This window comes from Bacillus cereus group sp. MG20 (assembly GCF_040459885.1).
Taxonomy (GTDB): Bacteria; Bacillota; Bacilli; order Bacillales; family Bacillaceae_G; genus Bacillus_A; species Bacillus_A cereus.
Genome location: NZ_JARVHF010000001.1, coordinates 2,820,001 through 2,877,671, shown reverse-complemented (window position 1 = coordinate 2,877,671; position 57,671 = coordinate 2,820,001). Strand labels below are relative to the sequence as shown.

The following is a 57,671-nucleotide window of genomic DNA, read 5'->3' as shown; positions in this document are numbered from 1 at the left end:
CGAAAGCCTTCATCACTCACGCGGCGTTGCTCCGTCAGACTTTCGTCCATTGCGGAAGATTCCCTACTGCTGCCTCCCGTAGGAGTCTGGGCCGTGTCTCAGTCCCAGTGTGGCCGATCACCCTCTCAGGTCGGCTACGCATCGTTGCCTTGGTGAGCCGTTACCTCACCAACTAGCTAATGCGACGCGGGTCCATCCATAAGTGACAGCCGAAGCCGCCTTTCAATTTCGAACCATGCAGTTCAAAATGTTATCCGGTATTAGCCCCGGTTTCCCGGAGTTATCCCAGTCTTATGGGCAGGTTACCCACGTGTTACTCACCCGTCCGCCGCTAACTTCTTGAGAGCAAGCTCTCAATCCATTCGCTCGACTTGCATGTATTAGGCACGCCGCCAGCGTTCATCCTGAGCCAGGATCAAACTCTCCAATAAAGTTAGTTTGTCTAGCATCTAAAAATAAAAATTGACGTTTCACGTTGTTTGTTTCGTTCAGTTTTCAAAGAACTAATGGTGGAGCCTAGCGGGATCGAACCGCTGACCTCCTGCGTGCAAGGCAGGCGCTCTCCCAGCTGAGCTAAGGCCCCAAACAAGTATCGGGAAGACAGGATTTGAACCTGCGACCCCCTGGTCCCAAACCAGGTGCTCTACCAAGCTGAGCCACTTCCCGAAAGAAAACGCGCCCGAGAGGAGTCGAACCCCTAACCTCTTGATCCGTAGTCAAACGCTCTATCCAATTGAGCTACGGGCGCATATGGTGCCGAGGGCGGGGGTCGAACCCGCACGGTGGTCACCCACCGCAGGATTTTAAGTCCTGTGCGTCTGCCTGTTCCGCCACCCCGGCATGTCATATTGAAAATTGGAGCGGAAGACGGGATTCGAACCCGCGACCCCAACCTTGGCAAGGTTGTATTCTACCACTGAACTACTTCCGCAAGACATGTTTGAGATATTTTATTAAAAGTGCGGGTGAAGGGAGTCGAACCCCCACGCCAAAGGCGCTAGATCCTAAGTCTAGTGCGTCTGCCAATTCCGCCACACCCGCATATTTCATTAAAATGGTGAGCCATGAAGGATTCGAACCTTCGACCCTCTGATTAAAAGTCAGATGCTCTACCAACTGAGCTAATGGCTCTCAAAATTAAAACTGGTGCCGACTAGAGGACTTGAACCCCCAACCTACTGATTACAAGTCAGTTGCTCTACCAATTGAGCTAAGTCGGCTAAATGGTGGAGGATGACGGGATCGAACCGCCGACCCCCTGCTTGTAAGGCAGGTGCTCTCCCAGCTGAGCTAATCCTCCGTTTGCCTGGCAACGTCCTACTCTCACAGGGACAAGGTCCCAACTACCATCGGCGCTAGAGAGCTTAACTTCCGTGTTCGGTATGGGAACGGGTGTGACCTCTCTGCCATCATTACCAGACTGTATTCATTTAAGACAAGAATTATTGTAACTCATTTAACTTCTAAAGTCAACAAGTTTTTTATATTCTTTCAAAACTAGATAACATTGCTTCATATTATATGGTTAAGTCCTCGATCTATTAGTATTCGTCAGCTCCACATGTCACCATGCTTCCACCTCGAACCTATCAACCTGATCATCTTTCAGGGATCTTACTAGCTTACGCTATGGGAAATCTCATCTTGAGGGGGGCTTCATGCTTAGATGCTTTCAGCACTTATCCCTTCCGCACATAGCTACCCAGCTATGCCCTTGGCAGAACAACTGGTACACCAGCGGTGCGTCCATCCCGGTCCTCTCGTACTAAGGACAGCTCCTCTCAAATTTCCTACGCCCACGACGGATAGGGACCGAACTGTCTCACGACGTTCTGAACCCAGCTCGCGTACCGCTTTAATGGGCGAACAGCCCAACCCTTGGGACCGACTACAGCCCCAGGATGCGATGAGCCGACATCGAGGTGCCAAACCTCCCCGTCGATGTGGACTCTTGGGGGAGATAAGCCTGTTATCCCCGGGGTAGCTTTTATCCGTTGAGCGATGGCCCTTCCATGCGGAACCACCGGATCACTAAGCCCGACTTTCGTCCCTGCTCGACTTGTAGGTCTCGCAGTCAAGCTCCCTTATGCCTTTGCACTCTACGAATGATTTCCAACCATTCTGAGGGAACCTTTGGGCGCCTCCGTTACACTTTAGGAGGCGACCGCCCCAGTCAAACTGCCCACCTGACACTGTCTCCCGGGTCGATAAGACCCGTAGGTTAGAATTTCAATACAGTCAGGGCGGTATCCCACCAGCGCCTCCACCGAAGCTAGCGCTCCGGTTTCAATGGCTCCCGCCTATCCTGTACAAACTGTACCAAAATTCAATATCAGGCTACAGTAAAGCTCCACGGGGTCTTTCCGTCCTGTCGCGGGTAACCTGCATCTTCACAGGTACTATAATTTCACCGAGTCTCTGGTTGAGACAGTGCCCAAATCGTTACACCTTTCGTGCGGGTCGGAACTTACCCGACAAGGAATTTCGCTACCTTAGGACCGTTATAGTTACGGCCGCCGTTTACTGGGGCTTCAGTTCAGAGCTTCGCTTACGCTAACCCCTCTCCTTAACCTTCCAGCACCGGGCAGGTGTCACCCCCTATACTTCGCCTTACGGCTTCGCAGAGAGCTGTGTTTTTGCTAAACAGTCGCTTGGGCCTATTCACTGCGGCTTTCCGTTAAGAAAGCACCCCTTCTCCCGAAGTTACGGGGTCATTTTGCCGAGTTCCTTAACCAGAGTTCTCTCGCACACCTTAGGATTCTCTCCTCGCCTACCTGTGTCGGTTTGCGGTACAGGCACCTTTTATCTCGCTAGAAGCTTTTCTTGGCAGCGGGGAATCAAAGACTTCGCTCCATAAGGAGCTTCCCCATCACAGCTCAGCCTTCACGATAAGCGGATTTGCCTACTTATCAGCCTAACTGCTTGGACGTGCACAACCAATCGCACGCTTCTTCTATCCTTCTGCGTCCCTCCATTGCTCAAACGATAAAGAGGTGGTACAGGAATATCAACCTGTTGTCCATCGCCTACGCCTGTCGGCCTCGGCTTAGGTCCTGACTAACCCTGAGCGGACGAGCCTTCCTCAGGAAACCTTAGGCATTCGGTGGACGGGATTCTCACCCGTCTTTCGCTACTCATACCGGCATTCTCACTTCTAAGCGCTCCACCAGTCCTTCCGGTCTGACTTCACTGCACTTAGAACGCTCCCCTACCACTGATACCATTGGTATCAATTCGCAGCTTCGGTGGTGTATTTAGCCCCGGTACATTTTCGGCGCAGAGTCACTCGACTAGTGAGCTATTACGCACTCTTTAAATGGTGGCTGCTTCTAAGCCAACATCCTAGTTGTCTAAGCAACTCCACATCCTTTTCCACTTAATACACACTTTGGGACCTTAGCTGGCGATCTGGGCTGTTTCCCTCTTGACTACGGATCTTATCACTCGCAGTCTGACTCCTAAGGATAAGTCATTGGCATTCGGAGTTTGACTGAATTCGGTAATCCGATGAGGACCCCTAGTTCAATCAGTGCTCTACCTCCAAGACTCTTACACTTAAGGCTAGCCCTAAAGCTATTTCGGGGAGAACCAGCTATCTCCAGGTTCGATTGGAATTTCTCCGCTACCCACACCTCATCCCCGCACTTTTCAACGTGCGTGGGTTCGGGCCTCCATTCAGTGTTACCTGAACTTCACCCTGGACATGGGTAGATCACCTGGTTTCGGGTCTACGACCACGTACTAAACGCCCTATTCAGACTCGCTTTCGCTGCGGCTCCGCCTCTTCAGCTTAACCTTGCACGGGATCGTAACTCGCCGGTTCATTCTACAAAAGGCACGCCATCACCCATTAACGGGCTCTGACTATTTGTAGGCACACGGTTTCAGGATCTCTTTCACTCCCCTTCCGGGGTGCTTTTCACCTTTCCCTCACGGTACTGGTTCACTATCGATCACTAGGGAGTATTTAGCCTTGGGAGATGGTCCTCCCAGATTCCGACGGAATTTCACGTGTTCCGCCGTACTCAGGATACATTCAAGAGAGAACGAAGTTTCGACTACGGGGTTGTTACCCTCTACGACGGACCTTTCCAGGTCGCTTCGTCTACCTCGTTCCTTTGTAACTCCGTATAGAATGTCCTACAACCCCAAGAGGCAAGCCTCTTGGTTTGGGCTATGTTCCGTTTCGCTCGCCGCTACTCAGGAAATCGCATTTGCTTTCTCTTCCTCCAGGTACTTAGATGTTTCAGTTCCCTGGGTCTGTCTTCCATACCCTATGTATTCAGGTAAGGATACCATACCATTACGTATAGTGGGTTTCCCCATTCGGAAATCTTCGGATCAAAGCTTACTTACAGCTCCCCGAAGCATATCGGCGTTAGTCCCGTCCTTCATCGACTCCTAGTGTCAAGGCATCCACCGTGCGCCCTTTCTAACTTAACCAAACTAAAAATTAAAAAATATGAGCTACACTGTTATCTAGTTTTCAAAGAACATACATTTATATATGAGAGATAGTTCTCTCAAAACTGAACAAAACGAAACACGGAAACTTATATTGATGAACAGCGTTCATCAATTCTCCATAGAAAGGAGGTGATCCAGCCGCACCTTCCGATACGGCTACCTTGTTACGACTTCACCCCAATCATCTGTCCCACCTTAGGCGGCTGGCTCCAAAAAGGTTACCCCACCGACTTCGGGTGTTACAAACTCTCGTGGTGTGACGGGCGGTGTGTACAAGGCCCGGGAACGTATTCACCGCGGCATGCTGATCCGCGATTACTAGCGATTCCAGCTTCATGTAGGCGAGTTGCAGCCTACAATCCGAACTGAGAACGGTTTTATGAGATTAGCTCCACCTCGCGGTCTTGCAGCTCTTTGTACCGTCCATTGTAGCACGTGTGTAGCCCAGGTCATAAGGGGCATGATGATTTGACGTCATCCCCACCTTCCTCCGGTTTGTCACCGGCAGTCACCTTAGAGTGCCCAACTTAATGATGGCAACTAAGATCAAGGGTTGCGCTCGTTGCGGGACTTAACCCAACATCTCACGACACGAGCTGACGACAACCATGCACCACCTGTCACTCTGCTCCCGAAGGAGAAGCCCTATCTCTAGGGTTTTCAGAGGATGTCAAGACCTGGTAAGGTTCTTCGCGTTGCTTCGAATTAAACCACATGCTCCACCGCTTGTGCGGGCCCCCGTCAATTCCTTTGAGTTTCAGCCTTGCGGCCGTACTCCCCAGGCGGAGTGCTTAATGCGTTAACTTCAGCACTAAAGGGCGGAAACCCTCTAACACTTAGCACTCATCGTTTACGGCGTGGACTACCAGGGTATCTAATCCTGTTTGCTCCCCACGCTTTCGCGCCTCAGTGTCAGTTACAGACCAGAAAGTCGCCTTCGCCACTGGTGTTCCTCCATATCTCTACGCATTTCACCGCTACACATGGAATTCCACTTTCCTCTTCTGCACTCAAGTCTCCCAGTTTCCAATGACCCTCCACGGTTGAGCCGTGGGCTTTCACATCAGACTTAAGAAACCACCTGCGCGCGCTTTACGCCCAATAATTCCGGATAACGCTTGCCACCTACGTATTACCGCGGCTGCTGGCACGTAGTTAGCCGTGGCTTTCTGGTTAGGTACCGTCAAGGTGCCAGCTTATTCAACTAGCACTTGTTCTTCCCTAACAACAGAGTTTTACGACCCGAAAGCCTTCATCACTCACGCGGCGTTGCTCCGTCAGACTTTCGTCCATTGCGGAAGATTCCCTACTGCTGCCTCCCGTAGGAGTCTGGGCCGTGTCTCAGTCCCAGTGTGGCCGATCACCCTCTCAGGTCGGCTACGCATCGTTGCCTTGGTGAGCCGTTACCTCACCAACTAGCTAATGCGACGCGGGTCCATCCATAAGTGACAGCCGAAGCCGCCTTTCAATTTCGAACCATGCAGTTCAAAATGTTATCCGGTATTAGCCCCGGTTTCCCGGAGTTATCCCAGTCTTATGGGCAGGTTACCCACGTGTTACTCACCCGTCCGCCGCTAACTTCTTGAGAGCAAGCTCTCAATCCATTCGCTCGACTTGCATGTATTAGGCACGCCGCCAGCGTTCATCCTGAGCCAGGATCAAACTCTCCAATAAAGTTAGTTTGTCTAGCATCTAAAAATAAAAATTGACGTTTCACGTTGTTTGTTTCGTTCAGTTTTCAAAGAACTACGTTGTCGCTCGCAAGCGACTTTATCAATATAACATTTTGTTATATTTTCGTCAACAACTTTTTTCAATAAGTTGTTTTTCGTTTGTTTTGCTTGTTACCTTTCGTGGCAACGGATATAAATATACCAGTTTAATTATTAAAATGCAATAGTTTTTCTAATAAAATTTTTAACTTAGTAAAAAAGTATAAAAACAGCACATTTCTTCTATATAAATATAATTTCTCGCACCATCAAGATCTATTATACCCACGCAACTCATACTCAAATAAAAAAAGCTTTGGAGAAATCTCCAAAGCTTAGTCTTGTTTATGACGCATAGCAGGGAATAATAATACATCACGAATAGATGGTGCATTTGTTAATAACATAACTAGACGATCAATACCGATTCCTAATCCACCCGTAGGAGGCATACCGTACTCAAGAGCTTCGATATAATCATCATCCATCATGTGAGCTTCGTCATTACCTTGCTCACGCTCTTTTAATTGAGCTTCAAAACGTTCTTTTTGATCAATTGGATCGTTTAACTCAGTGAATGCATTTGCATGTTCACGTGCAACGATAAATAACTCGAAACGATCTGTGAATCGTGGATCTTCGTCATTCTTTTTCGCAAGTGGCGAAATTTCTACCGGATGACCGTAAATAAATGTTGGTTGAATTAATTTATCTTCTACTTTTTGCTCGAAGAACTCATTAATGATATGACCAACTTCCATTGTATCCTTAATTTCTACATTATGTTCTTTTGCAAGCTCACGCGCTTCTTCTACACTCATCGGAGTCCAGAAATCCGCTCCAGAGTGTTGCTTAATTGCATCTACCATATGAAGACGTGTCCATTCTGGTTCTAGATTAATTTCATAATCACCATATTGGATCGTTGTTGTACCCAATACTTTTTTCGCAATATGAGCAACCATATTTTCTGTTAGTTTCATAATATCATTATAATCAGCGTACGCTTCATATAATTCAATCATCGTAAACTCAGGATTATGACGAGTTGATACACCCTCATTACGGAATACACGGCCGATCTCATAAACTTTTTCTAATCCGCCCACAATAAGACGTTTTAAATGAAGTTCAATTGCGATACGCATATATAATTCCATATCTAACGCATTATGATGCGTAGTGAAAGGACGAGCAGATGCTCCACCCGCAATCGCGTGCATCATAGGCGTTTCTACTTCAAGATAACCGTTGTCATCTAAATATCTTCTCATTTCACGAATGATTTTACTACGAGTAACAAATGTTTCACGACTTTCCATACTTGTAATTAAGTCTAAGTAACGTTGACGGTATCGTTGTTCAACATCTTTTAATCCATGGTATTTATCCGGTAATGGACGAAGAGATTTCGTTAAAAGCGTAAATCCTGTTGCTTTTACTGAAAGTTCTCCAACGTTTGTTTTGAACACTTTACCTTCAATACCTACTAAGTCACCTAAATCTGCTGTCGTAAATAACTCGTACTCTTCATCTCCAACAGTATCTTTACGAACGTAAATTTGAACTTGTCCGTGTAAATCTTGAATGTGTGCGAATCCAGCTTTTCCTTTACCGCGTTTTGTCATAATACGACCAGCGATAGAAACCGTGATTTCCTTCTCTTCTAATTCTTCTTTAGAGAATTCTCCATATAGACTTACTAAGTCGGTTGTTGAATTTGTGCGTTCAAATCGTTTACCGAACGGATCGATTCCTTGCTCACGTAAATTATGTAGCTTTTCACGACGAACAAGCAATTGGTCGTTTAATTCTTCGTGGTTCATGTTATCCATGATATTGATATCACTCCAGCTCTATTAATTTTTACAATATATACAGTATAGCATTTTCTACTCAACTAGAAAAACTGCCAGCAACTAACTGGCAGTTCTTCTTTCTTTCACGTAATTATAGGAAGTGTGTAGAAGAATGTCAATCTTCTCCGTCCTCCTTATTAACCAACGTAAATTGTTTGTTGTTTCGCCTCTACTTCTTCTACAAATGCACCTAATACATTCGCAAGGTCTTCACGCGTGTTGCAAGTATTGATACCATTACGCACACTCGCATTACCACGAACACCTTTTAAATACCAAGCCGCATGCTTTCTCATCTCTCTTACAGCAACATTTTCGTTCTTTAAATCGATAAGACGATCTAGATGCAACATACATACATCAATTTTCTCACGGACTGTTGGTTCCGGCATTAATTCACCTGTCTCTAAATACTTTACCGTACGATAAATCATCCATGGATCCCCAAGAGCTGCACGACCAATCATAACACCATCTACACCAATCTCATCAAGCATACGCTTCGCATCTTGCGGTGTTTCGACATCACCATTTCCGATAACCGGGATATTCACAGCTTGCTTTACTTGTTTAATGATATCCCAATCTGCTTTCCCTTCATACATTTGCACTCGCGTACGTCCGTGAACCGCCACAGCTTGTCCGCCAGCACGCTCAACAGCTCTAGCATTTTCTATTGCGAAAATATGTTCTTCATCCCAACCGATACGCATTTTAACCGTAACCGGCTTTTCAACAGCATCTACAACCGCTGCTACCATTTCGTATATTTTATTTGGATCTAGAAGCCACCTTGCCCCCGCATCACATTTAACGATTTTCGGTACTGGGCAACCCATATTAATATCAATAATGTCTGCTGTCGTATATTTATCTACGTATTTCGCAGCATCTACAAGCGTTTCTTTCTCTCCACCGAAAATTTGTAAACTTAATGGTTTTTCTCTCTCATCAATATATAACATATCTAATGTTCTTTTGTTATTCAGTAATATTGCCTTATCACTTACCATTTCAGCACAAACTAAACCTGCACCAAATTCTTTAACTGTTAAACGGAATGCAGAGTTACACACTCCCGCCATCGGTGCTAATACAACCGGATTTTTCATCTCAATATTTGCAATCTTTAACAATCAACCTACTCCTTCCTGCACAGTCACTTTGGCATTAATTCATCTATCGAAACATTTAACGCCTTAGCAACTTCTACTACAAAATCTTGAGAAGGCGATCGATTCCCTCTCTCAACTTCACCTAAAACAGATACTGATACCCCTAATTCTTTAGCAAAACCTTCTTGCGTGTAGCCTTTTAGCTTTCGAAAAGCACGAATGCGTCTTCCCCATTTTTCTGCTTCCATACCGTTACTCCCTCTCGCCTTTTCATTTCTTCTACTTGTGAACGTGAAATGTTTTGTTTTATATCTTGATTAATCTCTAACAACGGAACGATAACAAAAGCTCTTTCGAACATCCGCGGATGCGGAACAATAAGATTCTCTGCTTCAATATTCTCTTGATTATAAAGTAAAATGTCAAGGTCGATAGTCCTCGGCCCCCACCTAATTTCCCTTTTTCTTCCTAGGTCATTTTCTACTTTTTGTGTTACTTTCAATAATTCTTGCGGTGATAAATTGGTAGAAATTTTTATAACTAAATTTAAAAAACAACTTTGGTCAGTATAGCCAACTGGATCAGTTTCATACACTGACGAAACATCATCAACTTGAATATACGGACTTTTATTTAAAAACCGAATGGCTTCAGTTAAATACGTATAACGCTCTCCAATATTTGACCCTAATGCAATGTACGCTATATTATTCATGGACGTTCTCTCGTAATTTCTACTGCTACAGCGCGATAATGGCCCGGTATCGGCGGATCTGGTTTAATCACCTTAATTGTACACCGTGAAATACTTTTATATTGCTTTAATATATCTGCAGCAATATTTTCAGCGATACTCTCCACAAGCTTATACTTTCTATCCTCAACAACCTTTCTACATAATTCGAAAAGCTCTCCATAATTGACCGAATGCTCTAAGTCATCACTTTCCCCTGCACGCTTTAAATCCAACTCCACCGTTAAGTCAACTTTAAATCTCTGACCTAATCTATTCTCCTCTGGAAACACACCATGATAACCATAAAATTCCATATCATGGATATAAATTTTATCCAATTACCTTACCCCCTTACCAATCATCGCATCCATCATTTTAGCCATACGCGCCATTTCTTTCACATCATGGACACGAACAAACTCACAGCCCTTTTCAATACCAAGACAAACAGTAGCTCCCGTTCCCTCAAGGCGTTCCTCTACTGGCAAATCTAATACGTGCCCAATAAAGGACTTTCTCGAAGTACCTAAGAGAACCGGATAACCTAGCACATTTAACTGTTCTAAATTACGCATCGCCTCTAAGTTCTGCTCCGGTGTTTTAGCAAAACCGATACCTGGATCTAAAATAATATTCTCATCTCGCACACCAGCATTTTTAGCAATTTTAATACTGTCATACAAATCAGCAATCATATCCGCCATTAAATTACGATAATTCATATTATCACGGTTATGCATTAAAATGATGGGTACATCATAATGGGCTGCGACTTCAGCAATTTTTGGCTCCGCCTTCGCCCCCCAAATATCATTAATAATATGAGCACCAGCCTCAATTGCTTGCTTTGCAACTTCAGCTTTATATGTATCGATAGATATAGGTAATTTTACTTCTTTTGAAACTGCTTGAATCATCGGGACGACTCGCTTTATTTCTTCTTCTACTGATACTTTAGCAAAACCTGGGCGAGTAGATTCGCCACCAATATCAATAATATGAGCACCTTCACCTTGCATTTCTTTTGCGTGACGTACCGCAGCATCTACCTCGTTGTAACTCCCACCATCAGAAAACGAATCTGGTGTTACATTTAAAATCCCCATAATTAATGTCTTTTCATTTAAATTCAATGTATATTCGCCGCAGCTTAAATCATAATCCCACTTCAAACTACACATCTCCTCTTCGTAATTCATTTCTGCTCCATAATTTCTCTCTTTGCATTCCATAAAGGTACATTAAACTTTTTGTAACCACTCCTACTTTACCCGGGAAATCCTGCGCTTCTATACGATAAAGCGGAACAATTTCTTGAATGGAGTTTGTTACGAAGACTTCATCCGCTGAAAGTAGCTCATCTTTTGTAAAGAAACCTTCCTTTACTTCTATATTTAATTCTTCAGCACTCTTTATAATAAACGCACGAGTGATACCATTTAAAATACCTGTCTCTAACGAAGGTGTATATAAAACATCACCTTTCACAAAAAATAGATTCGAAACAATACCCTCTGCAACATAACCTGCTTCAGTAAGGAAAATACCTTCCTTGCTCACAACATTTCCAATTTCACGCTTACCTAAAATATTATTTAAATAGTGATGAGACTTCAGGCGAAATGTCCCTTCCGGTGTATTTCGCACTTGTTTTAAAATAACACCTTCTTTTTCTACTACATCTCCTGGAGCTGTTAAAGGTTTTATAAAAACAATAACCGAAGGCTCTTCGTATATTTCCGTTTGTAATCCTATTTCTTCTATACCCGCCGATACATTAAAACGTACATATGCATGCTTCAATTCATTCTTAGCGAGTAAATCTTTCAAAATAAGCATCACATCATTTTTTGTCATTGTCCATTTAATTTGCAATGTATCCAGCGCCTCTATTAAACGGTCATAATGATCATCCAATAAGAAAGGATGACCATTATAAATACGAAACGTTTCAAAAACTCCAAGACCATATAAATAACCATGATCATAAGGAGAAATTCTCGCTTCACTTGCTTCTACATACTGACCATTTACGTAAATTAACATAATGTCGCACTTGGACTGTATTTACGAATGAAATTCTGCAATAACTCTTTCCCATGAGAAGTCATAATAGATTCCGGATGGAATTGCACACCCTCTATCGGCAATGTCTTATGACGAAGTGCCATAATTTCCCCTTCCTCCGTCCAAGATGTTACCTCTAAGCAATCTGGTAACGTCTCTTTCTTAACAATAAGGGAATGATAGCGCGTCGCAGTAAACGGATTAGGAATATCCGAAAAAATCGTCTTTCCATCATGATGCATAAGCGAAGTTTTCCCATGCATTAATCGCTCTGCACGAACAACCTCTCCACCAAACACTTGTGCAATAGATTGATGCCCTAAACAAACTCCAAAAATCGGAATCTTCCCCGCGAAGTATTTAATAACTTCCATACTAATCCCCGCTTCATTAGGACTACATGGACCTGGAGAAATCATTAGAAAATCTGGTTTCATATTCTCGATATCTGAAATCGTCACTTCATCGTTACGTTTAACAACGAGCTCTTGTCCAAGTTCTCCAAGAAACTGCACTAAATTAAATGTAAAAGAATCATAATTATCAATCATTAATATCATTTCTCTCACCTAACCGTTTCTTCGCTACGTTCTTTTGCACGCCATAAAGCAATCGCCTTTTTTAACGACTCTTTATATTCATTTTCTGGATTTGAATCAATTACAATTCCCGCCCCCGCTTGTACATGAGCTTTTCCATCTTTAGCAAGAAGTGTTCTAATTACAATATTCAATTCTGTATCTCCAGAATAACCAATCCAACCGATTGAACCTGTATAAATCCCTCGGCGAACAGGTTCTAATTCCTCAATAATTTCCATTGTACGTATTTTCGGGGCACCAGTAATTGTTCCACCAGGGAATACAGCCTTCACTAAATCAAAAGCATCTTTATCTTCTTCCACCTCACCACGCACATTAGAAACAATATGCATAACATGTGAGTATTTCTCAATTACCATAAATTCATCTACTTCTACAGTGCCATATTTACAAACACGCCCTAAATCATTTCTTTCTAAATCCACAAGCATTACATGCTCTGCTCTTTCTTTTTCGTTCTCAATTAATTCTCTTGCTAATTCTTCATCCTCTTGCTCATCCGCGCCTCTAGATCTCGTTCCAGCAATTGGTCTTGTACTTACTTCAGTTCCTTGTTTCTTAATTAACAACTCTGGCGATCCACTAACAATTTGAAAATCTCCAAGCTCCAGGTAACCCATATATGGAGATGGATTAATTTCACGAAGACTTGTATAAATTTCTAGTGGATGCGTTTGTAAAGTTCTTTCTTGTCTCGTCGACAAGTTTACTTGGAACACATCACCCGCCCCAATATATTCTTGAATACATTCAACTGCCTTCATAAAGCCTGTTTCTGTAAAGGCAACCGCTTCATTTTTCTTTTTAGGACGTTCAAACGGCATAGTCACTTCAGGCACTTCTGCCACCCAAAGATCCTTCCATTCATTTAAACGTTCTTCTGCTTCTGCATGCTTATCTACATAATGTGTAATAATCCACAATAGCTTTTCTTTTTGATCATAGACAAACACATCGTCAAATAATAAAAAGTATATATCGGGTATATTCAGATCATCCTCTGCAAGAGAAGGGAGTTTTTCGATATAACGGATACAATCATAACTAAAGTAGCCAATTGCACCACCTTGAAAAGGCGGGTACTCTGGATTGTAGTCTGTTTTCCATTTCTCCATATATTCTTGCATTAAATCTAATGGATTCCCTCTTTTTATTGTTTCCTTACCGCTTTCACTTATATGTAACTTTTCACCCTTCCCTTGGATTACCGCTACCGGGTTTAAACCCACTATGTTATAACGACCGCCACGTCCACTTTCCAGCAAAATATGTTGCGGCTTATCCTGAGAAAGAAATTTATATTGCTTAAAGAAATCTAACTGATATGGAATAGAAAGCGCTAAAGATTTTCTTCGTTGCATATCAACACCCCGTCTTCTTTTATCCCACCCTCTTAGATGAACCAGCTCCAACTACATAAGTTATTTATATAGAGATTGATTATACTCGAAGGCTAGTGAAAATAATTTAATTATACTACCTCTTATTTTACATGAAGTTTTCTAGTCATTCACTCTTTTCCTATTTCCAATCCAAAAAGAAAAAGCATCCTTTTTCAAGGATGCTTTTTCAATCGCATTTAATTATGATTCAAATTGATAAAGTGGTGTACTTAAATAACGTTCACCGTTACTCGGGATAATAACAAGTACCTTTTTCCCTTTACCTAACTTTTTCGCAACTTCTGTTGCTGCATAAATAACTGCGCCTGAAGAGATACCAACTAAAATACCTTCCTCTTTAGCCACTCTTCTCGCATATTCAAATGCTTGCTCTGTTTTCACTTGAATAATTTCATCATATACTTCTACATCCAACGTCTCCGGAACAAATCCCGCCCCAATTCCTTGGATTTTATGTGGACCTGGTTTCCCACCAGATAATACTGGTGAATCTGCAGGTTCTACTGCATAAATTTTAATATCTTTATACGCTTCCTTCAGCACTTCACCAGCACCAGTAATCGTTCCACCTGTACCAATACCTGCAATAAACGCATCTAATTGGTCGCCCATTTGTTCAATAATTTCTGGACCTGTTGTTAAACGGTGAATTTCTGGATTCGATTGGTTTTTGAACTGTTGTGGTATAAAGTAGCCATGCTCTTTCGCTAATTCAGTCGCTTTACGAATTGCTCCACCCATCCCTTCAGGACCTGGAGTCAATACTAATTCAGCACCGTAAGCACGTAATAAATTACGACGCTCAATACTCATTGTTTCTGGCATTACTAAAATTGCATTATATCCTTTAGCAGCCGCTACCATCGCTAAACCAATCCCTGTGTTACCACTTGTTGGCTCAATGATTGTATCGCCCTCTTTTAACAATCCCTTTTTTTCAGCATCTTCAATCATAGCTAGTGCAATACGATCTTTAACGCTACTCCCTGGATTCATAAATTCTAGTTTTAAGTATATATCTGCGCTGTCTGATTCTACGATGCGGTTCAACTTAACGATCGGCGTTTTCCCGATTAATTCTGAAACTGATTGTGCCACTCGCATTCCTGTCACTCCTAACACCGAGTATTTTTATTGGTTTTATCTATATTTAGATTTTGTCAGAAAATTCCCTGTTTGTCAATCTATTCGGAGGGTTAATCCCCTTATTACAAATTCTCAATTAAATTTGTAATATCTTCTTTAGAGAACTTGTATCGTTCATTACAGAAATGACAATGAACTTCTGTTTCTTCTTCTTCTTCACGAATTTGCTCTAACTCTGTTTTACCTAAACTAATTAACACACTCTCAATACGTTCACGTGAGCACGTACAATTAAATTGAACATCCATTGTTTCTAATACTTTCACTTTATCTTCTCCAAGGACTGCATATAGTAGCTCTTCTGGAGAAAGACCTTGTTCGATCAATGTTGATACAGGCGGGATTTTTTGCAAACGATCTTCAATGAATGAAATTGTTTCTTCCTGTGCGCCCGGCATAATTTGAAGGATAAATCCACCCGCCGCTAATACGCTGTCATCTCCATTTACAAGTACACCCACACCAACAGAAGAAGGCGTCTGCTCAGAAACTGCGAAATAATACGTGAAATCTTCCCCTAGTTCTCCCGAAACGATTGGGGATTGACCGATAAACGGCTCACGCATACCAATATCTTTAATTACTGTTACAAACCCTTCTGTACCTACCGCTTGATATACACGTAATTTCCCTTGTTCCGTTCCTTCAAAATCAACATGTGGATTCGTTACGTAGCCACGTACATCCCCATTTGCATGAGCATCTACTAAGATAGGGCCAATCGGACCATTACCTTCTACCTTAATCGTTAACTTTTGATCACCTTTTAACATCGCACCCATCATTGTGCCTGCAGTTAAAGAACGACCAAGTGCCGCCGAAGCTGTCCTCCATGTATCATGACGTCTTTGCGCCTCACTTACTGTATTCGTTGTACGTACACTATACGCACGTACTTCTCCATCAAACGCTAACGCTTTTACTAAATAATCTTTCATACTTATTTATTCACCTTTCTCATGCTGTAAATTTGCATTACGCTCATATAACATATACAAGCCTTTTAACGTTAAAAATGGATCTACAATATCAATTACATTCGATTCTTCTGAAATTAATTTCGCCAATCCACCTGTTGCAATAACTTTCGGTTCTTGTTTAGCTTCTTCTTTCATACGCTTAACAATACCTTCCACTTGTCCTACATAACCATAAAGAATACCTGATTGCATCGCACTTACTGTATTCTTCCCAACAACACTGCTCGGTTTTGTAATTTCAATACGAGGAAGTTTTGCTGCCCTACTATATAAAGCCTCTGCTGAAATCATAATTCCTGGCGTAATAACTCCACCCATATAATGCTTTTCTTCATTAATATAACAATATGTAGTAGCCGTACCAAAATCAACAATAATAAGTGGACTTCCATACAATTGGATTCCCGCTACTGCATTTACAATTCGATCTGCGCCTACTTCACGTGGATTTTCATATTTAATATTTAGCCCCGTTTTTATTCCAGGCCCTACTACAAGCGGTTTAATTTTAAAATATTTTTCACACATACGTTCTAAAGCGAACATAATTGGTGGTACGACTGAAGACACAATAATACCTTTCACATCTTCAAACGAAAGACCCTCATGATCAAGTAACTGTTTTACAAGCATTCCATATTCATCTTCTGTCTTATGACGATCTGTTTCCATGCGCCAATGCTGACGAAGTTCCCCCTCTTCAAACACGCCTAGTACAGCATTTGTGTTCCCTACATCCAATACAAAAATCATATTCTCACCACTTATCTTATTTAATCTATATTTGTGTAGTATGTATAAAACTTATAAAAACATCATATCACACATACTTATATAATCAGCTTTCCTATCCTCATCATTTTACAAAAAGATTGCTCTCTATTTCAATTTTTAATACTAGTTTTACTTAAATTACTTTATCCACTAAGCCCTTAATAGTAATTAACAAAAATCTTAACAAACAAAAAAGGAGTGACGATAGTCACTCCTTCATTTCTTACTTATCTTCTTTATCTTCATCGTCTTTCTTCATATTGATGTTTACTTTCACATCATCTGAAGATGTTGGACGCTCAGGTAATCTGCCATAATCATATAAATGATTAATTTGCTCTGCGTCTAATGTTTCTACTTCAAGTAACGTTTTAGCGATAATATCAAGCTTATCTCGTTTTTCAGTAAGAATATGTTTCGCACGAGCATAACATTCTTTAATAATTGTTTGCATTTCCACATCAATTTCATGTGCGATTGCATCACTGTAGTTTTGTTCTGAATGGAAGTCTCTTCCTAAGAATACCTGACCACCTTGTGAGCTACCAAATTGCATCGGTCCAAGCTTATCACTCATACCGAATTCCGTAACCATACGTCTTGCAATACCAGTTGCACGTTGGAAATCGTTGTGAGCACCTGTACTTGCTTCACCAAATACAATCTCCTCAGCTACTCGACCACCAAGTAAACCAGTGATTTTATCAAGTAACTCTGGCTTTGTCATGAAGTAACGATCTTCCTTCGGAAGCATTACCGCATATCCACCAGCTTGACCGCGAGGGACAATTGTTACTTTATGAACGACATCAGCTTCATCAAGAACAACACCAATTACAGTATGGCCTGCTTCATGGAAAGCAACGATATTACGTTCTTTTTCAGAGATAACACGACTTTTCTTAGCTGGACCTGCAATAACACGATCCGTTGCTTCATCGATATCACTCATATCAATCTTCTTCTTATCTCGACGTGCAGCTACTAAAGCAGCTTCGTTTAATAAGTTTTCAAGATCCGCACCAGAGAATCCTGGTGTACGAGTCGCAATTGCTCTTAAATTAATATGCTCATCAAGCGGTTTATTACGCGCATGTACTTTCAGTACAGCTTCACGGCCATTTACATCTGGACGATCTACTGTAATTTGACGGTCAAAACGACCTGGACGTAATAACGCTGGGTCAAGAATGTCTGGACGGTTTGTCGCAGCAATGATAATAATACCTTCGTTTGCACCGAATCCATCCATTTCAACAAGTAACTGGTTCAATGTTTGCTCACGCTCATCATGACCACCACCAAGACCTGCGCCACGTTGACGACCTACTGCATCAATTTCATCAATGAAAATGATACAAGGAGCATTTTTCTTTGCATTTTCAAATAAATCACGTACACGTGATGCACCGACACCGACAAACATCTCTACAAAGTCAGAACCACTGATAGAGAAGAATGGAACGCCAGCCTCACCTGCAACAGCACGTGCTAATAAAGTTTTACCTGTACCTGGAGGTCCAACTAATAGGACACCCTTCGGAATACGGGCACCAACTTCAGAAAACTTACGAGGGTCTTTTAAGAATTCAACTACCTCGACAAGTTCTTGTTTCTCTTCATCCGCCCCAGCAACATCTCTGAAACGAACTTTTTTCTTTTCATCATTATATAACTTCGCCTTACTTTTCCCGAAGTTCATAACACGGCTACCGCCGCCTTGAGCCTGGTTTAATAAGAAGAAGAATAAAATGAAGATGATGACAAACGGAATGATTGAAGTAAAGAATGTTACCCAAGCACTTGTTTCTTCTGCTGGTTGATACTTAACTTCGGCACCTTTCGCTTTATCATTGATTTTCTTTTGTAATTCCTCAGTATTTGGTGCATAAGTAACAAATTGTTCTCCTTGGCTAGAGTTATTGAATTGTCCTTTTACCTCAAATACACCATTTTTCGGTTGAAGTTGCACATTACGCACTTCACCGCTTTCTAGTTTAGTAATGAATTTGTCGTAGCTAACTGATGTCGTTTTTTGTGTCGAACCATTAAAATAGCTCACGATTCCAATTACTACTAAGAATATCAGTAAATAAAAGATGGTATTACGGAAGATACGATTCATTCCTAACCTCCTCTCACGGCATAAACACTATAGTAAATCGTAACATAGAAAAACTTTCCTATACAATTGTAAAGCCTGTATTTAATTAATTTGAGTAAACGCTTGGTTTTAATACGCCTACATAAGGAAGATTACGGTACTGCTCTTTATAATCTAATCCATATCCTACTACAAATTCATGTGGAACAGTAAATCCAACATAATCCGCTTTCAGATCAACCTTACGGCCTGTTGGCTTATCTAATAATGTAACAATTTTTACAGACTTCGCTTTACGATATTTGAATAAGTCTACTAAGTAGCTTAGTGTAAGACCACTATCAATAATATCTTCGACGATTAAAATATCGCGACCTTCTACAGAAGTATCAAGATCTTTTAAAATTTTCACTTCGCCTGTTGAAACTGTAGAGTGACCATAACTAGATACAGCCATAAAATCCATTTCAAGATATGTATCTGTTCTCTTTAATAAATCTGCCATAAATGGCATTGCGCCTTTTAATACACCAATTGCAAGAGGTACTGTGTTTTTATAATCCTCTGCAATAACTGCACCTAGTTCGCGCACCTTTTCTTGTATTTGTTCTTCAGAAATTAATACTTTTTCGATATCTTGATTCATCATTTCATTATCCTCCCGGAAGACTCCTTGCTTTTGTAGTGAATAATCATATATTTACCCTTCTTTGCCATCTCTTTCGAAATTGCAAATGCAGATCGCTTCAACAAGGGTACCCAAATAATGTTCCCACTTGCATCACAAACGACCGGCCATTCTTCTCTTTTTTCTTTTGGTACTTTCGCTTCGATAAAAATAGCTTTTATCTTTTTCGTGCCATCCATACCTTGTATTGACATGCGATCTCCATTTTCCCTAGAACGAATACGAAGTGGATATGATATATCATTATACTTAGCAACAAATACTGTTTCATTCATGTTACTTGGTATATCTTCGCTCACCTCTGTTACAAATTCATCCCCGTTCAATAGTGTAATGGTCCCGGGTACTGATAAATCTTGCAAAAAAGGAGAGACAATTTCTTGTTTAAATCTAAAGCTACACTCCTCGTATGTGCGAACAATTTTCAAATCACCTGGAAAATCAAGTGAACCTGAAGGTTGTGTCCGCTTAAAAAACTCAATCACCTTGTCAATATGTATAGAAGAAAGAGAAGATGGAATCTTATATTCATAAAGATAGTTTAATATTAGTTGAATCCCTCTTCTTTGTAAAGGCATAGACATGGATTCAAAGGCAGGAATTGATAAGCTAATTTGTTTATCACTTTTTTTTGTAATTACTTTATTCATTTTCTCAAAAGCTAATTCCTGCAAATAAGCCTCATCCTCTTGCATCTGCACGCTAAATTTTTGGAATTTCTCATGCATTTGTGGATTTTCTTCTTTTAAGTGAGGAAGGACATATTTACGTAATCGATTCCTTGTATATACTTCCTTTTTATTACTTGGATCTATACGTGGAATTAAATTTAGCTTATTACAGTAATCAACAATTTCTTCCTTCGTTACCCCAAGTAACGGCCTAATTAAATATCCATTATGAAAAGGACGCTTCACTGCAATTCCTGCATATCCTTTCGGAGTACTCCCTCTTACAAGACGCATTAAAATTGTCTCGACTTGATCATCTCCATGATGTCCAAGAGCAACATATCTTGCATCATATTTCTTCATTATTCTTTCCAAAAATGCATATCTGCATTCTCTAGCAGCAACCTGTGCATTCATTCCGTATTGCTGTTGATATTGTGATACATTAATCCTTATCGTTTCACAAATAATTCCCAGTTCTTCACAAAGGTCCTGCACAAACTGTAAATCCTCATGAGATTCATCACCTCTAAACATATGATCCACATGAGCTACTACAATTTCCAACTGTTTTTCCGCTCTTTTTTCTAATAAATAATATAAAAGGGCTAACGAGTCAGGACCACCAGAAACTCCCACAACAATTGTTGAATCATTCTTTAATACATCATGCTGCTTTACAAAGTCATCTACTTTTTCAACAAATGTATCTTTCAACTTCGCAATCACCTTTCATTAAACAAGAACAGCAACGTTAGTTACCTTGTCTATAATGGTACAACTTTTACAAACATTGTGCAAAAAAAAGATATACAAAAATTACATTTTTATCTTACATCCTCCGTGTATATTCATAAAATCAATAACATTACCTTTTCCCACAAAAAAACCTAGGTATTCACCTAGGTTTTTAAAGTCAAATTATAGATAAACATTCCACTTATATTTTACTGCGCCTGCATTCCTACAATCGGAATCGTAGCCCACTTCGGCATATTTTTCTTCACTTTTGCCACCACAATAGTCATATCATCATTTATATAACCATCACAAGAGCGAATCACTTCTTCCATAATGATATCAGCAATTTCTTGCGGGTCTTCGGTTTGCAATTCTTTAATTTTCCGCTTCATCCATAATTCATGATTCTCTACATGCTGCGCGCCCTCAAAAATACCATCGCTCATCATAATAAGGATATCGCCCGTTTTTAATTGTTCACCCACCACATCAACTTCAACATCTTCGATGATTCCCATCGGCAAATTACTTGCTTCAATTTTCAAAATATTATTCGCGCGTTTAACAAAACTCGGCGTTGATCCAATCTTTAAAAACCTAGCACTCGCATCCCGCAAATCTACCATAGCTAAATCTAATGTTGTAAACATCTCTTCTGTCGTTCTCAAAGAAAGGATTGAATTGATAGACTTAATAGCTATTTCTTCATCAATACCCGATTGGAGTATTTTTTGTAATAATTTCACCGTTTCCTTACTTTCCATATGAGCTCTTTGCCCATTACCCATACCATCACTAATCGCAAGTGCGTATTTACCAACACTTAAATCCATCATCGCATAAGAGTCACCCGAAACAAACCCACCGCCTTTTGCGGCTGTAGCCAATCCTGTATCAAGAGAATACGTCTTCGCCGAACCAAATGATATTAAACTGTGACCATTCGGATAAGAAGACTTTTCTTCATGTTTAACGACAATATTTTCTTTAAGGATATCCGAAAGCATCGGTGCAACTAACTTTTCACATTCACCATGTTCATTAGATGCAACTGGAATCAACATTTCAATATCAATACTTCCTCTATCTAAACAATAAATATCAACATGCTCTACTTCGACACCAAAATCACGGAACGCTTGCATAATCTGCTCTTCCTGCACTTGATGATTTTCACGCTCTCGTTGTATCTCCTTAGCAAAATCTTCCATAACCTTTGATACACCTAATAGTTGCTCCGCTACTATTCTACGATTTTCCTTCATTTGTTTTCGCAATTTTTGTCCCTCATAGAAGTGATCTAATTCACCCGCTACTAAATCCGTCACTTTTTTCCCTCTCACACAATGCTTGTCCCACTCACGAACTAATTTACGATTATGTTGCAGGGTTCCTTCTTCCGTTTCATTCATTATTTGTTTCATATAATCGTACGTTTTATCGAAATTCACTACCCAGCATTGATCCTTTTTAAAGCACGTTTGACATGTTTTCGCAGTAATTGTACTCAAAAACAAATCTGCTTCTGTCTCTTTATCTTCTTCCTCTACATACCCATATACAGAAAAACTATTAGATAAAGCAGCAAATACATTTGCGAATTGGTTGATTTTGTTCGCTGTAACATCACGCATCCTTCTTAAATATTGTTGTTGATCTTGCGAATGCTCTTGTGTACCTGGCATAAATTTAGCAATACGATCCAAAACAAGCTTTGGCGTTAATAAGAAGATAGCAATCGCTACACCTGACTCAATTAAAGTTGTTACAATATTTGTCTGCTTGTCTACATATAATGTAATTAAGCTTGTCCCTATTAATAAACCTAAACTAACACCTAAACGCTTCCCTTCTTTTAACAACCCACCAAGTAATCCAGAAAAAGCGAGAAGGCTAAGCTGAGACAAACTAGACACATTTGCTAAACTTAATATCAATCCTGTTACGACCCCCACTGTAGATCCTGTAGCAGCACCCGCAATAAATGCAAATACTAGTACTAAATACCTTGTAAAAATATGTTGAATAGAAGCATCATATACAAACCAATCTGTTGTACCCGTTAAAACAGATGCTAGTAATATAATCAAACAAACAATTTCTTCTGTCTCTAAAGCCTGTTGTTTTCCTTTCCTTTCCACTAAAAGCGGGACACTTTGTAAAAATATCATAGTTAATACGAAACTAAGCCCAGCCTCAATGGTACTAACGAGTAAATCGTACATGGTGACAGTTTGTTGCGCAAAATATACAACAACTAAGTGTGCGGTTAATGCGGAGATAAATACTTGAAATGGAACAAGTCCAACGGTTTTACGTGTAAATCTACTAAAGAAGATATTATAAATGAAGAAAGTAAAGATAGATGCAAAAGTAAAAAACAAATTATCTATCGAGACTGAAAGAGCTCCTCCCATTAGAGCTAAAAATGCTAGCGGCATCTTATCCCGCTTCATAACATAAACAGCAGCAAAAAACGGTAGTGCAAACGGTAAAATATTTGTTAATATATATGCTCTTCCCAAAAGAAAACCAATAACAACAATAATAAATCCCCATCTAAAGAAAACTTGTTCGAATTTCATTCGCAACTTACTCGTCCACTTTATTCCTCCAAGCTGACTCTCATTCATTGCCAATGCACTTGTATTCATAGTATTCCTTCCTGCTTTAGGCATATTTTTAACACCACCTGCATAGTTTAATTACTGTCATTATAAAAGATGATTGTTGGGATTTTTGTCAAAACAACAGTTTTCACTTTTATAATCGTTCGACTTTTTATTCGAAATAACTCTACAGATATACACGGTATGTAAGTTATCTTTGATTTTTTAATTAAATATTCAGAAAATATAGGGTGATTTTGTAGAAGTGTTGTATGTCTTAATCCATTTAACAAAAAAGATCATGCAAATTTGCATGATCTTTTTAGATGACCCGTACGGGATTCGAACCCGTGTTACCGCCGTGAAAGGGCGGTGTCTTAACCACTTGACCAACGGGCCGTTAAAATAAATATAGCGGCGGAGGGGATCGAACCCCCGACCTCACGGGTATGAACCGTACGCTCTAGCCAGCTGAGCTACACCGCCATGTCGTCTTATTTAACGGACAATTAGTATCTTACATCAGATATTATTTAAAGTCAACACATCTTGAAAACTTTTTTAAAATATATTTTCACATATAAAAAAGCACCCTGAGCCATCACTCTGGGTACCTCTCTATATGTTAAAAACTAAACAGCCTTATTATCCGCGACGTGCGCCACGGCCACCACGTTTAGACTCTGTGTTACGCTTTAAAGAAGTTAAACGATCTTCGCTATCCTTTAAGAAGCGTGCCATCTTTTGCTCAAATGTTTCTTTTGGAGCTCGGTCGTTACCGCCACCACGATTATCTCTGTTGAAAGAGCGATTATTACGTTGTGGACGTCCAGAACGTTGTTGATCACCACCGCGTTGGTATTCACCGCGTGGACGATCTCCTTCTGTTTTTTCACGTTCTTTCGCTTTTTTGATAGATAAACCAATCTTTCCATCTTTTTCAACATTAATAACTTTTACTTCTACTTGGTCGCCCACTTTTAAGTGATCGTTAATATCTTTTACATAGTTATCAGCAACTTCACTAATATGAACAAGACCAGTTAAGCCTTCTGGCAGCTCCACAAAAGCCCCAAAATTTGTAATACCTGTTACTTTACCCTGTAACTTGCTGCCTACCTCGATTGACATAAAAAAAATGCTCCTCCTTAGTGGTTAAAAAGTCAAATTTTACTTTATTATATATAATCCTAAAATATAGTGTCAATAAGACATACTCTACTTCGAAACAGGAAAAATTATCTCCCCTTTACCAGAGAAGAAATAATCCCTTCTAGCAATCTTTAATACGTACTCTTCATCATTTAACTTTTGAACTTCGTCTTTTAGACTTTTTTCTTTATTCGTTAATGAATCCAGTTCTTTTTTCATGTCCTTAACTTTTGCTTCTTTTGCTTTAATGGAACTGTTTTGTTGATAAAACGTTACACTAATACTCGCAATAATTGTAAAAGTAAAGACAAGAAAAACCGCTAAACGGCGATAAAGTCGCTTCCTGTTCTCATCCGTTTGTATTATATGCTCTTTAACAGGATTTGGACTCTGTTTTTCGATTGTTCTTTGTCTCAGTTCCCTCATTTCCGAGGTCCCCCTAACTTCTTTTTTATACGCTCCCATATTTGGAAGATATGTCCCTTCAATTTTGCTATATATTGCAGGAACCCTATATGTTTCACTATAAAAAGTTTAACACGATTAGGGAGAAGTTTCCATATGAGCGAAGCAATAAATCGAACAGGCCAGAAAAAAACTTTCCATATGAAAAGTAATATCCAAATCACAATTTTCCATAACACATGTCCAATTGAAAGCAGTATACGAAATAAGAATAATATAAATGCAATAAATAGCTGCGCTATAATAATAACAGGTTTTATCATGAGTAGCTGTATAATTCGAACAAAAAAATATGTTGTTTGCATAAAAATATAGATGAGAAAATTTAACAGCTTCATGTATAGTGCTTTCAGTAAGCTTTGATATGCCGCAAAACCACATAACAATGCCAAAAACACATATATACGTAGTTCAGCTTCATTTACGAGAAGCAATACATAAAAGACGAATAATGCTTGGACAATCCAAAATAATATATCTTGTATAAATACAAGCCAACGTTTACGTTCTTGGCGCTTTAAAAAACGTTGATATGTATCTAAAGACGCTCCAATCCAAGCACCCATTCCAATCATTGAAAGCATTGTATACAACTGAATTGTTAGACTCATTTAAACAACTTACTAAAGAAACCTTTAGTTTTTTCCCCTTGATTTTCATCAATATACAGCATCTCATTAACTTTCCCTTTAATCGACACAATACCTTTTTCTACATCTAAATTTTTCATTTGTAAATTTTGACCACGAATCGTTAAAAAACCCATTACGGTCTCTAGCAAAAACTCTTCGCTATCAAAACTCTCTACCTGCTTCACACCGGTAATATCAATTATACGCCTGCCACGCATAATAATGTCATGTTCTACAGAAACATTTTGTTGATTAGAAGACGTAGGTGAGTAACCATTATTCACGTAAATCCCCCCATAGGTTTTTACTAGCTAATAGTAATGTATGAGGGGATACATGATTTTAGAACAAGCCTTCTTCCGCTTTTACTTTTTCTTCACGAACTAAGCTATACATATTTGCTGCATCTTCTTTTTTAGTTGTTTCTTTCAATTCATTTATTTTTACAGTCACTATTTTTTGACCAAAACGAATTGTTAATTCATCAGCTACTTTCACATCAGAACTCGCTTTTGCCACTTGACCATTAATAGATATTCTTCCTTGATCAGCTACTTCTTTCGCTAATGTTCTTCTTTTAATTAAACGTGACACTTTTAAAAACTTATCTAGACGCATATCAAATCCCCCTATTAACGCTCTGTTTGTTTCGCTTCTTCCCATAAAACATCTAACTGTTCTAATGATAAATCTTCCATCTCTTTATTCATTTCAGCTACTTTTGCCTCCATGTATAAAAAACGACCAGTAAATTTCTCATTAGTTGAACGTAACGCCTCTTCTGGATCTATTTTGTAATGACGGGCTATATTAACAAATGCAAATAGTAAATCACCAAACTCACCTAGCATCTTTTCCTCATCCATGTTTGTAACTTCTTGTTGGAACTCTTGCCATTCTTCCAAAGCTTTCTCTATCATCGGCTGCACATCAACCCAATCAAATCCAACCTTACCAGCTTTCTTCTGAATTTCAAAGGCGCGTAGTAACTGCGGCAAACTTTTAGGAACGCCATTTAAAACAGATTCTTTCACGAATCCTTTTTCTTGTTTTTTAATTTCTTCCCAATTGGCAATCACTTCATCAGCATTGTTTACATCCGTATTTCCAAATACATGTGGATGGCGACGAACCATTTTTTCAGATAGAGTTCGAATGATATCATCTATAGAGAACCAACCTTCATCTTCTCCGATTTGAGCATGAAGCATAACTTGTAATAATATATCACCTAATTCTTCTACTAAGTGATCATCATCCTCTTCATCAATTGCTTCCAACACCTCATAAGCTTCCTCAATTAAATATTTCTTTAATGATTGATGCGTTTGCTTTTTATCCCACGGACAACCATTTGGACCACGCAGGTCTGCAATAATTTCTCTAAGAACATCAAACTGTTGATACAAGGACGCACGCTCCTGAACAGGTGGCACGTACACACTTGTTAGATTATTCAATTCCGTTTCATGATCTAACATGTACAACGGTACCTTCTTTACTTGTTCAAATGAAGTTCCTGCAGCTGTTACGATATACACTTCATAATCATCTGGCAACATCTCCATTAATGTTAATTTCACATCAGATGCAACGAATGCATCATATACTTGGCAAAAGATTAAATGTTGACGTAATTCTAATTGCCCTCTTTCAAATGATGTAGCATCAAGTAATTGAAATCCTTCAATCGGATCAATTTTTAGGCTTGCAAACATAGGATCAAGGAAACTTTGTCCACCCTCAATTCGCACTTCAACATTTGAAACGTCTCCTTTTTCCAACAATAGCTGAACTGTTCTTTCTGCTACAAGTGGATGCCCCGGAACCGCATAGATAATTTCTGTACCTTCAGCTTGTTCTAGCAATTTATTCGCAATTGTTTCATATACAATTTCAAACGTATCATGTGCTTCATATACAGCATCAAAAGCCGTATATTGTATGCCTTCTTTCTCCAATTCTTCTATAACTGGATGTTCCTTCGTTCTAACAAACAGATGGTCTGCTTCTTTTATTTTTCGATATACACCCATCGTTAGCTGATCTAATTCACCAGCACCTAAACCTAAAACAGTAATGATTCCACTCACAACCTGTCACCTCTATCCACTCTTCTTCAATGAACCTTCTTTTTTCTCTTGTTTCATAACAGTTCCTAATTCTTTTTTTGTAAATACACGTAATTTTAAAATAAAAAACATATATGTCAATCCGCCGATGGCTACACCTAACAACGCTTCAAGCGTCGCGCTCGCTCTATGTTCCGTATCAATTACTAATCCAGACATCTGCAACACACGCGTGAACATCATTAATACAAATCCCATACAGATACCACTAATTACTACACCTAACATATTTCGCTTATTGATAAGTGACCCTGATACAGCTCTCATAAGCAACAAACTATTTAGTCCAGAAATTATGATTAACGCACATAAAGTCGCTAAGGCTGCCCCTTTCACACCAAAATAAGGCATGAATATATAATTTAACGCTAACTTTAAGCAACCTCCAAATACAACAAATAATGCTGGCTTAAATGTTTGTCCCAACCCTTGTAAAATAGAAGCCGTCGTAATTGACAATGAACTAAATAAAATAGATAAAGATAAAATAGATAAAACATCTGATCCATCACTATTTTCAAACAACATAATATTCGTAGGTTGAATAATACAAGTTAGTCCAATAGCTGCTGCAAATCCAATAACAAATGTTATTTTCATTGCTAACTTTACCTTTTCTTGAATAAAGGAAAGATCTCCTCTTTCCTTCGCCGCTGTAATAATTGGAATAAGTGATAACGAGAAAGAAGTCGTCACAACAGTACCTAATTGCATTAGCGGAATACTTCTATCATAAACACCCTTTAATACTTTTGCACTTTCAGCCTGTTCTCCCGCACCAATAAGTAAAGTGTACAAGGACATTGAATCAGCCATCTGTATAAAAATAAGCACTAAATTACTAACACAAATCGCTAACCCCTGCCAAAAAAGGATTTTAATTATCTTCCTTTTACCCTTAATTCTCGCTACACGTTTAAAAAATATGGAACGAAAATCTCGACGCATATACAACATAAGTACAATAATCCCAATAAGTCCACCCGCAATTGAGCCTAACATAGCCCCTGCACCAACTGTATATAAATCAAATCCGTGAGCAATTAGGAATAGCGATAAAAATACAATAATAGAAACTCGAATTGTTTGTTCTATTACTTGCGAAACAGCCGTTGGCATCATATTATTGAACCCTTGAAAATACCCTCTTGCAACAGACAAAAACGGCATCAATAAGAACGAAAATGAAATAACACGTAGCAACTTATCTAAGTGCATATCGCCCATAGCTATCGCGATTGTTTCGGCCCCAAAAAACAATGTAAAGAAACCTATAAAACCAATTCCTAATAAAAACCAAAAAGATACACAAATAATTTCTTCTGCTTCTCTCTGTTTTCCCCACTCTAGTCGTTCTGCAACCATTTTTGAAATGATAACAGGAAATCCATAAGTAGCTAAAATTAAACAAAATCCATAAAACGGGTAAATTTGTTGGTAAATATAAAAACCAATATCCCCTGCTATATTTTGATATGGAATACGGTAAAAAGCGCTTAATACTTTTGTAACAAAACTTGCAATCGTTAATATAATAGCCCCACGCCAAAAGACTTGATACTTCTTCGCTTCCATACAAGAAAACTCCTTTTTCTATTCTCACCTCTCGTATTATATCATAAAGAAAAGTACAAACTCCCTTACCACCACGGGTAATACTAGGTCCCTACACGTTAAAAATATTCAACGAAAAAAGGTAGCAAAGCGCTACCTTCATTCAATATACATATATCTCCAAATAATTGATTTCTCAAAAAGAAAGATCATAATTAGGAAAGATTGCTACTTCTAAAATCAATATACCCTTACTGTTCCATTTGTTTCGCTAAGAAACTGGCAGCAGTATTAACCGCTTTATGCTCGATTTCGCTTATAATAGCTTCTTTTGAAAAAATAATGACGGCTCCAATTGGGTCTCCGTTTGCAACAATCGGTCCAACTGTATAAGAATGAACCTTTTCTGTTACACCATCGATAATGGAAATATCACTTTCGTCCGTCATAATAACAGACTTTCTTTCTTCCATCGTTTTTTCGATTAGATCGCCAACACTTTTATTTAAGTATTCTTTTTTCGATACGCCTGATACTGCGATGATAGAATCTCGGTCACAGACAAGCACATTATGTCCTAAGCTGTCATATAAAGCCTCAGCATATTCCTTTGCAAAATCACCTAGTTCACTAATTGGAGAATACTTCTTTAAAATTACTTCTCCATCGCGATCAACAAATATTTCTAGTGGGTCTCCTTCTCGAATACGTAAAGTTCTACGAATTTCCTTTGGGATTACTACCCTGCCTAAATCATCAATTCGACGTACGATTCCAGTTGCTTTCATTCTAATGCTGCCTCACTTTCTACTGATGATCAAAGTGGTGAATTTACCTGTTCATGTAAAAATCACCAACTGTTAGACATAGTATTTTACACATTAGTTCTTCTATGCACGTCGAATTGTATTTTTTTATCTTATTTTAGGCATTTATTACTTCTTTTTTCACATCTGGTAAGCCTTTTAATAAATTTTCAGCAATTGTTAACCACTTCGATGTCTCTAAGCCATTTGTTTTCATAACAATTTTCAATTGTGATCCTTCCATTCCTAGACCGATCATACGCCCAAAACTATTTCCGAGCATGAATAATTTTCCACCATCAATATTTTGACTTGCTTGTTCAGAAAACAGGAATGTTACTTCAAATTTATTCTGCTTAATTAACTCAATTTGTTCTTTCATTGCCAACACTTTAATATTTGCAATTTGTAATAAATAACCAACTTCTTGTGGGTAATCACCGAATCTATCGATCATTTCTTCCTGCAATTCTTCAATATCCTCAATTGCAGAAACACCTCTAAATTGTTTATACATCATAATTTTTTGCTTACTATCTGAAATATAAGCATCTGGTAAGTATGCATCTACCTCTAAGTCAATTTCAACATTAACTGTATTTTCAGCCCCATCTGTTCCTCTTCGCTGTTCAATTGCATCTTTTAACATTTGAGAATATAGATCAAATCCGACAGAATCAATAAACCCATGCTGTTCTGCTCCTAACAAATTACCTGCTCCACGAATAGATAAATCTCTCATCGCAATTTTGAAACCAGATCCAAGTTCTGTGAACTCTTTAATTGCTTGCAGACGCTTCTCTGCAACTTCTGACAGCACTTTGTCACGTTTATAGGCAAAGTATGCATATGCAACACGATTAGAACGTCCAACACGCCCACGAAGCTGGTACAACTGTGATAACCCCATACGATCTGCATCAAATACAATTAACGTATTTACGTTCGGAATATCTACACCCGTCTCAATAATTGTTGTACTTACAAGAACATCATGCTGTCCTTCTAAAAATGATAGCATAACAGACTCTAATTCACTTTCGTTCATTTTCCCATGTGCGTACGTTACGCGAGCATCTGGAACTAACATCGAAATTTCATCTGCTTTTCTTTCAATATCCTCTACACGGTTATATAGGAAGTAAATTTGACCGCCTCTTGCAAGCTCTCGCTCTATCGCCTCTCGCATTAATGCTGGATTATACTCTACTACATACGTTTGGACTGGGAAACGATTTTCTGGCGGTGTCTCAATAACAGATAAGTCGCGCACACCAAGCATAGACATATGAAGCGTCCGCGGAATCGGAGTGGCCGTTAATGTTAATACGTCAACATTCGCCTTCAATTGTTTAATTTTTTCTTTATGCGTCACACCAAATCTTTGTTCTTCATCAATAATAAGCAGCCCTAAATCTTTATAAGTGACATCTTTAGATAAAATACGATGTGTTCCGATTACAATATCTATTGTGCCATCCTTTAAGCCCTTAATCGTTTCATTTTGTTGTTTTCTCGTACGGAATCTACTTAATAATCCTATATTGATTGGATAATCTTGAAAACGCTCTCGAATTGTTTCATAGTGTTGCTGCGCAAGAATCGTTGTCGGTACTAAAATTGCAACTTGTTTTTCATCCATAATTGCTTTAAATGCCGCACGAATAGCCACTTCCGTCTTTCCATACCCTACATCACCACAAAGGAGCCTATCCATCGGGCGTCCGCGTTCCATATCTTTTTTAATCTCGTCAATAGAACGTAACTGATCCTCTGTCTCTTGATATGGGAAAGATGATTCGAACTCTTGTTGTTCTGCCGTATCTGGCGTATATGCATAGCCTTTTGAAGCTTCGCGCTCAGCATATAGTTTAATTAGGTCATCCGCAATGTCTTGTACAGATTTTTCAACTTTCGTTTTAACCTTTTTCCAATCATTTCCACCTAATTTGTAAACTTTCGGATCCTTACCTTCAGACCCTACATATTTTTGGACTTGATCAATTTGTTCAATTGGAACGTATAACTTATCATTACCTTGATATTTAATATTTAAATAATCTTTATGAACACCATTAATCTCTAATGTCTCAATACCTAAAAATTTACCTATACCATGATTTACGTGAACTACATAATCTCCAACTTTTAATTCCGAATAACTTTTAATACGTTCAGCATTCGATAACTTTTGTTTACGTTGTGATTTTTTAACTTTCTTATGAAAAAGCTCCTTTTCAGTAATGACAACAAGCTTTTGCATCGGCATTTCAAACCCTGCATGTAAATCACCTACAGCAATTTGTAGCCTTCCAGGCAATAAGATATCTGTGCCTTCTACAATATCTGCCTCAATATCATAATCACTTAAAATATGTTGTAATTTCTTCACACGTTCATCATCTGTTCCAAGTACAACAGTCGTAAAATGCCCTTCATTCCATCTATCAATTTCTGTTTTTAACAAATTCATCTGTCCATGGAAATCTTGCATTGTTTTACATGTTACATTTACAATATTTTGCGGATGTGTGTGTGCGATATGACGCAAGAATAACGTTAAATATACAAAACTTCTTTTTTTATGATGAAGAAACCCCTCAAATGCGTGAGAGAAAGATAAATCTTGAATAATTGTTCCTTCACCAAGAAGTGATATATACCATTCCGCCTCTTCTGTTTCAAGATGTGATGCTGTTTCTTGAATACGGGAAATCTCATCTAAAATTACAACACCATCTTCTGGTAAATAATCTATCAGACTAGCAGGTTCTTTATAGAAAATAGATAAGTATTTAAACATCTGTTCTATACTTTGCCCGTTTTTCAACATCTCAATTTCATGACTTACCGTCTCAAGCACTGTAGTCTTTAGTTTATCATCAGAAAGTTTTTGCATCGTCTTAGTCAAACCTTCTTCAAGATGCTGAATTCCTGATTTTAATTCTTCCTGTGAAAATAAAAATTCTGTTGCCGGACCAAACCTAACGCTTTCTTTTTTACCTTGAGAACGCTGTTCATCCACATCAAATAATCGAATAGAATCGACTTCTGTATCAAAAAATTCAATACGAAATGGTAGTTCTTCAGTTAAAGGATAAATATCTAATATTCCCCCGCGTAAACTGAACTCCCCTGGAGCTTCTACCATCGACTTACGTTCATAGCCAATATGATGTAAAGTATGCAAGAGCGCATCTAAATCAATCTCTTGCCCTAGATTGATTTCAACTTGCTTTTGCTTCCACAATTCTTTTATTGGTAAAAATCTACGCAATCCTGCCACTGGCGCTACAATGATTCCATTCTCTCCCGCAGCCAAGCGATTTAACACTTCTATACGTTGCGCCTTCAATTCTGGACTTGCAACCCCAATTTCCGATGCTATCAGTTCATTCACTGGATATAGCCACACATCTTTTTCACCAAGTAACGCCACTAAATCTTCATGTACTTTTTGTGCTTGGTATAAGTTATGTGTAACGATTAATTGTGATTTTTTTGTTTTTTTATATAAAGCCGCCATTAATAATGAACGAGAAGACGTTGCCATCCCTGATATAAGTTGTTCTTTTAACCCATCTTCTAATCCATTAATAACCGATTGTATCTCTTCATTTTTATAAAATTGCTCTAATAAACCTATCATTTTTAAAACTCCTCTCAACATAAAGAGCAAGTCATTCTATTTTATGCAAATATTTTGGAAAAGGAAAACAGAAAAATGCTTTGGACATGCCAAAGCGACAACATTTTATTGCAGAAATTTTTCATACTCATAATACTCAGGATAAGATGCGAGCGTTTCTTGACACGATTCACAAATTGTTTTTATATATATATTTCCATTCTCATGAAAATGAATCATCTCTACTACTTCTTGCTCTGTTAGTTGAAATAAAACGTCGCTATATACTTTTTCTGCGTTAATGGAGCCTACATTACCTCCGCAGTGTCTGCAATAATAATACCCTTCCATACTAGCCTCCTAAAAATTCAATTACTACTAGTATGGGTAAAACAAAAGAGAAATATTCCCAATCTCATTTTTAACTATTGAAAGTATTCATGATTTGGAGAAAAGGCTTATTTAGCCACTCTTCACATGCATCCGCTGCTTTTTCAATAGAATGGTTAACATCCGGAATCTCTTCAGATGTAAAGCGTCCTAATACATAATCGACTACCTTCATTCCATTTTTCGGGCGATCGATTCCCATACGGATACGTTGAAATTCTTGTGTTCCTAGGTGTGAAATCGTTGACTTTACACCATTATGTCCACCAGCACTACCTTTCATGCGAAGACGCAATTTACCTACAGGAATGTCTAAATCGTCGTACATAACAACGAAGTCCTCAACATCAATTTTATAATAATCCATGAGTGGACGAATACTTTCCCCAGATAAATTCATATATGTTAACGGCTTTAATAAGATTACCTTTTCTCCATTAACAAACCCTGCACCAAATACACCTTTAAATTTTTGTTCATTCAAAGAAATGTTCCAACGCTTCGCGAGTTCATCAATGGCCATAAATCCAATATTATGCCTTGTTAATTCATATTCTCTACCTGGGTTCCCAAGTCCTACTATCAATTTCATTCTTGTACCACTACTTTCTTTTTTCGATACGAAAAGACGTAACCAAAATTGGTTACGTCTCATTCTATCCAATTAATTGAATAATACACTCACAGATTCTTCTTCGTATACACGAATGATTGCTTCTCCAATTAATGGAGCAACTGAAAGTTCATGTACTTTGTCGATTTTCTTCTCTTCTGGTAATACGATAGAGTTCGTTACAACTAACTCTTTAATATTTGAATTTTGAATACGCTCAATTGCTGGGCCAGATAATACTGGGTGTGTACAGCAAGCATATACTTCAGAAGCACCGTTCTCAACAAGAGCGTTTGCTGCTAATGTAATTGTACCAGCTGTATCAATGATGTCATCAATTAAAATCGCTGTTTTGCCTTCAATATTACCGATAATGTTCATTACCTCTGATACGTTCGGGCGAGGACGACGCTTATCAATAATAGCGATTGGCGCTTTTAGACGATCTGCCATTTTTCTTGCACGAGTTACACCACCATGATCAGGAGACACGATTACGATATCTTTAAGACCTTTTGTTTCAAAGTAATCAGAAAGAATCGGTACACCCATTAAGTGGTCGATTGGGATATCAAAGAACCCTTGAATTTGTGGAGCATGTAAATCTAGAGTGATTACACGAGTTGCACCTGCTGTTTCAAGCAAGTTTGCTACAAGTTTCGATGTAATTGGTTCACGAGAACGCGCTTTACGGTCTTGACGCGCATAACCATAATAAGGAATAACAATATTAATTGTTTTCGCAGATGCACGTTTTAATGCATCGATCATAATAAGTAATTCCATGATATGTTCGTTTACTGGGAAGCTTGTAGATTGAATAATGAATACATCGCAACCACGGATACTTTCTTCAATGTTAATTTGAACTTCTCCATCACTAAAACGATCAACAGAACATTTTCCTAGTCCTACTCCAATATGCTTTGCAATCTGCTCAGCAAGTTCCTTATTAGAGTTTAAAGAGAATACTTTCAAATTAGAATTTAGATATTGAGTCGACATCTAGATTAACCCTCCACATTATGATTTTTTCTTATTCAGCAATTGATCAACATAGTCTTCTTTGTTAACTTGACGTGCACGTGCTACCGATAATGCTTTTGATGGAACATTCTCTGTAATTGTAGAGCCTGCTGCCACATAAGCACCATCTTCAACTGTTACTGGAGCAACAAGGTTTGAATTACATCCAATAAATACCCCATTACCAATCACAGTTTTGAATTTATTCTTACCGTCATAGTTCACCGTAATTGAACCACAACCAAGATTCACGTCTTCTCCAACTTGTGCATCCCCGATATAACTCAAGTGTGAAGCTTTACTTCTATTACCAAAGACAGTTTTTTTGATTTCCACGAAGTTTCCAACGCGTACTTCGTCTCCAATAACTGAATCTGGGCGAATGTGTGCAAATGGACCAACCGATACTTCTGTACCAAGTTTACTATCATGTACAGTAGATTGACGAATTGTCGTACGATCTCCAATTTCACTATCACGAATTACTGTATGCGGTCCAATTTCACAATCAGAACCAATTACAGTGTTCCCCTCAATAATTGTTCCTGGATGAAGAACTGTATCACTACCGATAATTGCATCAGCAGAAATATAAGTGTTACTTGGATCAATAATTGTAACACCATTTACCATGTTCTTTCGGTTGATACGGTTTTTCATAATAATTTCCGCTTGCGATAGAGCGACTCTGTCGTTAACACCTAACGTTTCATCGAACTGCTCTGTTTGATAAGCTGATACGATATGACCTTCATTTTTTAAAATCTCAATAACATCTGGAAGGTAATATTCACCTTGTACGTTATCATTTGAAACTTTAGAAAGTGAAGCAAATAAAGCCTTATTATCAAAACAATACGTACCTGTATTGATTTCTTTAATAGCTAATTCTTTCTCATTTGCATCTTTATGCTCAACAATCTTTTCAACATGACCATTCTCATTACGAACAATACGGCCATATCCAGCAGGTTCTTCTATGTACGCTGTTAGCACCGTCGCCATTGCTCCTGCTTCTTTATGTTGCTGAAGTAATGCTTCCATCGTTTCAGCAGTTATTAGCGGCGTATCCCCACAAATAACTAAAGTTGTTCCTTCTTCATTTGCAAGTACACTTGCAGCTTGATCTACAGCATGTGCTGTACCCAGTTGTTCTGCTTGTAATGCAAACTCACTTACGTTTCCTAGCTGTTCTTGTACCATTTCAGCACCATGCCCAACAACCGTTACAAGTTTCTGCAATCCTAATTGAGATACTTGATCGACTACGTGTTGTACCATAGGTTTTCCACATACAGGATGCAGCACTTTGTATAGCTTAGACTTCATACGTGTGCCTTTACCTGCAGCTAGAATCACTGCAAATCTGTTTGACATATAGACCCTCCATCGCAACCTATTTATCCATTAAAGATATTATCCTAAATCATCATATATTTCAAGAAACACATTTTAACTATTAAATTTTACCATAATTCTTATAAGATGTTTTACTCTTTAGTATCTTTTTTAAGAAATAAGCTATACTATTTAAAATGATTTTGAAAAAATTAGTAGTTTCTTCTTTTTATGTTAATGAATTATGAAATTTTCAAATATAAAGCAAAAAAAAAAAACAAACTCCTGTAAATGCTTACAGGAGTTTGCTACAAAATTATAAGGCTTTTCGTCAAAGCCCTTTTCATTCGAATTTTACGAAGCACCTGCTTCTTCAAACTCAACCTCTTCTAACTCGCCTAAACGATGATACTCTGTTAAAACCGCATCTTGAATTTTAGAGCGTGTACCAGAATTAATCGGATGTGCAATGTCACGGAACTCTCCATCTGGAGTACGTTTACTTGGCATTGCTACAAATAATCCATTATTACCATCAATTACACGAATATCATGAACAACAAATTCATGGTCCAAAGTAATAGAGGCAATTGCTCTCATGCGGCCTTCTGTGTTTACGCGGCGTAATCTTACGTCAGTCACTTCCATCTTGTGTTCACCACCCTTTTCTAAATAAGCGATATATTTGTATAAATTCCACAAATTTTCTATTTTCCCTTTAATTTTTTAAAAATTTTTAAGATAAAAATTTTTAATGTAGTTGAATATAGAGATTAGTGGAGGTTATCGCTTACAAAAGGTTACTTAACTAGGGCGATTACTTCAATTTCAACGGAAACATCTTTCGGTAATTTTGCTACTTGCACACAAGATCGAGCTGGTTTATGAGTAGAGAAATAAGAGCTATATACTTCATTCACAGCATTAAAATCATCCATGTCCTTTAAAAATACTGTTGTTTTTACGACTGTATCAAATGAAGCACCCGCTTCCTCTAATACCGCTTGTAAATTTTGAAATACTTGTTCTGTTTGTACTGTTACATCTCCTGTTACAAGCTCCCCATTTTCCGTTAATGGAATTTGTCCTGAGCTATAAAACATATTATTTACAATAATCCCTTGTGAGTAAGGTCCAATCGCTTGTGGTGCCTTGCTTGTTTGAACAACTTTCATACTTTTCACCCTTTTATTATTTATTTTACTCTTTAAAAATAGTGTACGAAAGGCAGTTTGTCCATCTATTTTATAATCTATAAATAAAATAAAAAAAGATAGAGCTATCTGCTCTACCTTTTATTCAGCCTCTACAAGCCCTTCATCAAATGGTGCAAGAGAATAATTCCCTTTTTCCACTTGAATCGTTTTTTCTTTCACATCAACTTCCGATAGACGAATTAATGATACAAAATTATTAATTAGTCGTTCTTCAATATCTGTGGATTCTACTAATACACCAATACCAACAACATTAGCCTTGAACTCTTCTAACATACTCATCATACCTTGAATCGTTCCACCAGCTTTCATGAAGTCATCAATAATTAAAACATTCGATCCTTCTGGAAGGCTGCGTTTTGCTAACGTCATTGTTTGAATTCGTTTAGAAGAACCCGACACATAGTTGATACTAACAGTCGGACCTTCTGTTACCTTATTATCTTTCCTTGCAATTACAACTGGTACATCTAAGTAATTTGCCACTGCATAAGCAAGTGGAATCCCTTTCGTTGCCACTGTCATAACCGCATCAATTGATTGCCTAGCAAAAACAGAAGCAAACAAACGACCTGCGCCATTAATATGGCGAGGATTACTTAATAAATCTGTCATGTATAAGTAACCGCCAGGCAAAATACGATCTGGATTTTCAAATAAGCCACAAAGCTCATCAATAATTAGATCTGCCTCTTCTTCACTTATATACGGTATATATTTCACTCCTCCTGCTGCTCCTGGTATCGTTTGCAATGTGCCGACCCCTTGTTGTTCAAACGTTTGCTTAATAATAACTAAATCCTCACTAATGGAAGACTTAGCCGATTGATACCTTTCAGCAAAAAAAGTGAGAGATACTAGCTGACGAGGGTTTTGTAGCAAGTAATAAGTCATATCGACTAATCTTGTACTTCTTCTAATTTTCATACTCTCACCTCAAATCACGAATATTCTAAACAAATCATAACGTATTATACGTCTTTATTCAAGCGTTTCTCGCTCTCCTAATAAACGTACCGCATAGACCTGTTCACAAAATCCTTTTAATCCGTTATAAATGCGATGCATTCGAGAATCATGGTGTACAAGTCCAAATACAGTTGGACCACTTCCACTCATCAATACAGCATCCGCTCCGAATCGCTTCATCTGTGATTTAATACGTGCAACTTCAGGATGCATTCCAAATGTTACATCTTCTAAAACGTTACCAACAGTATCACAAATCCCTTTATAATCTCCAGAATTTATGACATCAACCATTTTATCTACATTTGGATGTGTAACTCGATTTAACTTTAAATTTCCATACACATCAGCAGTAGATACACCTATATGTGGTTTCGCTAAAATAACCCAACAAGAAGGCGGAGTCTTTATATGCTCAATTTTCTCTCCTCTTCCAGTGGCAATTGCTGTGCCGCCGTATACACAGAAAGATACATCTGATCCAATTTCTGCGCCAAGCTCTGCTAACTCATCAATTGTAAGCCCTAAATTCCATAATTTATTAAGACCACGTAATGTCGCTGCTGCATCACTACTTCCACCTGCTAATCCAGCTGCTACTGGAATCGTTTTTTCAATAGTAATAGATACACCTTTTTTTACATTAAACTTCTCTTTTAATAATTTCGCTGCCTGATAAGCTAAATTTCGTTGGTCGTCTGGGACATACCGATTATGGGATAAAATTTCAATACGGTCTTCTGCTAATTCCGTTAGTTCTAGACGATCTGCTAAATCAATGGTTGTCATAATCATTTTCACTTCATGATATCCGTCTTGTCTTTTTCCCAGTACATCTAACGACAGATTAATCTTTGCTGGTGCTTTCACTAGTAGCTTCAATCTATTCACCCACTCTATGTACTCAATCTTTTATCGTTTATTTTACCATAAATTTATAGTAAGACGATGACACTTCCCTAATTATAACGAAAAGCATTCAGAATGAAACTACTTATGTAAAATGATGGCACCTTTTAGAGTACAAAAAGCCGAGGAATGTCTCCTCGGCTACCGTAGCATAGAAAGTATCTTACAACTACTGGTTTCGTTTCATTAATTGCTGTTCTGCAATTTCTATAGCACGTTTCACCATGTTACCAGCATCTTTCGCACGAATTCCGCCCCATCCTTCTTTCTGAACAACATCATAAAAGCCAAGCTCTTTTGCTAGCTCTTCTTTAAATTGGTTTGACATGACACCTCTTCGTCTACTCAATGCAGAGTCCCTCCTTATTTTGCTACGGTATAGTTAGTATGCAAAATAATATAGCTTTTCATTTATGGAAATATATGTAATGATATATGGATTATAAAATGACCTCATCATGAGGGTCTCCATAAAATGTTAACTCTACTGTCTCTGTTAAAACATCTGCATAACTATAAGATACACGTTGCAACGCATCTTCTTGTTGATCCAATTGTACAACAAAAACAGAACGGTATGTTTCTGCTAGTACACCTGATTGCTCCACAGTTTTTCTTCTTCCACTATTTGCTTTTAACATAAGTCGCTGTCCAAGATGGTGATCTAATTCGCTTTTAATTTCATCTAAACGTTTTGACATATACTTCGCTACACCTCGCTGTAATTTAGATTGAACACTTAAAACACGATATATCTATCCTAATTATTAACCTCGATTCACAGCTAATATCATCTTGCGTTTGAATAGATAGAAGAAATACTATATTGTAAAAGTATCATTACGTAGTCTGTACGTTCTTGTCTCTTTTTATCCAAATTCATTTAAATCCTTCCATACAAAAAAGCAAGATACATATGTACCCTGCTTACTCTTCGTAATGTTGAAAAGGTAATCCCGTTCGTAAAATCCCTCTCGTTTCAATTCCACCTAGTCCCTTTTCACCAGTAATTGTATTACGTACGACATCCCATACATTGACTCTCTCCATAAATGAAGTAAAACTAATTTTACCAACTACATATACAGGATCTAGTGCATGAATATTAATTCTAGATGGTGAACTAGCGAAATTGGCCCCTGCACGAATTAGTGCCTCAAAGTGCGATTGACATGCCCCAGCAAAAATAACAAGTTGATCCAATGATGGATATTTTTTTCGCACTTCTCGAACAGCCTGTACAAAATGCCTTGAATGCCTATATGCCGCTAAATCTCCCTTCACTCCTTTCGATTTTGTATATGCATCATGCCCCGTAATAACGAGAATGTCTGGGCGAAAGTGATCTATTAAGTCTACTACTTTTTCATGCATCTCCGTTTCTTTACAATGAATACCTTGTACAGGAACGCCAATTTTGTTATATAAGTCTAAGCACTTGCGCAAATATAAAGGGTCTCCATCTATATGCAATACACGTCCCGGCATTTGAAAATAATTCACCTCACTTGTGTATCCACCAGTTGAAGTATGTTCATGCCTTTGTTTCATTAACACATAATCTTGTTGAAACAAACGATACGTGCGCTCCATTGTTTCTTTCTCACGCTTCACCCTTTTTTTATGTTCTCGTTGATCTATACTAATTAAATCTTCAAGTGGCGCATCCGCCACCAGTCTAATTTCCTCTCCAAACAATATAGCTATCTCGCCTTTTATTTCTATAATACGAAAAAGAATATCCCTCTTATGAGAATATCGTTCCACTAATTCTCCAACATGTAAAGCCATTCTCCTACCTCCAAACTCATTAGGCCATCTTACCTGTTTTTAAAATATGAATTTAGAGGGAGAAAGGTGACAAAAGGGACAGTTCAAGTTGAACTGTCCCTTTCATATTCTTATGATAATTTATGAAGAACCAATGCATTACTTAATGTTGCAAACTCTTCAATAGATAGCGTTTCGCCTCTTCGCTTTGGATCAATTCCTACTTCTGTTAAAATTCGATCCAATAATTCCTTATCTTTCGGGAAACCATTTAAATTATTTGATAAATTATTCATCAAAGTTTTACGGCGCTGTGCGAAACTTGCTCGTACTACTTCAAAGAAGAATGTTTCATCTGTCACCTCTACAACCGGTTTCGGACGCTTTAGAAGGCGAATAATTGCAGAATCAACATTTGGCTGTGGTACAAACACTGTACGCGGTACAGTCATAACTGTTTCAACTTCTGTATAATACTGAATAGCAATCGATAAAGAACCATACTCTTTCGTTCCAGGTTTAGCAGCTAAACGATCTCCAACTTCTTTTTGCATCATAACAACAAATCCACGAACTGGTAACTTTTCTTCAAGCAATTTAAATAAAATTGGCGTTGTAATATAGTATGGCAAGTTAGCTACTACCATTACATCTTGCCCTTCTTCAAATTGCTCATTAAATACTTCATGTACATCCGCTTTTAGTACGTCTTTATTAATAACTGTAACGTTACCATATGGTGCTAACGTCTCATCTAAAATTGGTAATAGTCTTTGATCAATTTCAAAAGCCACTACTTTTTTAGCACGCTTCGCTAATTGCTCTGTTAATGCACCGATACCTGGTCCAATTTCAATTGCACCACTTTCTGAACCAATTTCTGCATGATCGACAATACGATTTAATACATTTGTATCAATTAAAAAGTTTTGTCCTAAACTTTTTTTGAATGAAAATCCATACTTTTCAACAATGTCTTTTGTACGATTTGGCGTTGCGATATCCTTCATTTTTTTTCCTCCTGTATTACTTGCTTATAAGCTTCTCCAAATGATTCCTTTGAAACTTGAAACATCTGTAATCGTTTATGTAACTGTTTTGCATTTGTATAACCAATCTTTAATAGCTTACCCATTCTTTCTCTGCGGCTCTTTGCCATTTCTCCGCCCACTAAGCCTGCATCGACTAAATCACTCCAACTAATTTCACTTGTATAAGCTTCCATTTCTTCATGTATATTCTCTAGAGCACGGCGAATCGACTCATTAGAAGCATGTTCGATCCCAACTCCCTTTTTCCTTTTAGCAAGCGCTTCTTCCTTCGGTAAAAAGGCATGCTTACAGCCGGGAACCTTGTCAGAAATAATTTTTCGAATACGCTCTCCAGGATAATCTGGATCTGTGAAAATAATAACGCCCCTTTTTTGCTGCGCTAATTTAACTTGCTCAATAACATGATCACCGATTGCTGAACCGTTCGTTTCAATTGTATCCGCATCAACAGCACGCTTAATCGCAACTGTATCATCTTTACCTTCTACAACGATAATCTCTTTTATTTTCATGCTTGCCTCCACACTCGTTTCGTCTCTACTTAGTAAAACAAAAAAATGACGACTTTTCCATTATTATTTTCCTCATTCTTATATTTTAAAAAACAGAATAGAAAAATCTTTGTTCTCTGTCCTTATTTTAACACTTCATCATTCACATTTATTTTCTTCATCACTTCTACTAGTGTTTTTTCAAAATAAAAAAGAACAGGTTTCCCCATTCTTTTTTTATTCAACACCAAATAAAACTTTTGCATTTTTGGTTGTCATTTCTGCAACTTCCTCATAAGAAACACCTTTTAAATTCGCAATTTCTTCTGCTACGAGTTTTACATAACTCGGTTCATTTCGTTTCCCTCGAAATGGATGCGGCGTTAGATATGGACAATCCGTCTCTATTAACAATTTCTCTAATGGAATCTCCGTAGCAACCTCTTTCGGCTTTTTAGCGTTTTTAAATGTAACTGGTCCGCCTAACGAAATTAGAAAGTTCATATCAACACATCGCTCTGCTACTTCTACGCTACCGCTAAAACAATGCATAATGCCTCCTACTTCAGCCGCATTCTCTTCTTCTAGAATATCAACAATATCTTGAGTTGCATCGCGATTATGTATAATAATCGGCAATTTCACTTTTTTCGCTAATGCAATTTGTTTACGAAATACTTCTTTCTGTATTTCTTTTGGAGACTTATCCCAATGATAATCTAAACCCATTTCTCCAAGTGCAACGACTTTAGGATGAGAAGCAAGTTCTTCTAACCAAGCTAAATGTTCTTCTGTCATGTCAATTGCATCAACTGGATGCCATCCAACCGCAGCGTAAATAAAATCATAAGCTTCAGCTAATTCCATCGCCTTTTTTATCGTTACTTCATCAAAACCAACAACAACTGTATAAGTAACTCCCGCTTCTTTCATTCGGGCAATAACTTCTTGCAAATCTTCTTCAAATTGCTCTGCATTCAAATGCGAATGTGTATCAAACAACATAATACATAACTCCTTTTATATTGAAATCAAGTTTATTCTACAAAAATAAGTTCTTTAATAACTTAACGATAACAATACTACAATCTTAATGCAAAAATAGAGAATGTAAAAAGAAAAAAGACGCTTCACACATGTTACACGTGAAACATCTCTTTTCTTGTCTTAATTACTTGATTTTTGTACCATTTGGTAGATTTTGGTCAATTGATGCTAATGACAATACGCCATTCTCTTCACCCGCTAAAATCATACCTTGCGATAATTCACCGCGTAATTTTACAGGTTTTAAGTTTGTTACACAAATAACCTTTTTACCTTTTAGGTCTTCTGGCGAATAGAATTTTGCAATTCCAGAAACAACTTGACGCTTTTCTGTGCCTAAGTCTAGTTGAATTTTTAACAACTTGTCTGCTTTTTTCACAGGTTCAGCAGATAGTACTTCAGCTACGCGTAATTCTACTTTAAAGAAATCATCAATTGTAATTTCTTCTGCCTTCGGCTCTTCTTCTTTTTTCTCTTCTACTTTAGGGGCAGAGCTTTTCATTTGTTCTTTAATGTACTCTACTTCCACTTCTATTTCTAAACGAGGGAAAATTGGGTTTCCTTTTTCTACTTTTGTTCCAGCTGGAATACAGCCAATTGTAGATAGACTTTCCCAAGATTTATGAGCCTCATCAGTAAGGCCAAGCTGAGCAAACATCTTGCTTGGTGCTACTGTTAAGAATGGCATAAGCATAATACCTGTTTGACGAAGTACTTCTGCTAAATGAGCCATTACGGAAGCTAACTTTTCACGATCATTCTCATCTTTTGCTAATACCCATGGTTGTGTTTCATCAATATATTTATTCGTACGACTAACCAATTGCCAAATAGATCCTAACGCTACAGAGAACTCCATATTCTCCATTGCTTCTTCTACTTTTTTCAAAGTATCTTGTGCAAACGCTACTAACGTTTCATCAAATTCTGTTACATTTGCTTTAAATGCAGGGATTTCTCCGTTAAAGTACTTATCAATCATAGCTACTGTACGATTTAATAAATTACCTAAGTCATTTGCTAAGTCGAAATTAATACGCTCCACAAATCCTTCTGGTGTAAATACGCCATCAGATCCAAATGGAACTTCACGAAGTAAGTAATAACGTAATGCATCCAGTCCATAACGATCGATTAATGTAACTGGATCTACTACGTTTCCTTTTGACTTACTCATCTTTCCATCCTTCATTAAAATCCAGCCATGAGCAAAGACTTTCTTTGGAAGAGGTAAATCTAATGCCATTAAAATTATCGGCCAATAAATTGTATGGAAACGAACGATTTCTTTCCCGACTAAATGCACATCTGCAGGCCAGAATTTTTTATATTTCTCTTCATTTGCTGTTCCATAACCTAACGCCGTAATATAGTTAGATAATGCGTCAACCCATACGTAAATAACGTGTTTTGGGTTACCAGGAACACGAACTCCCCAGTCAAATGAAGTACGAGAAACTGCTAAATCTTCTAATCCTGGTTTAATAAAATTATTAATCATTTCATTTTTACGAGACTCCGGCTGAATGAAATGTGGATTATCTTCATAGAACTTTAATAGTCTGTCGACATATTTACCCATTCTAAAGAAATAAGATTCTTCACGAACAAGTTCTACATCATGACCACTATCTGGGCTTTTTCCTCCAACTACTTTGTCACCTTCCATAATTGGATCTACTAATTGGTGCTCTGTATAGAACGTCTCATCTTGTACAGAATACCAACCTTCATATTCATCAAGATAAATGTCACCTTGATCTACTAATTGCTTAAAGATTTTTTCGACAACATCTTTATGACGATCTTCAGTTGTACGAATAAAATCATCATAAGAAATATCCATTTTCTCCCAAAGCTCTTTAATTCCTGCAACAATATTATCAACATATGCCTGTGGCGTAATATTTAACTCTTCTGCTTTCTTTTGGATCTTCTGTCCATGCTCATCAGTTCCTGTTAAATAATGCACATTATATCCTTGCATACGCTTATATCGTGCCATCGCATCTCCTGCTACTGTCGTATAAGCATGTCCAATGTGTAATTTTCCACTTGGATAATAAATTGGGGTAGTAATATAAAAGGACTTATTTTCCTCTGTCATTGTTTTGGACCTCCCGAATAACCTCATATGTATTTATAAACAGTATATCAAAAACTCATATATAAAGTGAAACTTTAATCAGTGGGGTTTTTCTTCATCCCCACTGATTATTAGCCCACATCAATCGGGCTTTTACGAGCAGCCCGAATCTCACTTATCTTCTTTAAGCCAACCTAATTTTGAATTCTGGGTCTTAATGCTCGATATCTTTATCATCTATTGCTCATATTTCAAAAAAATATACAATCTCCACTTGAAATTTGTTATTTTTTTCTGAAAATATTGTAAATAATTGTGGAATTTCCTCTCAATCTATTATATATAAGAAATAAGAAATCTATAAATCTTTTTAAAAAATATAGAATTTAAGAATTGACGGAAATGTAAATGATTGGTATCATATGTCCATAGGGTATTTTGTCGAAAAATGACGAATCTAAAAATAGACTCGAAACTTATAAACTATTTATTTAGGAGGAAAAAAATTATGAAATCTACTGGTATTGTTCGTAAAGTTGATGAATTAGGTCGTGTAGTAATTCCAATCGAATTACGCCGTACTTTAGGTATTGCAGAAAAGGACGCTCTTGAAATCTATGTTGATGACGAAAAAATCATCTTAAAGAAATATAAACCAAACATGACTTGCCAAGTAACTGGTGAAGTATCTGACGGTAACCTTTCTTTAGCTGAAGGTAAAATCATCTTAAGCAAAGAAGGCGCTGAGCAAATCTTAAACGAACTTCAAGATTATATCGAAACAGCAAAATAAGCTTCTCAATTATGAGAAGCTTATTTTTTATCGACATGATAGATTTGATATACATCTCTTTTCGACAAATCTCGATCTTTAGCGACTGTTTTAATCGCTTCTTTTGAATTCATACCTTTTTCATTTATATAGTGTTCAATATGATCATATACTGAAAGAGATTCCCACCATTGTTCTTCTGGAGCAGGTTCTTCTGTTGAACCAGCTACTAAAATACAAAACTCACCACGTACTTCATTTTGCTTCGTCCACTCAATTGCTTCTTGAATTGTCCCTCGAATAAATTCCTCAAATTTTTTCGTTAACTCTCGACACAATACAATCTCTCTATTTCCCAACACTTCCTGCATCGAAATTAAAGTATCATCTAAACGATGAGGCGCTTCATAAAACATCATTGTAGTTTGTACATAACGAAGCTTTTCTAACTCCATCTTCCGTTCCTTTTTGTTTCTCTGCAAGAAACCATAGAAATAAAACTGCTTTGTTTCAAGACCGGATGCAATTAATGCTGTAAGGGCTGCATTTGCTCCAGGAAGCGGAATTACATGATATTGCTCAGCTACCGCCTCAACAACAATATCGTAACCCGGATCAGAAATACACGGCATACCAGCGTCACTAACAAGTGCTACATTCTTTCCATCCTCTAACTTCTCTAATATTCTCTTTCCACTTACTTCTTTATTATGCTCATGATAACTCGTGACAGGTGTTTCAATTTCAAAATAATTACAAAGTTTTTTCGTTTGTCTCGTATCTTCAGCAGCAATTAAATCAACTTCTTTTAAAATTCGGATTGCACGAAATGTCATATCTTCTAAATTTCCAATAGGAGTTGGTACTAAATATAAAACTCCCTTTTCATTTTGTTGAAAGCTTTTTTGTTGCCACATAGCGTTCTCCTTTTTGCATATATGCCTCTTTTTGTTTTCTCGTTAATTGCTTAAAGTAATACTCCGCTTGCATAGCTGTACGCTTATCATCATGGGTCTCTACATATTTTAAAACGACAGGAAGCCTGACGCGTGTATACTTAGCTCCTTTGCCGCTATTATGAGTCTGTATTCGTTTTTCTATATGGTTTGTATATCCAGCATAATAACTTCCATCAGAGCACTCTACCACATAAAAAAAATGCTTATTCTTCTCCATATAAAATTGAACGTATCTCCTTTGTATATTCGTTATTGTTCTCATATACAACGAGAGGTGGTAAAATTTTTAAATCTGCATTTCCATCCTTAATTCCTTCAATTAACAATGTATTTGCTTCTTTTCCAACCTTAGGATAAACAAATCGCACACGCTTTGGTTCAATTTTATATTTACGCATTAATGTGACAATGTCGAGTAATCGCCCTGGACGATGTACAAACGCCACTTTCCCACCTTGTTTTACTAACTGACTACTTGCAGATACAACATCTTCTAATGTACACATAATTTCATGACGAGCTATCGCTAAATGTTCATTCATATTTTTCTCTGAAGTTTGAGGTGTTTGAAAATATGGTGGATTACATGTAACAACATCATATTGATGACGTCCGAGTTTCTCTGGCATATCTTTCAAATCTCCATGTATGAGGTGAATTCTTTCTTCCAGCCCATTATATTGAACACTTCTTACTCCCATATCATATAAGCGTTCTTGAATTTCCACACCAGTAATCTTTCCTTTTGTTCTTGTACTTAATAGAAGGGGGACAACTGCGTTACCTGTACACAAATCAAGTAAATTCCCCTTTTGAATTGGTACCCATGCAAAATCTGCCAGTAAAACAGCATCTAAAGAAAAATTAAATACTGATGGGCTTTGTATAATCTTCATGTCTTGCGCTAATAAGTAATCTAAACGTTCATCTTCATATAAATTCATATACTGCTCCTTTTCTTACCCTTAACCTACCCTATTTCATGTATAAAAAATTACCTTTCCAATTATAATTGGAAAGGTAATTTCACTTTTTATTTAAGAATGACAGACAGAACAAACAATCTCCCTCTTTACGTACACTTCCATAATGTAGATTGCAAATATGAAAACCTTCTTGATACAGTCTCGCTAAATTGTCATAGCCTTCACCAATATCTGTTTTCGGCTTCACTTCTTTACGCTTTTGAGTTTTTTGTTTTTCTTTATTCTGCACTTCTTCAAAACGGTGTCGCAAATTGTTATTTTCCATTTTTATATGCTGGTTTTCTTCCAACAACTCTGCAAGATGCTGTTTTAACTCTCCCAACTGTTTATATAAATGTCCAATTTGCTCTTCCATACTAGAAACCGATTCAAAAATATCTTTTTTCTCCACAAGCACCCACCTCATTAATCTGTGGTTTGACTCGAAACGACCCCTTTATTCACTAACTCATCTAACGTATATTCTACTATCCGTTCCTTGTCTACTAGTTCCACTTGAATTAATCTTTCTAAAATATTTAATCCGATCACACGGCCAGTACCATGCGGGGTTTGTATACGTTGATCTAAATCAGGAAGTTGTTCCTTTGCTGCCTCATATTCATCATTCTCATATTTTAAGCAACACATTAAGCGACCACATAAACCAGAGATTTTTGCAGGATTTAATGATAAATTTTGATCCTTTGCCATTTTAATGGATACAGGTTCAAAATCTCCTAAAAAAGTAGAACAACAAAGCATACGACCACATGGACCAATACCACCTAGCATCTTCGCTTCATCACGAACACCAATTTGTCTTAGTTCAATTCTTGTTCTAAAAATTGCCGCTAAGTCCTTCACTAGTTCGCGGAAATCAATCCGACCATCCGCAGTAAAATAGAAAATAATCTTATTACGATCGAATGTATACTCTACATCTACAAGTTTCATATCAAGATTATGCTCTACTACCTTTTGCTGACAGACTTGATATGCTTCTTTTGCAGCATGTTTGTTCTCTTCAACAATGGTACGATCATTTTCATTTGCAATACGAATAACCTTTTTTAGCGGTAATACAACGTCGTTTTCATCAACTTGCTTTTTGGTAATAACTACTTTTCCGTATTCAATACCTCTTACCGTTTCTACAATAACAAACTCATTTTCAGAGATATCGAACTGATTTGGATCAAAGTAATATACCTTTCCGGCCTTCTTAAAGCGAACACCTACTACATCATACAAAACGGTCATCCCTCCTGCAACCGCAACACTAACTGTTCGAACACAAGCTGCGCATTTACATTAGCGTTGATTCTATTTTTTGCCTCTAATATATTAAAGAGAGCTGATACAATGCGCTTCTGAGCATAGGAAAACGATTCAAACATCTCTTTCTGCTCATGAAAAACAAGACGATCTTCTTCTCCAAGTTGAACATATAGTAAATCCTTATAAATAAGGAGTAACATATCTAAACCTTGCTGTAATTGTTCTTTCTCTCCAAAGTGTTTTCCCCATTTTTCTTGTACAAAAAAAATAGAGGTTTTATCTTTTTCGAGCGCTTCACATAATTTTATCACTAAAGCTCGTGCTTGTGCAAACCATTCATCACTACATAAAGCTAAAGCTTCATCAAAACTATTTGTGAGTTGAGCAGCAAGTGTCGATAAAGATGCTGTAATACCTTCTTCCTGTAATCTTCTAATTAAAGATTCTGTAGGTAACGGTCTAAACGTAACAACTTGGCAACGAGATAAAATCGTATTTAAAATTTGATGACTTTGTTCAGTAAGTAAAATAGCGGTTGTATCACTACTTGGTTCTTCTAAAAATTTCAAAAGTGTATTTGCCGCATTTGCTGTCATACGATCTGCGTGCTCAATAATATATAATTTTTTATTTGCCTCTAATCCTGTTTTTGAAAACTCTTCTTGTAAATCATGAATTTGCTGCTTCTTAATAGATAATCCGTCTGGTTTTACAATATGTAAGTTAGGGTGGTTACCTGAATCAATTCGCTTACAATTTGTGCATACATGACAGGGCTCTACTCCATTCCGCTGAGAACAGAGGAAACTCTTTGCCATTTGAATTGCTGTCGCAAACTTTCCCGTACCTTTCCCTCCCTCTAACAAGTAAGCGTGGGATATACGCTCTTTTGCAATGCTATTCATCAACATTTTTACACCGATGGGTTGTATAGCAGAAAGCTGCTCCCACGTCTTCATCATAATGCATACCTCACTTATTTCATTCTTTCCTTCTATTATAACAATTTATCTTCTATAATCTGAACAACTTCTTCTATAAGTTTTTCCATCGGCTGATCAGCATTTACCAATACAATACGCTCCGAGAAACGTTCTACAACTTGTAAATACCCTTCGCGCACACGTTTATGGAAAGAGATATCTTCCATATCTAGTCGATTTACTTCACGTCCTGCATCTTTTTCAATCCGAGCCAAGCCAACCTCAGGCTCAATGTCTAGATAAATTGTTAAACTAGGCATACAGTCCTCTGTTGCGAAACGATTTATTTCAAATACCTTATCCATACCCAATCCTCTTGCATAGCCTTGATATGCTAAAGAGCTATCTATAAAACGATCACATAACACGAGATAGTTCTCATTAAGTGCTGGCATAACTTTTTCTACTAAGTGTTGTCTGCGCGCAGCAGCATAAAGAAGCGCTTCTGTACGTGCTTCCATCATCGTATATTCTTGTTTATGTAAAATCGTCCTAATGTCCTCAGAAATTGCAATACCACCTGGTTCCCTTGTCGCCATTACCTTTTGTGCTTTTTGTTCAAAATATGGCAATAAGCTTTTAATTAACGTTGTTTTACCTGAACCTTCTGGGCCTTCAATTGTTACAAATAATCCCTTCATCCTAAAACCTACTTTCTATATCATACACTTTCATATATTTCGTATTACCTTGAAAACGAGCTCCTGCTCTCTCTAAATACATAATTTGCTCTTTATGCTCTGAAGTAATTCTCTCTCCATACATAACCAATGGAATCCCAGGTGGATACGGAATCACCATTTCCGCCGCTATCATTCCAACAGCCTCTTCTATAGATACTATCTTTGTTCCATATCTTTCTAGTTGTTTATACGTATACGGCAAAGGAGAGAATTCACCTTTATAAGTATAACGAATAGATTCCCTCTTGTCTTTCACGTCATAATGTTGCAATGCTACTCGGATCATCTCTATAGCCTTCATATACCCCTCATTTGCTTGCAGGGGTAAAATAAATAGGACATTGTACGGATCAGCCATCTCTGTATATATACCGACCTTTTCAAATACGGACTGTAATTCGTACCCTGATAACTGACAACGAGTTTGTACGGTAACCTTTAACTCGTCTTGCAACGGATATTCTAAAATGGCGATTTGGGGAATAGAACGTAACCGTTCCTTAAATCTCCGTAAAAACTCAACAATTTCACCATGACCTTCTTCTTTTATACGCGCCATTGTAAAGCGTGCTATATCCAAGGAAGCCATAATTGGATACGATGGACTACTAGATTGTAGCATACTTAAATAAGTAGTAACCTTCTCTTCGTCTACTAAGTGACTATTTATATGTAAATAGGAACCCATTGTCATTGCGGGTAATGTCTTATGTGCAGAATGCACTACAATATCTGCACCATATGTTAACGCTGATTTCGGGAATGGTTCTCCTAAACAAAGATGTGCCCCATGTGCCTCATCTATCAAAACAGGGATTTCATGTGCATGTGCAAAAGCGATGCTTGCCTCTAAATCCATCCCCATACCATAATAATTAGGATGCGTTAGAATGAGTGCTTTCGCATTTGGATATTTTCCAATTGCTTTCTTAATAATTTCATTACGAACTCCCACTGGTACATTATAAGTTTCATCAATCCATGGATCTAAAAAAATGGGATTTGCTCCCGCTAGTTTTAAACCATTAATAATTGATTTATGACAATTTCTTTGTACAAGAACAATATCATGTTCCCCACAACAAGACAAAATCATCGCTAAGTTCCCGACTGTTGAACCATTAATTAAAAAATAACTTTTCTTTGTATCATACACTTCAGCCAATAATTGTTGTGCCTCATCTATACATTCAAACGGACTATGCAAATCATCTAGTCCTGCTAACTCAGTTACATCAATAGATAGAATATCTTTAAACTCTCTTATTGCCTTCTGAGGGAAGTTTAAACCATTCTTATGACCTGGGACATGAAAGGATAACGGCCCTCTTTCTTTAAACTCGATTAACGCCTCATATAAAGGCATATGATTTTGATTCATCTACATCTCTTCCTTATTATTCATTCTCCATCTATTATACAGAACAAAAAAAATAATAGGCATATGCCTATTTAAAAATATGATACTTCTAATTTTCGAAGTTGCTTTAAATAATGTATATATTTCGGATCATCTGTCTCTGTATTCACCATATCCTTTTCACATTCATAACATATTAAATTATTATAAACATATATACCTTCTTTTCTTTTTGTCTCACAAACAATACAAACTTCACTTTGTAATTTCATAACCTTCCCTCCCTATTTAAGTGAACCTATTTTATACTTCTAATCCTTAACAATTTCCAGAAAAATATACACCCATCTCTTATATAATATGATTAACTCTTGGGCAACGTGTTTGTATTACCATTACTTCTTTCCCATTCTTTTTAACAATACAAAAAAACACAAGTCAAAAGACTTGTGTTTTTAGTTGCTTGGCGACGTCCTACTCTCACAGGGACAAGGTCCCAACTACCATCGGCGCTAGAGAGCTTAACTTCCGTGTTCGGTATGGGAACGGGTGTGACCTCTCTGCCATCATCACCAAACTATGAAGGCATATTCCTTCAAAACTAGATAACATTTGCTACATATTATATGGTTAAGTCCTCGATCTATTAGTATTCGTCAGCTCCACATGTCACCATGCTTCCACCTCGAACCTATCAACCTGATCATCTTTCAGGGATCTTACTAGCTTACGCTATGGGAAATCTCATCTTGAGGGGGGCTTCATGCTTAGATGCTTTCAGCACTTATCCCTTCCGCACATAGCTACCCAGCTATGCCCTTGGCAGAACAACTGGTACACCAGCGGTGCGTCCATCCCGGTCCTCTCGTACTAAGGACAGCTCCTCTCAAATTTCCTACGCCCACGACGGATAGGGACCGAACTGTCTCACGACGTTCTGAACCCAGCTCGCGTACCGCTTTAATGGGCGAACAGCCCAACCCTTGGGACCGACTACAGCCCCAGGATGCGATGAGCCGACATCGAGGTGCCAAACCTCCCCGTCGATGTGGACTCTTGGGGGAGATAAGCCTGTTATCCCCGGGGTAGCTTTTATCCGTTGAGCGATGGCCCTTCCATGCGGAACCACCGGATCACTAAGCCCGACTTTCGTCCCTGCTCGACTTGTAGGTCTCGCAGTCAAGCTCCCTTATGCCTTTGCACTCTACGAATGATTTCCAACCATTCTGAGGGAACCTTTGGGCGCCTCCGTTACACTTTAGGAGGCGACCGCCCCAGTCAAACTGCCCACCTGACACTGTCTCCCGGGTCGATAAGACCCGTAGGTTAGAATTTCAATACAGTCAGGGCGGTATCCCACCAGCGCCTCCACCGAAGCTAGCGCTCCGGTTTCAATGGCTCCCGCCTATCCTGTACAAACTGTACCAAAATTCAATATCAGGCTACAGTAAAGCTCCACGGGGTCTTTCCGTCCTGTCGCGGGTAACCTGCATCTTCACAGGTACTATAATTTCACCGAGTCTCTGGTTGAGACAGTGCCCAAATCGTTACACCTTTCGTGCGGGTCGGAACTTACCCGACAAGGAATTTCGCTACCTTAGGACCGTTATAGTTACGGCCGCCGTTTACTGGGGCTTCAGTTCAGAGCTTCGCTTACGCTAACCCCTCTCCTTAACCTTCCAGCACCGGGCAGGTGTCACCCCCTATACTTCGCCTTACGGCTTCGCAGAGAGCTGTGTTTTTGCTAAACAGTCGCTTGGGCCTATTCACTGCGGCTTTCCGTTAAGAAAGCACCCCTTCTCCCGAAGTTACGGGGTCATTTTGCCGAGTTCCTTAACCAGAGTTCTCTCGCACACCTTAGGATTCTCTCCTCGCCTACCTGTGTCGGTTTGCGGTACAGGCACCTTTTATCTCGCTAGAAGCTTTTCTTGGCAGCGGGGAATCAAAGACTTCGCTCCATAAGGAGCTTCCCCATCACAGCTCAGCCTTCACGATAAGCGGATTTGCCTACTTATCAGCCTAACTGCTTGGACGTGCACAACCAATCGCACGCTTCTTCTATCCTTCTGCGTCCCTCCATTGCTCAAACGATAAAGAGGTGGTACAGGAATATCAACCTGTTGTCCATCGCCTACGCCTGTCGGCCTCGGCTTAGGTCCTGACTAACCCTGAGCGGACGAGCCTTCCTCAGGAAACCTTAGGCATTCGGTGGACGGGATTCTCACCCGTCTTTCGCTACTCATACCGGCATTCTCACTTCTAAGCGCTCCACCAGTCCTTCCGGTCTGACTTCACTGCACTTAGAACGCTCCCCTACCACTGATACCATTGGTATCAATTCGCAGCTTCGGTGGTGTATTTAGCCCCGGTACATTTTCGGCGCAGAGTCACTCGACTAGTGAGCTATTACGCACTCTTTAAATGGTGGCTGCTTCTAAGCCAACATCCTAGTTGTCTAAGCAACTCCACATCCTTTTCCACTTAATACACACTTTGGGACCTTAGCTGGCGATCTGGGCTGTTTCCCTCTTGACTACGGATCTTATCACTCGCAGTCTGACTCCTAAGGATAAGTCATTGGCATTCGGAGTTTGACTGAATTCGGTAATCCGATGAGGACCCCTAGTTCAATCAGTGCTCTACCTCCAAGACTCTTACACTTAAGGCTAGCCCTAAAGCTATTTCGGGGAGAACCAGCTATCTCCAGGTTCGATTGGAATTTCTCCGCTACCCACACCTCATCCCCGCACTTTTCAACGTGCGTGGGTTCGGGCCTCCATTCAGTGTTACCTGAACTTCACCCTGGACATGGGTAGATCACCTGGTTTCGGGTCTACGACCACGTACTAAACGCCCTATTCAGACTCGCTTTCGCTGCGGCTCCGCCTCTTCAGCTTAACCTTGCACGGGATCGTAACTCGCCGGTTCATTCTACAAAAGGCACGCCATCACCCATTAACGGGCTCTGACTATTTGTAGGCACACGGTTTCAGGATCTCTTTCACTCCCCTTCCGGGGTGCTTTTCACCTTTCCCTCACGGTACTGGTTCACTATCGATCACTAGGGAGTATTTAGCCTTGGGAGATGGTCCTCCCAGATTCCGACGGAATTTCACGTGTTCCGCCGTACTCAGGATACATTCAAGAGAGAACGAAGTTTCGACTACGGGGTTGTTACCCTCTACGACGGACCTTTCCAGGTCGCTTCGTCTACCTCGTTCCTTTGTAACTCCGTATAGAATGTCCTACAACCCCAAGAGGCAAGCCTCTTGGTTTGGGCTATGTTCCGTTTCGCTCGCCGCTACTCAGGAAATCGCATTTGCTTTCTCTTCCTCCAGGTACTTAGATGTTTCAGTTCCCTGGGTCTGTCTTCCATACCCTATGTATTCAGGTAAGGATACCATACCATTACGTATAGTGGGTTTCCCCATTCGGAAATCTTCGGATCAAAGCTTACTTACAGCTCCCCGAAGCATATCGGCGTTAGTCCCGTCCTTCATCGACTCCTAGTGTCAAGGCATCCACCGTGCGCCCTTTCTAACTTAACCAAACTAAAATTAAAAAATATGAGCTACACTGTTATCTAGTTTTCAAAGAACATACCATTTGCTATTTAAAATAGCTTTTTGGTGGAGCCTAGCGGGATCGAACCGCTGACCTCCTGCGTGCAAGGCAGGCGCTCTCCCAGCTGAGCTAAGGCCCCAAAATGTATGGTGG

50 protein-coding genes, 13 tRNA genes and 6 rRNA genes (2 of these 69 only partly in view) are annotated in these 57,671 nt (G+C 38.5%); 1 reads left to right on the top strand and 68 read right to left on the bottom strand.

Annotated features, from left to right (window positions below):
- From QCI81_RS14775 to metG, 55 genes are all read right to left on the bottom strand, one after another.
- A 16S ribosomal RNA gene (locus QCI81_RS14775) occupies nucleotides 1-431 on the bottom strand; it reaches 1,121 nt to the left of the window's first position.
- A 76-nt stretch (nucleotides 432-507) separates the two neighbouring features.
- Nucleotides 508-583, bottom strand: a tRNA-Ala gene (locus QCI81_RS14770).
- 9 nt (nucleotides 584-592) lie between these two features.
- Nucleotides 593-666, bottom strand: a tRNA-Pro gene (locus QCI81_RS14765).
- A gap of 8 nt (nucleotides 667-674) precedes the next feature.
- Nucleotides 675-748 (bottom strand) — tRNA-Arg (locus QCI81_RS14760).
- Nucleotides 749-751: 3 nt separating this feature from the next.
- A tRNA-Leu gene (locus QCI81_RS14755) sits at nucleotides 752-840 on the bottom strand.
- 16 nt (nucleotides 841-856) lie between these two features.
- Nucleotides 857-931 (bottom strand) — tRNA-Gly (locus tag QCI81_RS14750).
- A 29-nt stretch (nucleotides 932-960) separates the two neighbouring features.
- Nucleotides 961-1,041, bottom strand: a tRNA-Leu gene (locus tag QCI81_RS14745).
- A 14-nt stretch (nucleotides 1,042-1,055) separates the two neighbouring features.
- Nucleotides 1,056-1,131, bottom strand: a tRNA-Lys gene (locus QCI81_RS14740).
- A 13-nt stretch (nucleotides 1,132-1,144) separates the two neighbouring features.
- Nucleotides 1,145-1,220 (bottom strand) — tRNA-Thr (locus QCI81_RS14735).
- A gap of 4 nt (nucleotides 1,221-1,224) precedes the next feature.
- Nucleotides 1,225-1,300, bottom strand: a tRNA-Val gene (locus tag QCI81_RS14730).
- A gap of 4 nt (nucleotides 1,301-1,304) precedes the next feature.
- Nucleotides 1,305-1,420, bottom strand: a 5S ribosomal RNA gene (rrf, locus tag QCI81_RS14725).
- 101 nt (nucleotides 1,421-1,521) lie between these two features.
- Nucleotides 1,522-4,443 (bottom strand): 23S ribosomal RNA (locus tag QCI81_RS14720).
- A 146-nt stretch (nucleotides 4,444-4,589) separates the two neighbouring features.
- Nucleotides 4,590-6,141 (bottom strand): 16S ribosomal RNA (locus QCI81_RS14715).
- The 16S, 23S and 5S rRNA genes sit together here with 9 tRNA genes alongside, the layout of an rRNA operon.
- 373 nt (nucleotides 6,142-6,514) lie before the next feature.
- Nucleotides 6,515-8,014 carry a lysine--tRNA ligase gene (gene lysS / locus QCI81_RS14710; RefSeq protein WP_000369686.1) on the bottom strand — a complete coding sequence of 500 codons (1,500 nt, stop codon included), beginning with the start codon at nucleotides 8,012-8,014 and terminating at the stop codon, nucleotides 6,515-6,517.
- Between the two features lie 161 nt (nucleotides 8,015-8,175).
- The gene (dusB, locus tag QCI81_RS14705) at nucleotides 8,176-9,174 is read right to left on the bottom strand and encodes a tRNA dihydrouridine synthase DusB (protein ID WP_000912249.1); all 999 of its coding nucleotides are present in this window, start codon (nucleotides 9,172-9,174) and stop codon (nucleotides 8,176-8,178) included.
- A gap of 23 nt (nucleotides 9,175-9,197) precedes the next feature.
- Complete coding sequence (locus QCI81_RS14700) at nucleotides 9,198-9,401, bottom strand: helix-turn-helix domain-containing protein (protein WP_000387030.1); 204 nt, start codon at nucleotides 9,399-9,401, stop codon at nucleotides 9,198-9,200.
- Nucleotides 9,353-9,868: a 2-amino-4-hydroxy-6-hydroxymethyldihydropteridine diphosphokinase gene (gene folK / locus QCI81_RS14695; protein WP_353810843.1), complete on the bottom strand. Its 516-nt coding sequence runs from the start codon at nucleotides 9,866-9,868 to the stop codon at nucleotides 9,353-9,355. The genes QCI81_RS14700 and folK overlap by 49 nt, the downstream gene beginning before the upstream one ends.
- A complete protein-coding gene (gene folB, locus QCI81_RS14690; RefSeq protein ID WP_000358070.1) occupies nucleotides 9,865-10,227 on the bottom strand; it encodes a dihydroneopterin aldolase in 363 nt (120 codons plus the stop codon). Before folB ends, folK begins: the two co-directional genes overlap by 4 nt.
- Nucleotides 10,228-11,088 carry a dihydropteroate synthase gene (folP, locus tag QCI81_RS14685; protein ID WP_353810943.1) on the bottom strand — a complete coding sequence of 287 codons (861 nt, stop codon included), beginning with the start codon at nucleotides 11,086-11,088 and terminating at the stop codon, nucleotides 10,228-10,230.
- Nucleotides 11,063-11,935 carry an aminodeoxychorismate lyase gene (gene pabC, locus QCI81_RS14680; RefSeq protein ID WP_353810842.1) on the bottom strand — a complete coding sequence of 291 codons (873 nt, stop codon included), beginning with the start codon at nucleotides 11,933-11,935 and terminating at the stop codon, nucleotides 11,063-11,065. Before pabC ends, folP begins: the two co-directional genes overlap by 26 nt.
- Entirely contained in the window at nucleotides 11,929-12,516 is a 588-nt protein-coding gene (gene pabA / locus QCI81_RS14675; RefSeq protein WP_000602297.1) for an aminodeoxychorismate/anthranilate synthase component II, read from the bottom strand. The genes pabC and pabA overlap by 7 nt, the downstream gene beginning before the upstream one ends.
- A gap of 5 nt (nucleotides 12,517-12,521) precedes the next feature.
- On the bottom strand, nucleotides 12,522-13,919 hold the full coding sequence (gene pabB, locus QCI81_RS14670; protein ID WP_016513294.1) for an aminodeoxychorismate synthase component I: 1,398 nt from the start codon (nucleotides 13,917-13,919) through the stop codon (nucleotides 12,522-12,524).
- Between the two features lie 222 nt (nucleotides 13,920-14,141).
- Nucleotides 14,142-15,065 carry a cysteine synthase A gene (gene cysK, locus QCI81_RS14665; protein ID WP_001261712.1) on the bottom strand — a complete coding sequence of 308 codons (924 nt, stop codon included), beginning with the start codon at nucleotides 15,063-15,065 and terminating at the stop codon, nucleotides 14,142-14,144.
- Nucleotides 15,066-15,169: 104 nt separating this feature from the next.
- Nucleotides 15,170-16,045 carry a redox-regulated molecular chaperone HslO gene (gene hslO / locus QCI81_RS14660; RefSeq protein ID WP_000656367.1) on the bottom strand — a complete coding sequence of 292 codons (876 nt, stop codon included), beginning with the start codon at nucleotides 16,043-16,045 and terminating at the stop codon, nucleotides 15,170-15,172.
- A gap of 6 nt (nucleotides 16,046-16,051) precedes the next feature.
- Nucleotides 16,052-16,840: a type III pantothenate kinase gene (locus QCI81_RS14655; RefSeq protein WP_000578365.1), complete on the bottom strand. Its 789-nt coding sequence runs from the start codon at nucleotides 16,838-16,840 to the stop codon at nucleotides 16,052-16,054.
- A 244-nt stretch (nucleotides 16,841-17,084) separates the two neighbouring features.
- A complete protein-coding gene (ftsH, locus tag QCI81_RS14650) occupies nucleotides 17,085-18,986 on the bottom strand; it encodes an ATP-dependent zinc metalloprotease FtsH (protein ID WP_001079669.1) in 1,902 nt (633 codons plus the stop codon).
- Nucleotides 18,987-19,071: 85 nt separating this feature from the next.
- Complete coding sequence (gene hpt, locus QCI81_RS14645) at nucleotides 19,072-19,614, bottom strand: hypoxanthine phosphoribosyltransferase (RefSeq protein ID WP_000981846.1); 543 nt, start codon at nucleotides 19,612-19,614, stop codon at nucleotides 19,072-19,074.
- On the bottom strand, nucleotides 19,611-21,041 hold the full coding sequence (gene tilS / locus QCI81_RS14640; protein WP_000655457.1) for a tRNA lysidine(34) synthetase TilS: 1,431 nt from the start codon (nucleotides 21,039-21,041) through the stop codon (nucleotides 19,611-19,613). The genes hpt and tilS overlap by 4 nt, the downstream gene beginning before the upstream one ends.
- Before the next feature lie 230 nt (nucleotides 21,042-21,271).
- Complete coding sequence (gene spoIIE, locus QCI81_RS14635) at nucleotides 21,272-23,743, bottom strand: stage II sporulation protein E (RefSeq protein ID WP_001123550.1); 2,472 nt, start codon at nucleotides 23,741-23,743, stop codon at nucleotides 21,272-21,274.
- A gap of 258 nt (nucleotides 23,744-24,001) precedes the next feature.
- A tRNA-Glu gene (locus QCI81_RS14630) sits at nucleotides 24,002-24,073 on the bottom strand.
- 13 nt (nucleotides 24,074-24,086) lie between these two features.
- A tRNA-Met gene (locus tag QCI81_RS14625) sits at nucleotides 24,087-24,160 on the bottom strand.
- 159 nt (nucleotides 24,161-24,319) lie between these two features.
- Entirely contained in the window at nucleotides 24,320-24,805 is a 486-nt protein-coding gene (locus QCI81_RS14620) for a S1 domain-containing RNA-binding protein (protein ID WP_000021451.1), read from the bottom strand.
- Between the two features lie 87 nt (nucleotides 24,806-24,892).
- A complete protein-coding gene (gene divIC / locus QCI81_RS14615) occupies nucleotides 24,893-25,252 on the bottom strand; it encodes a cell division protein DivIC (RefSeq protein WP_001208739.1) in 360 nt (119 codons plus the stop codon).
- Nucleotides 25,249-25,902 (bottom strand): spore cortex biosynthesis protein YabQ, encoded by a 654-nt coding sequence (yabQ, locus tag QCI81_RS14610; protein WP_000059781.1) that lies wholly within the window; start codon nucleotides 25,900-25,902, stop codon nucleotides 25,249-25,251. The genes divIC and yabQ overlap by 4 nt, the downstream gene beginning before the upstream one ends.
- A complete protein-coding gene (gene yabP / locus QCI81_RS14605) occupies nucleotides 25,899-26,207 on the bottom strand; it encodes a sporulation protein YabP (RefSeq protein WP_001059104.1) in 309 nt (102 codons plus the stop codon). Before yabP ends, yabQ begins: the two co-directional genes overlap by 4 nt.
- 58 nt (nucleotides 26,208-26,265) lie before the next feature.
- The gene (locus QCI81_RS14600; protein WP_001234876.1) at nucleotides 26,266-26,541 is read right to left on the bottom strand and encodes an RNA-binding S4 domain-containing protein; all 276 of its coding nucleotides are present in this window, start codon (nucleotides 26,539-26,541) and stop codon (nucleotides 26,266-26,268) included.
- Nucleotides 26,542-26,555: 14 nt separating this feature from the next.
- A complete protein-coding gene (yabN, locus tag QCI81_RS14595) occupies nucleotides 26,556-28,016 on the bottom strand; it encodes a bifunctional methyltransferase/pyrophosphohydrolase YabN (protein WP_000014278.1) in 1,461 nt (486 codons plus the stop codon).
- A 12-nt stretch (nucleotides 28,017-28,028) separates the two neighbouring features.
- Entirely contained in the window at nucleotides 28,029-29,630 is a 1,602-nt protein-coding gene (locus tag QCI81_RS14590) for a putative polysaccharide biosynthesis protein (RefSeq protein ID WP_353810841.1), read from the bottom strand.
- Between the two features lie 230 nt (nucleotides 29,631-29,860).
- Entirely contained in the window at nucleotides 29,861-30,397 is a 537-nt protein-coding gene (gene spoVT, locus QCI81_RS14585; RefSeq protein ID WP_000648306.1) for a stage V sporulation protein T, read from the bottom strand.
- A gap of 136 nt (nucleotides 30,398-30,533) precedes the next feature.
- The gene (mfd, locus tag QCI81_RS14580; protein ID WP_000579684.1) at nucleotides 30,534-34,064 is read right to left on the bottom strand and encodes a transcription-repair coupling factor; all 3,531 of its coding nucleotides are present in this window, start codon (nucleotides 34,062-34,064) and stop codon (nucleotides 30,534-30,536) included.
- Nucleotides 34,065-34,169: 105 nt separating this feature from the next.
- On the bottom strand, nucleotides 34,170-34,394 hold the full coding sequence (locus tag QCI81_RS14575; protein ID WP_000399438.1) for an anti-sigma-F factor Fin family protein: 225 nt from the start codon (nucleotides 34,392-34,394) through the stop codon (nucleotides 34,170-34,172).
- Between the two features lie 70 nt (nucleotides 34,395-34,464).
- Entirely contained in the window at nucleotides 34,465-35,025 is a 561-nt protein-coding gene (gene pth, locus QCI81_RS14570; protein WP_000767702.1) for an aminoacyl-tRNA hydrolase, read from the bottom strand.
- Nucleotides 35,026-35,097: 72 nt separating this feature from the next.
- The gene (locus tag QCI81_RS14565) at nucleotides 35,098-36,051 is read right to left on the bottom strand and encodes a ribose-phosphate diphosphokinase (RefSeq protein WP_000107420.1); all 954 of its coding nucleotides are present in this window, start codon (nucleotides 36,049-36,051) and stop codon (nucleotides 35,098-35,100) included.
- A gap of 18 nt (nucleotides 36,052-36,069) precedes the next feature.
- Nucleotides 36,070-37,449, bottom strand: coding sequence for a bifunctional UDP-N-acetylglucosamine diphosphorylase/glucosamine-1-phosphate N-acetyltransferase GlmU (gene glmU / locus QCI81_RS14560; RefSeq protein ID WP_000071039.1), 1,380 nt, complete (start codon nucleotides 37,447-37,449; stop codon nucleotides 36,070-36,072).
- A gap of 315 nt (nucleotides 37,450-37,764) precedes the next feature.
- Nucleotides 37,765-38,058, bottom strand: coding sequence for a septation regulator SpoVG (spoVG, locus tag QCI81_RS14555; RefSeq protein WP_000454041.1), 294 nt, complete (start codon nucleotides 38,056-38,058; stop codon nucleotides 37,765-37,767).
- 152 nt (nucleotides 38,059-38,210) lie between these two features.
- Nucleotides 38,211-38,585 carry a RidA family protein gene (locus QCI81_RS14550; protein ID WP_000869823.1) on the bottom strand — a complete coding sequence of 125 codons (375 nt, stop codon included), beginning with the start codon at nucleotides 38,583-38,585 and terminating at the stop codon, nucleotides 38,211-38,213.
- Nucleotides 38,586-38,705: 120 nt separating this feature from the next.
- Nucleotides 38,706-39,554 carry a pur operon repressor gene (purR, locus tag QCI81_RS14545; RefSeq protein WP_000702467.1) on the bottom strand — a complete coding sequence of 283 codons (849 nt, stop codon included), beginning with the start codon at nucleotides 39,552-39,554 and terminating at the stop codon, nucleotides 38,706-38,708.
- A gap of 54 nt (nucleotides 39,555-39,608) precedes the next feature.
- Entirely contained in the window at nucleotides 39,609-40,478 is an 870-nt protein-coding gene (gene ispE / locus QCI81_RS14540; protein WP_000772104.1) for a 4-(cytidine 5'-diphospho)-2-C-methyl-D-erythritol kinase, read from the bottom strand.
- Between the two features lie 196 nt (nucleotides 40,479-40,674).
- On the bottom strand, nucleotides 40,675-40,854 hold the full coding sequence (gene sspF / locus QCI81_RS14535; protein ID WP_002094215.1) for an acid-soluble spore protein SspF: 180 nt from the start codon (nucleotides 40,852-40,854) through the stop codon (nucleotides 40,675-40,677).
- Nucleotides 40,855-40,945: 91 nt separating this feature from the next.
- A complete protein-coding gene (veg, locus tag QCI81_RS14530) occupies nucleotides 40,946-41,206 on the bottom strand; it encodes a biofilm formation stimulator Veg (RefSeq protein ID WP_000044346.1) in 261 nt (86 codons plus the stop codon).
- A 226-nt stretch (nucleotides 41,207-41,432) separates the two neighbouring features.
- On the bottom strand, nucleotides 41,433-42,296 hold the full coding sequence (gene yabG, locus QCI81_RS14525) for a sporulation peptidase YabG (RefSeq protein ID WP_001173734.1): 864 nt from the start codon (nucleotides 42,294-42,296) through the stop codon (nucleotides 41,433-41,435).
- 110 nt (nucleotides 42,297-42,406) lie between these two features.
- Complete coding sequence (gene rsmA / locus QCI81_RS14520) at nucleotides 42,407-43,285, bottom strand: 16S rRNA (adenine(1518)-N(6)/adenine(1519)-N(6))-dimethyltransferase RsmA (protein WP_000651548.1); 879 nt, start codon at nucleotides 43,283-43,285, stop codon at nucleotides 42,407-42,409.
- Entirely contained in the window at nucleotides 43,282-43,839 is a 558-nt protein-coding gene (rnmV, locus tag QCI81_RS14515; protein ID WP_000692837.1) for a ribonuclease M5, read from the bottom strand. Before rnmV ends, rsmA begins: the two co-directional genes overlap by 4 nt.
- Nucleotides 43,840-44,055: 216 nt before the next feature.
- Nucleotides 44,056-44,823 (bottom strand): TatD family hydrolase, encoded by a 768-nt coding sequence (locus tag QCI81_RS14510; RefSeq protein ID WP_071731619.1) that lies wholly within the window; start codon nucleotides 44,821-44,823, stop codon nucleotides 44,056-44,058.
- 166 nt (nucleotides 44,824-44,989) lie between these two features.
- A complete protein-coding gene (metG, locus tag QCI81_RS14505; RefSeq protein ID WP_000134131.1) occupies nucleotides 44,990-46,972 on the bottom strand; it encodes a methionine--tRNA ligase in 1,983 nt (660 codons plus the stop codon).
- A gap of 487 nt (nucleotides 46,973-47,459) precedes the next feature.
- Between metG and QCI81_RS14500 the strand changes: the two genes are divergently transcribed.
- A complete protein-coding gene (locus tag QCI81_RS14500) occupies nucleotides 47,460-47,744 on the top strand; it encodes a transition state genes transcriptional regulator AbrB (protein ID WP_000843036.1) in 285 nt (94 codons plus the stop codon).
- A gap of 20 nt (nucleotides 47,745-47,764) precedes the next feature.
- On the opposite strand, the gene rsmI is transcribed toward QCI81_RS14500, so the two are convergent.
- From rsmI to QCI81_RS14435, 13 genes are all read right to left on the bottom strand, one after another.
- Nucleotides 47,765-48,640, bottom strand: coding sequence for a 16S rRNA (cytidine(1402)-2'-O)-methyltransferase (gene rsmI / locus QCI81_RS14495; protein ID WP_000267824.1), 876 nt, complete (start codon nucleotides 48,638-48,640; stop codon nucleotides 47,765-47,767).
- Entirely contained in the window at nucleotides 48,609-48,899 is a 291-nt protein-coding gene (locus tag QCI81_RS14490) for a GIY-YIG nuclease family protein (RefSeq protein WP_000414350.1), read from the bottom strand. Before QCI81_RS14490 ends, rsmI begins: the two co-directional genes overlap by 32 nt.
- Complete coding sequence (locus QCI81_RS14485; RefSeq protein ID WP_001055355.1) at nucleotides 48,886-49,626, bottom strand: tRNA1(Val) (adenine(37)-N6)-methyltransferase; 741 nt, start codon at nucleotides 49,624-49,626, stop codon at nucleotides 48,886-48,888. Before QCI81_RS14485 ends, QCI81_RS14490 begins: the two co-directional genes overlap by 14 nt.
- Before the next feature lie 82 nt (nucleotides 49,627-49,708).
- On the bottom strand, nucleotides 49,709-50,059 hold the full coding sequence (gene yabA, locus QCI81_RS14480) for a DNA replication initiation control protein YabA (protein ID WP_000412063.1): 351 nt from the start codon (nucleotides 50,057-50,059) through the stop codon (nucleotides 49,709-49,711).
- A 14-nt stretch (nucleotides 50,060-50,073) separates the two neighbouring features.
- Entirely contained in the window at nucleotides 50,074-50,901 is an 828-nt protein-coding gene (locus tag QCI81_RS14475; RefSeq protein ID WP_000272429.1) for a PSP1 domain-containing protein, read from the bottom strand.
- Nucleotides 50,902-50,906: 5 nt separating this feature from the next.
- A complete protein-coding gene (gene holB / locus QCI81_RS14470) occupies nucleotides 50,907-51,890 on the bottom strand; it encodes a DNA polymerase III subunit delta' (protein WP_000978578.1) in 984 nt (327 codons plus the stop codon).
- Nucleotides 51,891-51,925: 35 nt separating this feature from the next.
- Entirely contained in the window at nucleotides 51,926-52,552 is a 627-nt protein-coding gene (tmk, locus tag QCI81_RS14465; protein WP_000677220.1) for a dTMP kinase, read from the bottom strand.
- Nucleotide 52,553: 1 nt separating this feature from the next.
- Nucleotides 52,554-53,975 (bottom strand): aminotransferase class I/II-fold pyridoxal phosphate-dependent enzyme, encoded by a 1,422-nt coding sequence (locus QCI81_RS14460; protein ID WP_071731618.1) that lies wholly within the window; start codon nucleotides 53,973-53,975, stop codon nucleotides 52,554-52,556.
- Between the two features lie 71 nt (nucleotides 53,976-54,046).
- Nucleotides 54,047-54,226: a sigma factor G inhibitor Gin gene (locus QCI81_RS14455; RefSeq protein ID WP_000776279.1), complete on the bottom strand. Its 180-nt coding sequence runs from the start codon at nucleotides 54,224-54,226 to the stop codon at nucleotides 54,047-54,049.
- Nucleotides 54,227-54,415: 189 nt separating this feature from the next.
- A 5S ribosomal RNA gene (rrf, locus tag QCI81_RS14450) occupies nucleotides 54,416-54,531 on the bottom strand.
- A gap of 49 nt (nucleotides 54,532-54,580) precedes the next feature.
- A 23S ribosomal RNA gene (locus tag QCI81_RS14445) occupies nucleotides 54,581-57,502 on the bottom strand.
- Nucleotides 57,503-57,581: 79 nt separating this feature from the next.
- Nucleotides 57,582-57,657, bottom strand: a tRNA-Ala gene (locus QCI81_RS14440).
- An 8-nt stretch (nucleotides 57,658-57,665) separates the two neighbouring features.
- A tRNA-Ile gene (locus QCI81_RS14435) sits at nucleotides 57,666-57,671 on the bottom strand; it runs 71 nt beyond the window's last position.

Excerpts from the sequence above, each read along its gene's own strand:
- lysS (WP_000369686.1), bottom strand. The coding sequence starts at position 8,014 with ATGGATAACATGAACCACGAAGAATTAAACGACCAATTGCTTGTTCGT.
- QCI81_RS14700 (WP_000387030.1), bottom strand. The coding sequence starts at position 9,401 with ATGGAAGCAGAAAAATGGGGAAGACGCATTCGTGCTTTTCGAAAGCTA.
- folK (WP_353810843.1), bottom strand. The coding sequence starts at position 9,868 with ATGAATAATATAGCGTACATTGCATTAGGGTCAAATATTGGAGAGCGT.
- folP (WP_353810943.1), bottom strand. The coding sequence starts at position 11,088 with ATGAATTACGAAGAGGAGATGTGTAGTTTGAAGTGGGATTATGATTTA.
- pabC (WP_353810842.1), bottom strand. The coding sequence starts at position 11,935 with ATGTTAATTTACGTAAATGGTCAGTATGTAGAAGCAAGTGAAGCGAGA.
- pabA (WP_000602297.1), bottom strand. The coding sequence starts at position 12,516 with ATGATATTAATGATTGATAATTATGATTCTTTTACATTTAATTTAGTG.
- pabB (WP_016513294.1), bottom strand. The coding sequence starts at position 13,919 with ATGCAACGAAGAAAATCTTTAGCGCTTTCTATTCCATATCAGTTAGAT.
- cysK (WP_001261712.1), bottom strand. The coding sequence starts at position 15,065 with ATGCGAGTGGCACAATCAGTTTCAGAATTAATCGGGAAAACGCCGATC.
- hslO (WP_000656367.1), bottom strand. The coding sequence starts at position 16,045 with ATGAAAGATTATTTAGTAAAAGCGTTAGCGTTTGATGGAGAAGTACGT.
- QCI81_RS14655 (WP_000578365.1), bottom strand. The coding sequence starts at position 16,840 with ATGATTTTTGTATTGGATGTAGGGAACACAAATGCTGTACTAGGCGTG.
- ftsH (WP_001079669.1), bottom strand. The coding sequence starts at position 18,986 with ATGAATCGTATCTTCCGTAATACCATCTTTTATTTACTGATATTCTTA.
- hpt (WP_000981846.1), bottom strand. The coding sequence starts at position 19,614 with ATGATGAATCAAGATATCGAAAAAGTATTAATTTCTGAAGAACAAATA.
- spoIIE (WP_001123550.1), bottom strand. The coding sequence starts at position 23,743 with ATGCCTAAAGCAGGAAGGAATACTATGAATACAAGTGCATTGGCAATG.
- QCI81_RS14620 (WP_000021451.1), bottom strand. The coding sequence starts at position 24,805 with ATGTCAATCGAGGTAGGCAGCAAGTTACAGGGTAAAGTAACAGGTATT.
- divIC (WP_001208739.1), bottom strand. The coding sequence starts at position 25,252 with ATGAGGGAACTGAGACAAAGAACAATCGAAAAACAGAGTCCAAATCCT.
- yabQ (WP_000059781.1), bottom strand. The coding sequence starts at position 25,902 with ATGAGTCTAACAATTCAGTTGTATACAATGCTTTCAATGATTGGAATG.
- QCI81_RS14600 (WP_001234876.1), bottom strand. The coding sequence starts at position 26,541 with ATGCGTCTAGATAAGTTTTTAAAAGTGTCACGTTTAATTAAAAGAAGA.
- QCI81_RS14590 (WP_353810841.1), bottom strand. The coding sequence starts at position 29,630 with ATGGAAGCGAAGAAGTATCAAGTCTTTTGGCGTGGGGCTATTATATTA.
- spoVT (WP_000648306.1), bottom strand. The coding sequence starts at position 30,397 with ATGAAAGCAACTGGAATCGTACGTCGAATTGATGATTTAGGCAGGGTA.
- mfd (WP_000579684.1), bottom strand. The coding sequence starts at position 34,064 with ATGATAGGTTTATTAGAGCAATTTTATAAAAATGAAGAGATACAATCG.
- QCI81_RS14575 (WP_000399438.1), bottom strand. The coding sequence starts at position 34,394 with ATGGAAGGGTATTATTATTGCAGACACTGCGGAGGTAATGTAGGCTCC.
- pth (WP_000767702.1), bottom strand. The coding sequence starts at position 35,025 with ATGAAATTGATAGTAGGACTTGGGAACCCAGGTAGAGAATATGAATTA.
- QCI81_RS14565 (WP_000107420.1), bottom strand. The coding sequence starts at position 36,051 with ATGTCGACTCAATATCTAAATTCTAATTTGAAAGTATTCTCTTTAAAC.
- glmU (WP_000071039.1), bottom strand. The coding sequence starts at position 37,449 with ATGTCAAACAGATTTGCAGTGATTCTAGCTGCAGGTAAAGGCACACGT.
- spoVG (WP_000454041.1), bottom strand. The coding sequence starts at position 38,058 with ATGGAAGTGACTGACGTAAGATTACGCCGCGTAAACACAGAAGGCCGC.
- QCI81_RS14550 (WP_000869823.1), bottom strand. The coding sequence starts at position 38,585 with ATGAAAGTTGTTCAAACAAGCAAGGCACCACAAGCGATTGGACCTTAC.
- purR (WP_000702467.1), bottom strand. The coding sequence starts at position 39,554 with ATGAAAATTAGAAGAAGTACAAGATTAGTCGATATGACTTATTACTTG.
- veg (WP_000044346.1), bottom strand. The coding sequence starts at position 41,206 with ATGTCAAAACGTTTAGATGAAATTAAAAGCGAATTAGATCACCATCTT.
- yabG (WP_001173734.1), bottom strand. The coding sequence starts at position 42,296 with ATGGCTTTACATGTTGGAGAATTAGTGGAACGATATTCTCATAAGAGG.
- rsmA (WP_000651548.1), bottom strand. The coding sequence starts at position 43,285 with ATGAAGGATATCGCAACGCCAAATCGTACAAAAGACATTGTTGAAAAG.
- rnmV (WP_000692837.1), bottom strand. The coding sequence starts at position 43,839 with ATGAAAATAAAAGAGATTATCGTTGTAGAAGGTAAAGATGATACAGTT.
- QCI81_RS14510 (WP_071731619.1), bottom strand. The coding sequence starts at position 44,823 with ATGTTGTTTGATACACATTCGCATTTGAATGCAGAGCAATTTGAAGAA.
- metG (WP_000134131.1), bottom strand. The coding sequence starts at position 46,972 with ATGACAGAGGAAAATAAGTCCTTTTATATTACTACCCCAATTTATTAT.
- QCI81_RS14500 (WP_000843036.1), top strand. The coding sequence starts at position 47,460 with ATGAAATCTACTGGTATTGTTCGTAAAGTTGATGAATTAGGTCGTGTA.
- rsmI (WP_000267824.1), bottom strand. The coding sequence starts at position 48,640 with ATGTGGCAACAAAAAAGCTTTCAACAAAATGAAAAGGGAGTTTTATAT.
- QCI81_RS14490 (WP_000414350.1), bottom strand. The coding sequence starts at position 48,899 with ATGGAGAAGAATAAGCATTTTTTTTATGTGGTAGAGTGCTCTGATGGA.
- QCI81_RS14485 (WP_001055355.1), bottom strand. The coding sequence starts at position 49,626 with ATGAATTTATATGAAGATGAACGTTTAGATTACTTATTAGCGCAAGAC.
- holB (WP_000978578.1), bottom strand. The coding sequence starts at position 51,890 with ATGATGAAGACGTGGGAGCAGCTTTCTGCTATACAACCCATCGGTGTA.
- tmk (WP_000677220.1), bottom strand. The coding sequence starts at position 52,552 with ATGAAGGGATTATTTGTAACAATTGAAGGCCCAGAAGGTTCAGGTAAA.
- QCI81_RS14460 (WP_071731618.1), bottom strand. The coding sequence starts at position 53,975 with ATGAATCAAAATCATATGCCTTTATATGAGGCGTTAATCGAGTTTAAA.
- QCI81_RS14455 (WP_000776279.1), bottom strand. The coding sequence starts at position 54,226 with ATGAAATTACAAAGTGAAGTTTGTATTGTTTGTGAGACAAAAAGAAAA.